The sequence below is a fragment of the Marinomonas sp. SBI8L genome (assembly GCF_001624705.1).
Taxonomy (GTDB): Bacteria; Pseudomonadota; Gammaproteobacteria; order Pseudomonadales; family Marinomonadaceae; genus Marinomonas.
On record NZ_JSEO01000010.1, the window covers coordinates 1 to 57,671 of the forward strand.

Annotated in this window: 57 protein-coding genes and 1 pseudogene (1 of these 58 running past the window's edge); 38 read left to right on the top strand and 20 right to left on the bottom strand. The window is 39.5% G+C overall.

What is annotated here, in order from left to right; translation table 11 throughout:
* Nucleotides 1-350 precede the first annotated feature (350 nt).
* From OA91_RS24445 to OA91_RS15150, 3 genes are all read left to right on the top strand, one after another.
* Nucleotides 351-761, top strand: a complete 411-nt coding sequence (locus OA91_RS24445) for a hypothetical protein (protein ID WP_197477823.1) — start codon at nt 351-353, stop codon at nt 759-761.
* Nucleotides 740-1,042, top strand: coding sequence for a hypothetical protein (locus tag OA91_RS24450; RefSeq protein ID WP_197477824.1), 303 nt, complete (start codon nt 740-742; stop codon nt 1,040-1,042). The genes OA91_RS24445 and OA91_RS24450 overlap by 22 nt, the downstream gene beginning before the upstream one ends.
* A 139-nt stretch (nt 1,043-1,181) precedes the next feature.
* Complete coding sequence (locus tag OA91_RS15150) at nt 1,182-2,912, top strand: DUF262 domain-containing protein (RefSeq protein WP_063339569.1); 1,731 nt, start codon at nt 1,182-1,184, stop codon at nt 2,910-2,912.
* Nucleotides 2,913-3,035: 123 nt separating this feature from the next.
* Here the strand turns inward: OA91_RS15150 and OA91_RS15155 are convergent, their stop codons facing one another.
* Complete coding sequence (locus tag OA91_RS15155) at nt 3,036-3,902, bottom strand: IS110 family transposase (RefSeq protein WP_231870383.1); 867 nt, start codon at nt 3,900-3,902, stop codon at nt 3,036-3,038.
* A 269-nt stretch (nt 3,903-4,171) separates the two neighbouring features.
* Here OA91_RS15155 and OA91_RS15160 point away from each other — a divergent pair, with 269 nt between their 5' ends.
* The 6 genes from OA91_RS15160 to OA91_RS15190 all read left to right on the top strand — a co-directional run bounded on the left by OA91_RS15160 (nt 4,172) and on the right by OA91_RS15190 (nt 8,731).
* Entirely contained in the window at nt 4,172-5,149 is a 978-nt protein-coding gene (locus tag OA91_RS15160; RefSeq protein WP_063339568.1) for a transposase, read from the top strand.
* Nucleotides 5,150-5,313: 164 nt separating this feature from the next.
* The gene (locus tag OA91_RS15165) at nt 5,314-5,739 is read left to right on the top strand and encodes a hypothetical protein (RefSeq protein WP_063339567.1); all 426 of its coding nucleotides are present in this window, start codon (nt 5,314-5,316) and stop codon (nt 5,737-5,739) included.
* Between the two features lie 647 nt (nt 5,740-6,386).
* A complete protein-coding gene (locus OA91_RS15175) occupies nt 6,387-6,698 on the top strand; it encodes a cupin (protein WP_063339565.1) in 312 nt (103 codons plus the stop codon).
* A 159-nt stretch (nt 6,699-6,857) separates the two neighbouring features.
* Nucleotides 6,858-7,193: a zinc ribbon domain-containing protein YjdM gene (locus tag OA91_RS15180; RefSeq protein WP_046015059.1), complete on the top strand. Its 336-nt coding sequence runs from the start codon at nt 6,858-6,860 to the stop codon at nt 7,191-7,193.
* A 196-nt stretch (nt 7,194-7,389) separates the two neighbouring features.
* Complete coding sequence (locus OA91_RS15185; RefSeq protein WP_063339578.1) at nt 7,390-8,217, top strand: metallophosphoesterase family protein; 828 nt, start codon at nt 7,390-7,392, stop codon at nt 8,215-8,217.
* 61 nt (nt 8,218-8,278) lie between these two features.
* Nucleotides 8,279-8,731: a CreA family protein gene (locus OA91_RS15190; RefSeq protein ID WP_063339564.1), complete on the top strand. Its 453-nt coding sequence runs from the start codon at nt 8,279-8,281 to the stop codon at nt 8,729-8,731.
* A 38-nt stretch (nt 8,732-8,769) separates the two neighbouring features.
* Here the strand turns inward: OA91_RS15190 and OA91_RS15195 are convergent, their stop codons facing one another.
* Nucleotides 8,770-9,363 carry a TetR/AcrR family transcriptional regulator gene (locus OA91_RS15195; RefSeq protein ID WP_063339563.1) on the bottom strand — a complete coding sequence of 198 codons (594 nt, stop codon included), beginning with the start codon at nt 9,361-9,363 and terminating at the stop codon, nt 8,770-8,772.
* A gap of 170 nt (nt 9,364-9,533) precedes the next feature.
* Between OA91_RS15195 and OA91_RS15200 the strand changes: the two genes are divergently transcribed.
* On the top strand, nt 9,534-10,091 hold the full coding sequence (locus OA91_RS15200) for a carboxymuconolactone decarboxylase family protein (protein WP_063339562.1): 558 nt from the start codon (nt 9,534-9,536) through the stop codon (nt 10,089-10,091).
* Nucleotides 10,092-10,217: 126 nt separating this feature from the next.
* On the opposite strand, the gene OA91_RS15205 is transcribed toward OA91_RS15200, so the two are convergent.
* Nucleotides 10,218-10,949 carry an SDR family oxidoreductase gene (locus OA91_RS15205; RefSeq protein WP_063339561.1) on the bottom strand — a complete coding sequence of 244 codons (732 nt, stop codon included), beginning with the start codon at nt 10,947-10,949 and terminating at the stop codon, nt 10,218-10,220.
* A 215-nt stretch (nt 10,950-11,164) separates the two neighbouring features.
* Here OA91_RS15205 and OA91_RS15210 point away from each other — a divergent pair, with 215 nt between their 5' ends.
* Nucleotides 11,165-12,079 carry a LysR family transcriptional regulator gene (locus OA91_RS15210; RefSeq protein WP_063339560.1) on the top strand — a complete coding sequence of 305 codons (915 nt, stop codon included), beginning with the start codon at nt 11,165-11,167 and terminating at the stop codon, nt 12,077-12,079.
* A 64-nt stretch (nt 12,080-12,143) separates the two neighbouring features.
* Entirely contained in the window at nt 12,144-12,635 is a 492-nt protein-coding gene (locus tag OA91_RS15215; RefSeq protein ID WP_063339559.1) for a GNAT family N-acetyltransferase, read from the top strand.
* Nucleotides 12,636-12,703: 68 nt separating this feature from the next.
* Here the strand turns inward: OA91_RS15215 and OA91_RS15220 are convergent, their stop codons facing one another.
* From OA91_RS15220 to OA91_RS15235, 5 genes are all read right to left on the bottom strand, one after another.
* Nucleotides 12,704-12,910 carry a tautomerase family protein gene (locus tag OA91_RS15220; protein WP_063339558.1) on the bottom strand — a complete coding sequence of 69 codons (207 nt, stop codon included), beginning with the start codon at nt 12,908-12,910 and terminating at the stop codon, nt 12,704-12,706.
* A gap of 89 nt (nt 12,911-12,999) precedes the next feature.
* Entirely contained in the window at nt 13,000-13,611 is a 612-nt protein-coding gene (locus OA91_RS15225; protein ID WP_331709783.1) for a DsbA family oxidoreductase, read from the bottom strand.
* A 138-nt stretch (nt 13,612-13,749) separates the two neighbouring features.
* Entirely contained in the window at nt 13,750-13,926 is a 177-nt protein-coding gene (locus OA91_RS24320; RefSeq protein ID WP_157203870.1) for a hypothetical protein, read from the bottom strand.
* On the bottom strand, nt 13,923-14,351 hold the full coding sequence (locus tag OA91_RS15230; protein ID WP_063339556.1) for a nuclear transport factor 2 family protein: 429 nt from the start codon (nt 14,349-14,351) through the stop codon (nt 13,923-13,925). The genes OA91_RS24320 and OA91_RS15230 overlap by 4 nt, the downstream gene beginning before the upstream one ends.
* A gap of 13 nt (nt 14,352-14,364) precedes the next feature.
* The gene (locus tag OA91_RS15235) at nt 14,365-15,030 is read right to left on the bottom strand and encodes a glutathione S-transferase family protein (protein ID WP_063339555.1); all 666 of its coding nucleotides are present in this window, start codon (nt 15,028-15,030) and stop codon (nt 14,365-14,367) included.
* Nucleotides 15,031-15,282: 252 nt separating this feature from the next.
* Between OA91_RS15235 and OA91_RS15240 the strand changes: the two genes are divergently transcribed.
* Nucleotides 15,283-16,167 carry a LysR family transcriptional regulator gene (locus tag OA91_RS15240; protein WP_063339554.1) on the top strand — a complete coding sequence of 295 codons (885 nt, stop codon included), beginning with the start codon at nt 15,283-15,285 and terminating at the stop codon, nt 16,165-16,167.
* 3 nt (nt 16,168-16,170) lie between these two features.
* Here the strand turns inward: OA91_RS15240 and OA91_RS15245 are convergent, their stop codons facing one another.
* Nucleotides 16,171-16,509, bottom strand: coding sequence for a c-type cytochrome (locus tag OA91_RS15245; RefSeq protein WP_063339553.1), 339 nt, complete (start codon nt 16,507-16,509; stop codon nt 16,171-16,173).
* A 168-nt stretch (nt 16,510-16,677) separates the two neighbouring features.
* On the opposite strand from OA91_RS15245, the gene OA91_RS15250 reads away from it, so the two are divergent.
* The gene (locus OA91_RS15250) at nt 16,678-17,151 is read left to right on the top strand and encodes a GNAT family N-acetyltransferase (protein ID WP_231870384.1); all 474 of its coding nucleotides are present in this window, start codon (nt 16,678-16,680) and stop codon (nt 17,149-17,151) included.
* 100 nt (nt 17,152-17,251) lie between these two features.
* Here the strand turns inward: OA91_RS15250 and cysK are convergent, their stop codons facing one another.
* Nucleotides 17,252-18,217, bottom strand: a complete 966-nt coding sequence (cysK, locus tag OA91_RS15255) for a cysteine synthase A (protein ID WP_046018057.1) — start codon at nt 18,215-18,217, stop codon at nt 17,252-17,254.
* Between the two features lie 237 nt (nt 18,218-18,454).
* On the opposite strand from cysK, the gene hrpA reads away from it, so the two are divergent.
* The 4 genes from hrpA to fos all read left to right on the top strand — a co-directional run bounded on the left by hrpA (nt 18,455) and on the right by fos (nt 26,526).
* On the top strand, nt 18,455-22,441 hold the full coding sequence (gene hrpA / locus OA91_RS15260) for an ATP-dependent RNA helicase HrpA (RefSeq protein WP_063339551.1): 3,987 nt from the start codon (nt 18,455-18,457) through the stop codon (nt 22,439-22,441).
* A 41-nt stretch (nt 22,442-22,482) separates the two neighbouring features.
* Complete coding sequence (locus tag OA91_RS15265; RefSeq protein ID WP_052702242.1) at nt 22,483-23,328, top strand: MlaA family lipoprotein; 846 nt, start codon at nt 22,483-22,485, stop codon at nt 23,326-23,328.
* Nucleotides 23,329-23,939: 611 nt separating this feature from the next.
* Nucleotides 23,940-25,982, top strand: coding sequence for a methyl-accepting chemotaxis protein (locus tag OA91_RS15270; RefSeq protein WP_063339550.1), 2,043 nt, complete (start codon nt 23,940-23,942; stop codon nt 25,980-25,982).
* 145 nt (nt 25,983-26,127) lie between these two features.
* On the top strand, nt 26,128-26,526 hold the full coding sequence (gene fos / locus OA91_RS15275) for a fosfomycin resistance glutathione transferase (RefSeq protein WP_063339549.1): 399 nt from the start codon (nt 26,128-26,130) through the stop codon (nt 26,524-26,526).
* Nucleotides 26,527-26,548: 22 nt separating this feature from the next.
* Here the strand turns inward: fos and OA91_RS15280 are convergent, their stop codons facing one another.
* On the bottom strand, nt 26,549-27,391 hold the full coding sequence (locus OA91_RS15280; protein ID WP_063339548.1) for a hypothetical protein: 843 nt from the start codon (nt 27,389-27,391) through the stop codon (nt 26,549-26,551).
* Nucleotides 27,392-27,598: 207 nt separating this feature from the next.
* Here OA91_RS15280 and OA91_RS15285 point away from each other — a divergent pair, with 207 nt between their 5' ends.
* Nucleotides 27,599-29,014 carry a hypothetical protein gene (locus tag OA91_RS15285; protein ID WP_063339547.1) on the top strand — a complete coding sequence of 472 codons (1,416 nt, stop codon included), beginning with the start codon at nt 27,599-27,601 and terminating at the stop codon, nt 29,012-29,014.
* A 70-nt stretch (nt 29,015-29,084) separates the two neighbouring features.
* Nucleotides 29,085-30,167, top strand: a complete 1,083-nt coding sequence (locus OA91_RS15290) for a DUF6765 family protein (RefSeq protein ID WP_063339546.1) — start codon at nt 29,085-29,087, stop codon at nt 30,165-30,167.
* Between the two features lie 11 nt (nt 30,168-30,178).
* Here OA91_RS15290 and OA91_RS15295 read toward each other — a convergent pair whose 3' ends face one another.
* Nucleotides 30,179-30,793 carry a TetR/AcrR family transcriptional regulator gene (locus tag OA91_RS15295; protein WP_063339545.1) on the bottom strand — a complete coding sequence of 205 codons (615 nt, stop codon included), beginning with the start codon at nt 30,791-30,793 and terminating at the stop codon, nt 30,179-30,181.
* Between the two features lie 144 nt (nt 30,794-30,937).
* Between OA91_RS15295 and OA91_RS15300 the strand changes: the two genes are divergently transcribed.
* Nucleotides 30,938-32,017 (top strand): MBL fold metallo-hydrolase, encoded by a 1,080-nt coding sequence (locus OA91_RS15300; protein ID WP_063339544.1) that lies wholly within the window; start codon nt 30,938-30,940, stop codon nt 32,015-32,017.
* Nucleotides 32,018-32,103: 86 nt separating this feature from the next.
* Here the strand turns inward: OA91_RS15300 and OA91_RS15305 are convergent, their stop codons facing one another.
* The gene (locus OA91_RS15305) at nt 32,104-32,937 is read right to left on the bottom strand and encodes a helix-turn-helix domain-containing protein (protein WP_063339543.1); all 834 of its coding nucleotides are present in this window, start codon (nt 32,935-32,937) and stop codon (nt 32,104-32,106) included.
* A 183-nt stretch (nt 32,938-33,120) separates the two neighbouring features.
* Here OA91_RS15305 and OA91_RS15310 point away from each other — a divergent pair, with 183 nt between their 5' ends.
* From OA91_RS15310 to OA91_RS15355, 10 genes are all read left to right on the top strand, one after another.
* Nucleotides 33,121-33,723, top strand: coding sequence for an amino acid synthesis family protein (locus OA91_RS15310; protein ID WP_063339542.1), 603 nt, complete (start codon nt 33,121-33,123; stop codon nt 33,721-33,723).
* A 14-nt stretch (nt 33,724-33,737) separates the two neighbouring features.
* A complete protein-coding gene (locus tag OA91_RS15315; RefSeq protein WP_063339541.1) occupies nt 33,738-34,583 on the top strand; it encodes an alpha/beta fold hydrolase in 846 nt (281 codons plus the stop codon).
* Nucleotides 34,583-36,061 (top strand): aldehyde dehydrogenase, encoded by a 1,479-nt coding sequence (locus tag OA91_RS15320; RefSeq protein ID WP_063339540.1) that lies wholly within the window; start codon nt 34,583-34,585, stop codon nt 36,059-36,061. Before OA91_RS15315 ends, OA91_RS15320 begins: the two co-directional genes overlap by 1 nt.
* Before the next feature lie 10 nt (nt 36,062-36,071).
* The gene (locus OA91_RS15325) at nt 36,072-36,563 is read left to right on the top strand and encodes a flavin reductase family protein (RefSeq protein ID WP_063339539.1); all 492 of its coding nucleotides are present in this window, start codon (nt 36,072-36,074) and stop codon (nt 36,561-36,563) included.
* A gap of 36 nt (nt 36,564-36,599) precedes the next feature.
* Nucleotides 36,600-38,042 (top strand): NAD-dependent succinate-semialdehyde dehydrogenase, encoded by a 1,443-nt coding sequence (locus OA91_RS15330; RefSeq protein ID WP_063339538.1) that lies wholly within the window; start codon nt 36,600-36,602, stop codon nt 38,040-38,042.
* Nucleotides 38,043-38,087: 45 nt separating this feature from the next.
* Entirely contained in the window at nt 38,088-38,492 is a 405-nt protein-coding gene (locus tag OA91_RS15335) for a carboxymuconolactone decarboxylase family protein (RefSeq protein WP_231870385.1), read from the top strand.
* Nucleotides 38,493-38,568: 76 nt separating this feature from the next.
* On the top strand, nt 38,569-39,318 hold the full coding sequence (locus tag OA91_RS15340; RefSeq protein WP_046018046.1) for a GntR family transcriptional regulator: 750 nt from the start codon (nt 38,569-38,571) through the stop codon (nt 39,316-39,318).
* 55 nt (nt 39,319-39,373) lie between these two features.
* Complete coding sequence (locus tag OA91_RS15345) at nt 39,374-39,928, top strand: NUDIX hydrolase (RefSeq protein WP_063339537.1); 555 nt, start codon at nt 39,374-39,376, stop codon at nt 39,926-39,928.
* 130 nt (nt 39,929-40,058) lie between these two features.
* Complete coding sequence (locus OA91_RS15350; RefSeq protein WP_046018044.1) at nt 40,059-40,352, top strand: DUF1330 domain-containing protein; 294 nt, start codon at nt 40,059-40,061, stop codon at nt 40,350-40,352.
* Nucleotides 40,353-40,401: 49 nt separating this feature from the next.
* On the top strand, nt 40,402-40,887 hold the full coding sequence (locus tag OA91_RS15355; RefSeq protein WP_063339536.1) for a 6,7-dimethyl-8-ribityllumazine synthase: 486 nt from the start codon (nt 40,402-40,404) through the stop codon (nt 40,885-40,887).
* Between the two features lie 503 nt (nt 40,888-41,390).
* Here OA91_RS15355 and OA91_RS15360 read toward each other — a convergent pair.
* Nucleotides 41,391-43,004, bottom strand: coding sequence for a BCCT family transporter (locus OA91_RS15360; protein ID WP_063339535.1), 1,614 nt, complete (start codon nt 43,002-43,004; stop codon nt 41,391-41,393).
* Nucleotides 43,005-44,002: 998 nt separating this feature from the next.
* Here OA91_RS15360 and OA91_RS15365 point away from each other — a divergent pair.
* Nucleotides 44,003-45,037 carry an LLM class flavin-dependent oxidoreductase gene (locus tag OA91_RS15365; protein ID WP_063339534.1) on the top strand — a complete coding sequence of 345 codons (1,035 nt, stop codon included), beginning with the start codon at nt 44,003-44,005 and terminating at the stop codon, nt 45,035-45,037.
* A 58-nt stretch (nt 45,038-45,095) separates the two neighbouring features.
* On the opposite strand, the gene OA91_RS15370 is transcribed toward OA91_RS15365, so the two are convergent.
* From OA91_RS15370 to OA91_RS15380, 3 genes are all read right to left on the bottom strand, one after another.
* Nucleotides 45,096-45,521, bottom strand: coding sequence for a GNAT family acetyltransferase (locus OA91_RS15370; RefSeq protein ID WP_063339533.1), 426 nt, complete (start codon nt 45,519-45,521; stop codon nt 45,096-45,098).
* 89 nt (nt 45,522-45,610) lie between these two features.
* Entirely contained in the window at nt 45,611-47,524 is a 1,914-nt protein-coding gene (locus OA91_RS15375; protein WP_197477826.1) for a CHASE domain-containing protein, read from the bottom strand.
* A 410-nt stretch (nt 47,525-47,934) separates the two neighbouring features.
* Nucleotides 47,935-48,750: a sugar phosphate isomerase/epimerase family protein gene (locus tag OA91_RS15380; RefSeq protein WP_063339531.1), complete on the bottom strand. Its 816-nt coding sequence runs from the start codon at nt 48,748-48,750 to the stop codon at nt 47,935-47,937.
* A gap of 250 nt (nt 48,751-49,000) precedes the next feature.
* Between OA91_RS15380 and OA91_RS15385 the strand changes: the two genes are divergently transcribed.
* Complete coding sequence (locus OA91_RS15385; RefSeq protein ID WP_046018039.1) at nt 49,001-49,861, top strand: sterol desaturase family protein; 861 nt, start codon at nt 49,001-49,003, stop codon at nt 49,859-49,861.
* A gap of 67 nt (nt 49,862-49,928) precedes the next feature.
* On the opposite strand, the gene OA91_RS15390 is transcribed toward OA91_RS15385, so the two are convergent.
* On the bottom strand, nt 49,929-51,542 hold the full coding sequence (locus OA91_RS15390) for a methyl-accepting chemotaxis protein (RefSeq protein ID WP_063339530.1): 1,614 nt from the start codon (nt 51,540-51,542) through the stop codon (nt 49,929-49,931).
* Between the two features lie 487 nt (nt 51,543-52,029).
* Here OA91_RS15390 and OA91_RS15395 point away from each other — a divergent pair, with 487 nt between their 5' ends.
* The 3 genes and pseudogenes from OA91_RS15395 (at nt 52,030) to OA91_RS15405 (ending at nt 55,237) form a co-directional block, all read left to right on the top strand.
* Entirely contained in the window at nt 52,030-53,190 is a 1,161-nt protein-coding gene (locus OA91_RS15395; protein ID WP_063339529.1) for a YHYH protein, read from the top strand.
* A gap of 121 nt (nt 53,191-53,311) precedes the next feature.
* A pseudogene (locus tag OA91_RS15400) lies at nt 53,312-54,133 on the top strand (SDR family NAD(P)-dependent oxidoreductase).
* A gap of 510 nt (nt 54,134-54,643) precedes the next feature.
* Complete coding sequence (locus OA91_RS15405; RefSeq protein WP_063339528.1) at nt 54,644-55,237, top strand: GNAT family N-acetyltransferase; 594 nt, start codon at nt 54,644-54,646, stop codon at nt 55,235-55,237.
* Nucleotides 55,238-55,308: 71 nt separating this feature from the next.
* Here the strand turns inward: OA91_RS15405 and OA91_RS15410 are convergent, their stop codons facing one another.
* Complete coding sequence (locus OA91_RS15410) at nt 55,309-55,881, bottom strand: YceI family protein (protein WP_046018036.1); 573 nt, start codon at nt 55,879-55,881, stop codon at nt 55,309-55,311.
* 15 nt (nt 55,882-55,896) lie between these two features.
* Complete coding sequence (locus OA91_RS15415; RefSeq protein ID WP_046018035.1) at nt 55,897-56,448, bottom strand: cytochrome b; 552 nt, start codon at nt 56,446-56,448, stop codon at nt 55,897-55,899.
* A gap of 420 nt (nt 56,449-56,868) precedes the next feature.
* Here OA91_RS15415 and OA91_RS15420 point away from each other — a divergent pair, with 420 nt between their 5' ends.
* Both OA91_RS15420 and OA91_RS15425 read left to right on the top strand, forming a co-directional pair.
* The gene (locus OA91_RS15420) at nt 56,869-57,288 is read left to right on the top strand and encodes a BLUF domain-containing protein (RefSeq protein WP_063339527.1); all 420 of its coding nucleotides are present in this window, start codon (nt 56,869-56,871) and stop codon (nt 57,286-57,288) included.
* Between the two features lie 242 nt (nt 57,289-57,530).
* On the top strand, nt 57,531-57,671 hold the beginning of the coding sequence (locus OA91_RS15425; RefSeq protein ID WP_063339526.1) for a BLUF domain-containing protein. The gene runs 282 nt beyond the window's last position; only the first 141 of its 423 coding nucleotides appear in the window; it begins with the start codon at nt 57,531-57,533; the stop codon falls past the right edge of the window.

The window sequence follows — 57,671 nt, forward strand, 5'->3', positions numbered from 1 at the left end:
CTATTTTAGCCAATAATAGAGAATATAAAGCGCAGTTAAGTTAACAAATTAACTGCTTATGAATGAATAAATAAGATACTCAGTTTTGCTAAGTATAAAAGTTGATGACTAAACAGGTTGAACCGTGACTTGGATACTCTGGGACTAACATCGTTTCTTAAGAAAACGTTAAAATGATTAGAACCAAGTCAGCGAAATTCATCAGGGATAGAGGTTAAAGCTCTCATTTAAAATCCGAATAGATGGCTGCAAAACCTTACTTGTCAGAAGATATTTTTGCTTGCAAAAAGCGGGGTGTCCATAGATGTTAGCTACTAGCGATACCCAATTTACGTGGATATGGAAATTAAATGAGTATGATGATTGAAAGTTTGGCTGATAAGCCGCTTGTTGTTGTGGTGATGGCTATTACAGTTATTTTGAAGCTGATTCTTGATTATTTTAAATCTAAGTCTAATTCTGAAAAGGTAGAAAAAGCAGAAAAAGCAGCCTTTGACCTTTCAACCTCCCCATTGTCGTCTGAAATAAGTCAGCTAAAAGATGAGCATGACACTCTAAAAGTAGCTACAGAACAGGCAAAAAAAGTTGTGGAAGACCATCAAAATGTTCTTGTAATGAGCCGATTATTCAATTTATACAGCAAGCAAATTGAGAAATATCAGCAAGAGACAAGAACTAGGGCAAGCTGGTCATTCGTCTTTGCGATTGTATCGATGTTTCTCGGTATGGGCTTTATTTTTTGGGTGGGGCTTTCATTTTAAATGATACTGGCACTGATAATGTCGCCGCTGGAGCTGCTATATCTGCGATAGGTGGTGGGATTAGTGCATATATTACAAAAACATTTCTTGATGTTCACAAATTATCACTTACTCAATTGAACAAATATTTTAAACAACCAGTTATAAATGACAATATTTTAATGGCTCAACGTTTAGCAGATGAAGTAGATGATATTGAGGTAAGAAAAGAGTCCTACAAAAGTATTATATCAAGTATTACGGGGCTAATTGACGCGAATAACAATGAAAAAAGTAGCTAACAAGCACATCAAGTCGGAACTAAAATAGTGGGCTATGTTTCGTTCCTCAACAAATTTTAGCCCACTATTTTAGTCCGCTTATGTGGGCGTTATGCGCCAAGTATTATTCAACTATTGGTATTTATAAAAGGAAGAGAAATTGAAGATTGAAGCTGATGATAAGGAAGTCCAAGATATATTTTCTCTTGGTTATTTTAAAATACCAAGATTTCAACGACCTTATTCTTGGGGAGAAGATGAAGTTGAGAGCTTTTGGGATGATATTATTAGCGAAAAATCTGATAATTACTTTATTGGTTCAATGGTTGTTTATCAAACACAAAAACCGTATTTTGGCATAGTTGATGGGCAACAACGTTTAACAACAATTACATTGCTCTTGTCAGTTATTCGTAATGGTTTTCTGAAACTAGGAGAAGAGAATCTTGCAAAAGGTGTTCATAAATATGTAGAAAAAGCCAACATAGATAATGAAGAAGAGTTTATTTTAAATTCTGAAACATCCTTTCCTTATCTCCAAGATCATATTCAAAGCTACAATGGCTTTAATTTAGAATGCGAAGCTGGTGTTGAAGAACAGAAGTTAGAAACAGCATTTGATATTTTAACAAATAAAGTTAACGCTTTTATTCCTGAGCTCCAGAGTATAGATGAAGTGCAACCTTCGTTATTTACTAACCATAGCTCTGATCCTGTTGTGCAATTGAAAGAGTTAAGAAATAAGATTTTATCCTTAAAGTTAGTTTTCATTCAGTTAGATAATGAAGATGATGCATATTTGATTTTTGAAACTCTAAATGCACGAGGTAGAGATTTAACTACCTCTGATTTAGTCAAAAACTTAATTCTTAAAAAGTTAAAAAATAAAAGCTGTACGCTAGATCAAGCTAAAGAGAAATGGAACTTTATTGTAAAACAATTTGATGATATTGGTGATTCTGGCGCTTTAGATACATTTTTGCTTCATTTCTGGCTGGCAGGGCACGAATACTCAACAGATAAAATGTTGTTTTCTAAAGTTAAAACGTATATCGCAAATAACGAAGAGTATGCAAAATCTCTGATTCATGATCTATCAATAGCATCAAAATATTATTCAAACATGCTTCGCCCTGAAGCAGGTAAATGGAGTAAAGATGAGCAAATAATTAAAACACATTTAGAAAATCTAAATGCCTTCAAGGTAAAGCAACACTCGCCTATGACACTTGGGCTATTAAAAGCGTACAATGATAAGAAGTTATCGCTAAAAAATCTTAAAGTTGCACTTTATAAAATAGAAGCTTTTCACTACTGCTTTAATTCAATAACATCTCAAAGATCTTCAGGCTCTATTTCTACTAATTATTCTCGCATAGCTATTTTGCTTAATAATGCTGTTGAGCATGCGGACATCCAAATAGTACTGAATGAACTTAATACATTCCATAAATCAAGATTACCAGACGAAAGTGAATTTATGGTTAAATTTAATGAGCTCTGTTATCTGTCTAACAAAACAAAACATAAGATTGCAATTCGGTATGCTCTTTCAAAGTTGATACCGAATAATGGCAATGCACTGCCTGTTGATTATAGTAATTTAACAATTGAACACTTAATTCCACAGAAAAGTATCAAAGATGGAATGTCAGAAGATTTAGTCGGGCAAATAGGAAATTTGGTTCTTGTTGATAAGGAGACTAACTCCGTTGTACTAGGAGCTAAATTACCAGACGATAAACTTGGTATATTAAATGAAATGAGGTTTCCGTTAGAAAGTAATTTTATCGACAGTGATAAACAATGGACAGCGGAACAAGTTGATAAACGAACTCAAAAAATTGCAAAGCACCTTTATCAATTACTTTGTGTTTCTCTTTTCGAGTAAAAGCGCATAACAAGCCAATTCAGCAGGACAAAAAACAGTTGGTTTTGCTCCTGCGTCGCCAATTTTAACCAACGGAACACTAATAGGACATATATGGACGCTCCTGTGCCGTCAAGGCGTTAGTTATCCAAACCACTTTTTAATTCTGAATATTAAGTGGTTTTGTCTTTTTCTTATTACTCGTTTACTCATTCTTCCCATATAGGATTTTCCACCACTCGCATACTGTTTAGGCGTTACGCCAAGCCAAACTGATAGTTCTCTTGGATTAGCAAACTGACTGGCATTGCCAATGGCTGCGAATAAAGCGGTGGCATTGATAATACCGATACCAGGAATGGTCATCAGCCGCTGACAGAGTTCATTTTCAAGAACATATTCATCAAGCTCTTTTTTAATGGATAATCGACGTCTTGATAAGTTGTCATACTCTTCTTTTACTTCTGCTAATTGACGTTTGATACGAGAGGTGAGTCTTGTATCAGCAGGGTCGAGTAGTAAGGTTATGTGCTTGGTAAAACCAGATAGACCTTTTGGCATGATGATGCCGTATTCACTTAATAACCCTCGAGCTTGGTTAACAATTCTGGTTCGACGAGAGATCAACTTATCTCGAATGCGATGTAGAGCCTGAATTTCTTGCTGCTCAATGGTTTTAAGAGACACAAAATTAATGTTAGGTCGTAATGATGCTTCGGCGATAGCAAGGGCATCATTGTGGTCATTCTTGTTCCCTCGAACAAAAGGTTTCACATGCTGTGCAGGAATGATACGTACATCATGGCCCATAGCGGCAAATAGTCGGGCCCAATAATGGCTAGAATAACAAGCCTCCATGACAACAATAGACTTATCTTGTTTCATTAAAATAGTGGGTAATTGAGCTCGAGAAACTTGTTTATTCTTAATCACTTTGTGATCGGGCGAAAGAATACAAATTTGAAAAACATTCTTTGCTAAATCAATGGCAATCGTATTAATCTTATTCATGTGGACGCTCCTTAGTATTAACTGTTGTTAGCACATACAGTTTGGCGCATTATGACGCCGGTGCTACTTTGGAGCGTCCATCCCATCACCCACTCTAATTTGATGTGTAAATAAGCATGGACTGGACTCAAATAGAATTATTCAAAGGTATAATACTAACGGGACAGGCATGCCAATTTGGGCATGCCAATTTGGGCATGCCAATTTGACCTTCTTTTAATCTCCATCTAGTTTTATTAGATTCACTCAAGGATGAGGAATAATCTAATATGCCTAAACCACGTAAATCCCTTATAAGTCTTCAAGACACTACTTATTACCACTGTGTATCTCGGTGCGTCAGGAGAGCCTTTCTGTGTGGCCAGGATGAGCTAACAGGCCAAAGTTACGAGCACAGACGGGGCTGGATTGAAGACAAGATGCTGTCCCTAGCAGCTATTTTTGCCATCGATATTTGTGCCTATTCAGTCATGAGCAATCACACTCATTTAGTTCTTCATGTGAATGAAAATGAAGCGCTAAATTGGGATGTGAAACAAGTACTTGAACGTTGGCATCGCCTGCATAAAGGCACCCAGTTCACGCAAAAGTATTTAGAAAACATAACATTAGAAGAGTTTGAACTTGCTTCTGTGTATGAAAGCTGTGAAAAGTACCGTAAACGCCTTTGTGACATAAGTTGGTTTATGAAAGAACTCAACGAGCCTATTGCACGAATGGCAAACAATGAGGATAAATGTACGGGTCATTTCTGGGAGGGCAGGTTTAAGTCTCAGGCATTGTTAGACGAGTCTGCACTTGTAGCTTGTATGGCATACATCGACTTGAATCCAGTAAGAGCCAAGATAGAAAAGACACCAGAGAACTCAAAACATACAAGCATCAAAACTCGCATCGAAGTGGCAAAAGCGAACCAGACTCAACCTAAAACCTTATTCCCATTTATCGGTTATGAGAGAGAAGATCAGCCAGAAGGCTTGCCTTTCAAACACACTGATTACCTTGAGTTAATTGACCTCACGGGCAGAGTATTAAGGGAAGACAAGCGGGGTAATATTGATATGAGTTTAGCACCCATTCTACAGCGAATTAACCTCACATCAGAGCAATGGCTAGAAGTCTCGACAGAGTTCGAAAAGCACTTTAAATCAGCGGTTGGATCAGAATTACTGCTTGCAGAGTATTGTGAGCACACTGAATTGCAACGACGAACAGGCTTAGCAGCGTGTAAACGACTTCTTACTTAGTTTTTAGCTTATTAAGCCTCGTTCAACTGTAAAAGATTCAATATCGTTAACGCGAGGGTTACTAATACCTTCAATATGAGGTTCTTCAACTAACCCTCAGAAATTAGCCTTCGATTAAGAGTATTTTCTTATCTCTTAGTAATAAAAGACCTAAAAGGTACGAAGTGAATGTTATTCAGCTGATGTTATGTTTGATCTCTTTTATAATGCCTGTCTTAATATATTTGGGTTTTATCAATTATCCGGAACTAATTTTAAAAGATGATTCGTCTCAACAGGATGCTTGCACGCTATTTGAGCGGGTCGGAACGTTCAAAGTTTGGTGGAATAACGGCCCTCAGCACTATGTGGCTTCTTATTCCCATACTGTGAAGTACATAAACTCAAGTGCTGATTATATTGCGGTGAAAATAAACTGGATGAATCAGTTCGGAGGTATCGAAAAATCAGAAACAATCAGCGACTCAGTGAATTGCAAAGAAAGCGATAGAAGAAGTACCTGGACTTTTAGTATAACGGCTGAACAAGCAGAATTTATAAAAAAATCTACGGCGGATTCATTCGGACCGATCAAATGGAATAAGTGTTAAAGCTAACAAGTACTTTAAACGGAACAAAAACAGTTGGCTGTTTTCACTGCGTTCAACATTTTAGCCAACTATAAATTTCCCCTTGTTGGGGCGTTAGGTGAATATGAACTCATCACTAATTGACAGGTTGCTACCCATTTATCATAGCGCTCCTAAAAAGCGTCATGACCTTCTCTGCTCAGACCTGTCAAATAACTCGTCGCTTAGTAACGTAAGTGCCGAAACCATTGATGTCTGTGTGCAGGAAATAGAAGCACTAATATCAAATTCCGTGAGTTATGCCAAAGATGAGCTTTATGGCCAAATTACGAGACAGGAAGCAATACAAAGAATAAAGGCACTCTCTCCAGAAATCAGCAATGAAAGCTTAGAAATAATATTGGAGAGAGCAAATTATTATGCTCGTAGGTAAATCACCTAACAAGGGTAGGCAAAATTGCCAGCAAAAGGCGCGGACTGGACTCGCTGGCGTTCGCCTTTGCTGCTAAAGAGACACCAACCCAATTTAACCCCATTCCATTAAGTCCTTTTTAACCCGCTTGCTGACCTAATATAGACTCCTCGTGCAAAAACAAATATGCAATCATCCTATTGCTTAGAGTCAGTGCGCTTTTTCGCTAACTAAATCGAATCAATAAGAGGAATATATGGAAATCACTCGTGCTAAATCCTTCAAGGCAGAGCGTGCTTGGGGAGCAAAAGATATTGCTAACATGAATGGTATTACGACACGTTTGCATTGGACGGATCAGCCTTATAAGTGGCATATCAATGATGGGGAGGAGGTCTTTGTGGTATTAGATGGACAAGTCACTATGTTTTATAAAGAAGAGGGTGTAGAGCAATCTGTATTATTGGAGGTTGGTGATATTTTTTTTGCTTCGATAGGGACAGAGCATGTTGCGCATCCTGTAGGTGAAGCGCGGATTTTGGTCATCGAATCTGAAGGCAGTGTTTAAACGCGCTGTGTAAATAGTTTTAAGGTGAATGCGAGATAGCCGATTTTTGTCATCTTACTCAGAAAAAACCAAGATTAAGGCTCGCTTAGATAGGCGCTAGCCATTATCATGCTCGCCAGAATTGTTGTTAACCCATTTTTGAAAAGAAGATTTTATACTATGTCACTTCCTCCTTGCCCTAAATGCCAATCTGAATATGTTTATCAAGATCAAGAATTATTGATTTGCCCTGAATGTGCATATGAGTGGAACCCGACAGCAGAAGCAGAAGAAGACGCATTCACCGTTAAAGATGCAAATGGTACGGCTTTACAAGACGGCGACAAGGTAACACTTGCCAAAGACCTGAAAGTGAAAGGTAGCTCTATGATTATGAAAATCGGCACCAAAGCTGTGGTTAAGCGTGTTTTGGATAAAAAAGATCATGAGCTAGATTGCAAGGTAGATGGCGCGGGTGACATGATGGTGACCGCTAAGTTTGTGAAAAAGGCTTAATCAGCTTTATTCAAACTCGTCAGTTTTAAGGAAAAAGCAGCATAATTGAATTGTGCTGCTTTTTTTATGACTGACTTTCACAGAATGAAAAGCGAGCTTAAGAATCTCAGGTTCCATGGCTTGAGTTCGGCATTTATCCTTGTAGAATCAATGTCTATTACTCATTTTTGAGATCTAATTGATTGAGAGCCTTCCTGTGAAAATAGCCATACTTTCAGATATACATTCTAATATCTTTGCCTTAGAAGCCGTAATCGCTCACTTCAAACGTAAGTCGGTGGATATGGTGGTGAACCTTGGTGACATTTTATATGGCCCGATTGCACCCCAAGCTACTTATGAAAGACTGCGTGCGTTAGAAGATGAATTCAGTGTGGTGACCATTCGAGGTAATCAAGACAGGCAAATTTATGAGGCAGATGAGGCCGAGCTTGAGTCCAACCCGACCATGGCGTTTATTCATGAGGATTTAACGCAAGAGGCGATGGATTGGATGCGTGCTTTACCTTTTGATCGCCAGCTAACCGATTACCTCTATTTGTGCCATGGCACCCCTGATAATGACCTTATCTACTTGCTGGAAGATGTCAGCTCAGGCAAACCTGTTTTGCGAGAGAATGATGAAGTCGCAGCCTTGTTAGCAGGTAATAAAAGTAAAATTATTCTTTGTGGCCATACTCATACTCCAAGGGATTTTCTTTTAAAAGGCCAAGATGCAAATGATACGTCTGAACATGAAGGCGCCTATCTAAAAAATACCAATACCATGAGCCAGCGTATTATCAACCCGGGCAGTGTGGGTTTGCAGGCGTATTCTGATAAGTTACCTGTGCCTCATGCTATGGAAACAGGCTCTCCGGAAGCGAGTTACACCTTATTAGAGTTAGGTAAGAACAAAAACATTTATAAGCTATCCCACGAAAAAGTCTCTTATGACATTACCAGTGCGGTACAATTGGCAAAATTAAGAAACCGAGATGATTGGGTAAAAGCCCTTGAAACTGGGTTTGCATTAGAAGCTTAAAACGCTCTTCTAAATAAAGCTGAATAAATCGCACCATTCTTTAAAATACAAAGGCCATACAATGAAAAAGTTATTATTAGCGATCGGGATGTCCGCAGCCTTGGTGGGTTGTTCTGATAATGAAGTAGGGGATATTTCCCTAGGTTTGTTTACCTTAAAAGATATTAAGGTGTCATCTATGAAGGATGACAAAATCCCAGGCGTTACCTGCCATGTTGCTTCGATCGAAGCGAATTTAAGTTTGTCTGACCCAAGTGACTCTTCTATTTCTTGTCGCCAAACAGGGGAGATCACACCAGAAATGATAGCCAGTTTGGATCAATCTAAATCGGGTGAGGTGGTTTTTAAGCAATCTAAAAGCATCTTCTTTAAAACCATGAAGGTACGCCGTATTTATGATGCTGAGAATCAAACCTTGCTGTATTTGTCTTACACCACAAAAGAAACGGACGGCAGCTTTAAACACAGCTTGTCGACTGTGCCATTGTGGGGCACTAAGGCCTACGTTCAGTAAACAACTCAATAAATAGCTTAATAAATACGTTGAGTTACTTATTCGCTTAGAGCAGGCTGGTGGGCTTGCTTTAAGCTATTAAATATCTCGTCTAACATGATACCCACGTCGCTAGCATTATCTTGGCTGTTGCTATAACTGCGTAGTCCCATGACTTGAATTTGCATCCATTTGGCAAGGCGAGCTGGATTGGATTCTTGTTTAATCAACCCCTTTTCTTGAGCCTCTAAAAACAAAGCTTCAAACCCTAATTCAACTTCTTTAAGACCATCCTGAGCATATTGCCTTAAATGTGCATTATTGCCATCAAGTTCTGAAATGCTTTTAACTAAAAAGCAGTTATTGATTTTCCCTTCCTCTGCTTTTACCGCCATGTTTTTGATGAAATCGTAGATAGCTCTAATTGGATTTGAGTTAAGTCCAGCGTACTTATCTAACGCTAGCCGACTTTGCTCGGCATAATTTAACAAACAGATTTTGAATAAAGCTTCTTTATTACCAAAGGCGGCATATATGCTGCCCGGCCTCATATCCAACTCTTCTTGTAAGTCGCGCATCTTGGTGGCTTGAAAGCCTAATTTCCAAAATAATTGAGTTGCTTTTTCGATAGCGAGGGCACGGTCATATTTCATGGCATTAATATCTATATAAAAAATAATTTGAACATTTGTTCAATTGTAGCTTGAACAAATGTTCAAATCTAGTTATGGTTTACCTATTGAACAAGTGTTCAAGTGGTTTTAATAAAGCGACAAGCGCTAAACCCCTTTTAAATTCTCTTAATTAATAGATAGGTAACATGATGTCAGACTTTAAATTACATACATTAGAAAGTGCGCCAGAAGGTTCAAAACAACTATTGGAAAACTCAGTAAAAAGTTTCGGTATGGTGCCTAATTTGCACGCTGTTATGGCAAGTTCACCAGAGTTGCTTTTGGGATATCAAACTTTGCATGGTCTGGCTCAGCAAACCAGTTTTGATGCGGATGAGTTAACCGTTGTTTGGCAAACCATTAATGTTGAACATGAGTGTCACTACTGTGTGCCTGCGCATACTATGATTGCTCACTCTATGAAGGTAGGTGCTGATGTTATTGATGCATTACGTGATGAAACACCGCTACCTAGTGCAAAACTAGAAGCGCTTCGTAACATGACATTATCTGTTGTGAGAGACCGTGGTGTTGTGAATGCTGAAAGTGTAGATGCTTTTTATTCTGCTGGGTTTGAGCAAAAGAACCTACTTGAAATCATTCTGATCTTGTCGCAAAAAGTGATGAGTAATTATGTGAATCACCTGGCTGAAACACCAACTGATGCACCATTTAAAGAGTTTGCTTGGGAGAAAAAACAGGCCTAGCTTTATTTACTGAGAAGCTTGATCTAGCTAAACGCTTTATCCTTAAGAAAGCCGTCATAAATTTTATGACGGCTTTTTTTAGACTGTCTTTTCAGTGGATTTTTTAAACCTGCTATTTTTATCGCTCTATGGTTGTTGCTTAGTGGCAGCAATCACGATTTCGCGAATGCACACATTTTGTGGCTGAGCGTAGGCAAAGCTGACAGAATTGGCGATATCTTCTGGGCTTAGAACACCACCCATATCCTCTTTCCAACTTTCATAACCTGCTTTAATGTCTTCTGAGCTTGTGTGAGATAGCAGCTCAGTTTCAACGGCGCCAGGTGCTATGGTGATGACGCGAACATTTGAGTCAGCCACTTCTTCACGTACATTTTCTGAAATAGCATGAACCGCGAATTTAGTACCACAATAAGCCGCATGGCTTGGGAAGGTTTTACGGCCAGCGATAGAGCTAATGTTAATAATGGTGCCTGTATTACGGGCTTTCATTGGCGCTAATACGGTTTGCATACCGTTTAGCAAGCCAACCACATTGATATCAAACATGCGTTGCCACTCGTTTGGTGCTTGATCTTCCACTTGGCCTAGTAACATGACACCAGCGTTATTCACTAAGCAGTCTGTTGGGCCATAAAGGGCTTCAGCTTTAGCAACGGCTTGTTGAAAGCCCTCGTAATCTGTTACATCAAGTGGCTCACATAGGGTGTTTGCAAGGTTTAGATCTCTTAGTTTATCGACACGACGGGCGAGTAAAAGTAGCGGGTGGCCTTGTTCACTTAGCTGTTTGGCAATGGCTGCACCGATACCAGAACTTGCCCCTGTAATGACAACTAGTTTTTTAAGTGTATTTTCCATTTTATATCTCGCTTTTAAAATTAGGTTTCTGTGATTGAATAAGCTTTAAGGCATGCCTTATTTGCTGATGTAGCTATAGTATTCTTCTCGTTATTGTTTAAAAATAAGCTCCTAGTTAAATTATTGTGAACTTATAGTGCGCAATTGAAGGCTCAAAACGGGCATAATTAGCGTTTAAGGTGTTAGCTTTAATAAACAGAATGAGGAATGGCTAAGTGAACAAAGAGATCAGCCTGCCAGATATTCAGGCGTTTGTGGTGATTGCAAGAGAGGGGAGTTTCACAAAAGCGGCTGAGCTAATGGGTTGCTCGCGATCTTATTTATCTCGACAGCTAAATCAGCTAGAGGCCCAGCTTGGCGTGAGTTTGATAATAAGAACCACGCGAGCCCAGAGATTAACTCAGCAAGGGGAGGCGTTTTATCAGCAATGCCAGCAAAGCTTAAATAAAATCGATGTGGCAGTTAATCAAGCCCTAGAAAGTGCAAGCGAGTTATCAGGGCCGCTTAATATTAACTGTGTTGGCGGCTACATTGGTGAAACCCTGATAATGGATCTGATTAACGGCTTTTCTCGTGTGTATCCAAATATTGATATCAATTTAGACTTTGATAGTCGCAGGGTTGATCTTATCTCAGGTGAGTTTGATTTTGTGTTTCGTATGGGATGCCTTGAAGATTCCGCCTTGATTGCGAGAAAGCTGATGGATATCGAGATTGTGACCCTAGCAAGCCCAGAATATTTTAAGACTCATGGGAGGCCGCTACATCCTAAAGAGCTAAAAGAGCATGCTTGTATTACTGGCTCCATCAAAAATTGGCGTTTTGTTTCTAGCCATGAATTAGCGGCTGACGGATCAGCATTAGCCGAAGATATACAGGTAAAAGGGCCTTTTAGCTGTAAAAATGGCCATGCAATGGTCAATAACGCAAAAGCAGGCCTTGGCATAGTACGAGTACCTGCTATGTATTGTTTGGATGAAATTAAAGAAGGTAAACTGCTTCACTTGTTTGAAGAATGGCAAGCTGCGAGTGTGGCTTTTAATTTAATTTATCTACAAGATGCTTATCAAAGCAAAAAGTTGAAGGCCTTTAAAGACTATGTGATCAGTTACTTTGAGACACTGAGTTAAGCTGAGCGAATACAGACAGTCTGGTTATAAAAGTCCGAATTAAAAAAAGGATAAAGAGTAAAGAATGAGAGCAAAAGGAGTGAATGTGGAGATTAGATTAAGGCCAATGATAGCGAGTGAATTTAGTGCTTATCAAGGCTATTTTGTGCAGGATTATGCGCAAGAGATTATGGACAACTATGGTCACTCTAACCTTGTGGCGATCAAGATGGCAAAGGCAGCCATTGAGGCTTCTTTCCCAGAGGGGATTACAGAAGAAAATGAAGAGTTACTCTGTATTGAGCTGGGCGAGAGCAATCAGCTAGTGGGTTATTTATGGCGGATGATTAACCCTGAGGATAATAGCTGCTTTATTTCGGACTTTTATATATTGCCGGAGCAGCGCTCAAAAGGATTAGGAAAGCTTGCTTTGAAAGCATTAGAAGATGCTTTAAAACCATTGGAAATTGGCCAAATTAAGTTGAGAGTTGCCTATCAAAACAAAAGAGCAGCTGACTTATACCAAGCTGCAGGCTATACCATTACCGGCATTAATATGAGCAAGCTATTAAATTAGTACACATTAGCAAGAGATAAATTTCTATCCCTTGCTAATGTTTGAGGCATTAAGCCTTACTCTATGGGCTACTTTAAGGTGCTTTCTCTAAGTTTTGAGACTTGATCAAAGCCAATGCCCCAGTCATCCAGTTTGACTTCATCTATCACAACAAAAGTGACTTGTGGGTCCTTATTCAGCACATCGACCATAATTTGAGTACAACCTTTAATAATGGCTTGTTTCTGTTCTCTGGTGACGTTTTCGTCTGTAATTTTTACGTTGATATAAGGCATTTTGCCTCCTTAAAATAGTGTATAAATTTGCTTTAGGTTCTGTTTCTGGCTGCTAGCCTTTAAGTTTTAAAAGCTAGGCAGCTTTATTTTTAAGCAGCTTTACTCTTAAGATACTGACCAAGCTGATGAGTAATCTCTGAGACAGAGTTAGAACCTTGTAGCAAGTAACTTCCATCCAAAATAAAGGTAGGAATACTTGTGATGTTAAATGCCATATAACGCTCGACTTTTTGCATCAGGGCTTGCTCTATTTGTGGATCCTCAAGTGCAAGTCGCGCTGAGTTTGGATCTAATCCAATATCCATGATTATTTGCAATAGAACGTCTGTTTGGCTGATATCTAAACCCAGTTCAAAGTAAGCCTTTATAAGGTATTCATTAAACTCGATTTGCTTATTAAAGCCGTGTACCCAATGCATTAATCTATGGGCTTTATGCGTATTGAAGTAGTAACGACGTTTACTAAAGTCGATGCACACTCCCGCATTTTTTGCTGTCGCAACTAAATCGGTTTGATACTGTTTTAACTTGTTATCACTCCAACGAAATTGCTGTTTAAAGTAGTCGCTAATCAATTGGCCATCTTCTGACATACTGGGGTTAAGCTCGAAAGGTAAAAAACCGAATTCAACCTCGATGTTTAAGGAACCTGCGAATAAGTCCTCCCGCCTCAGCGTGTGGATAAAAGCCGCTAGATTTATGGCGAGGAGCGTAACTTAATAGTGATTCTATTGATAAGGTCCTCAACATAGAGATAGGGCTTTTAGACCACGCCCTTCGGGTCTTTCAGAAAAAGTAACACCCTATGTTGTTACTTCTCGAAAGGTACCTACATTACGTCAAAGTAACGCCTTGTGTGATACTTTTTCTGATAAGACTGAGAAGAGGTGACTTAATCGCAGGTTCCTTAATGCCTTTATGGCCGCTTGAATATTACGAAAACCAATAGGGCACCATGAACAAACTATGTCGTGCACCATCTCAATTCTTAAGCGATTCTCTTGCGTGTTTTTCATGAGCCGCTCCCATGTATTGACTCATTCGATTTTGGCAGGGACTCATTCACTTTTAAATTAGAGGCAATGTCCGTATACATCTTATTGACGATTCGCCATTGGCCTTCTTCTTTTAATAAACCTAGAAAGTCTATGTAATGAAAATCAAAAAGCGGACACTCAAGTTTGACCATGGCTTGATCTTGTACCAGATCAACTGACAGTATTTTAAAGTCATAAGCTTGGCCCAAATCTTTAGGTGTTTGCCTTTGTCTTACATTTTCTAACCAAGTACTAAGGGAGCGACGCTTGCCTGGCAGCTTTAGCCAGGCATCTTGATGGAATATGTTTTCCAGCAACTTAGCGTCGCCTAGATACAGGCCTTCGCAATATTGGTTGATAATGCTAACGACATGGTCAAAATCTGTTTCTACAGAATGACTCATAGCTGCCTCCTTATTAGGCTTGATTCGCCAAAGCGGCTTCTTTCTCAACCACTTTTTGATAATTCGGCATTTGTTGGACGTTTGCTAACATAGCCTGTGTTTTTGGCCCTATGATGATGTCGACAGGGAAGAAAGGCCCCCAAGCTGAATACACACTTAGCATGATGTCTGCTGCAGAAACCTGCTTACCCCCTAAGAAGTCGCCTGATCCTTTTTCTAACTTGGCTTCAACTACTTGCCATAGTTTATTGATTAAAGTCGCCGCATTATTCAAGGCATCTTGCTTAGCGTTGTCATCTTGAATGTATTGGTTAATGAAAAAGAGTCGGCCGTAGGCTGGGTGCATAGTGGCGTTAGCAAAGAGAATATCCTGTATGCCTTGTTGTCTGGCAGGGCCTTCTGCTGCTAATAGGCTATTGGCATGTTTATCCAAAAGGTGAAGTATGATGGCCGCACCTTCTGTTAGAACAATGTCATTTTCTACTAGGGCTGGCACAGCACCGACAGGGTTAACCTCAGTGAAATTTTCTAGGCTAGTTACATTGATAAGTTGGTAGTCTTGGCCTAATTCGTTTAGTACAACTTGTGTCGCTACTGAGCAGGCACCTTGAGAATAATAAAGTGTGTAGTCAGTTTTTGTGTTAGCGGTTTGATTTAGCTTATTTTGCGTATTAGACATAAATTTCTCCATAGGTGATTTGATTAATTCGTTTGTATGTTTAAGGTCATTTTTTCTCGCTTGGTATGAGAACCAATCTGTATGCGATAGGGAGAGTCTAAGGTGATAGTTTGTTTACATATATATCGATAATATGCATATACTGTTCTCAAATTGGAGGCAAACTGAAAGAAAGTTGGCGAAACTAATTCGAAATCTTGTCTGTCTCTCTAAAAGAAAATCCTAAAGAAACCATGTGAGATAAAGTTGAATATGGACAAACTCAGGGCGATAAAGTTATTTGTAAAGCTGGCTAATTTAGGAAGCTTTACCAAGGTGGCAGAGCAAACAAATACATCTAAATCTTTGATAAGTAAGGAAATAGGGCGTCTTGAGGATGATCTAGGCGCACGCTTGCTACATAGGTCTACCAGAAACCTTCAGCTTACCCATGTGGGAGAAGGTTACCTACAAAGAGCAATCGAAATCCTAGAGAAGCTAGATGATGCTGATAATTTTGTCAGTGATTTGCAGCATAACGTGAGAGGCAAACTTAAAATCAACGCGCCTATGGCCTTGGGAATTACCGACCTCTCTGTGTTGTTTGCTGATTTTATGCTTGAAAACCCAGACATTGAGCTAGATATCCACCTAGGGGATGAGAGTGTCGACCTTGTCGAACAAGGCTTTGATTTAGGCTTAAGAGCGTCAAGTCGTGCGATCGATTCTAACTATGTAGGGAAGCCGCTGACTCGTTTTACTTATAAGGTATGCGCCTCTCCGGAATATCTTGCAAGGCATAAAGCAATTAATTTGCCTAAAGATCTTAGTGAGCATAATTGTTTTGTTTATAGCTACTTTCAGGGGAAAGATGTTTGGCCTATCGAAGACGGCGTTGCGGTAAAAGGCAACCTTAAGGTTAATAGCACCTTGTTTATGATGGACGCCATTAAAAAGGGATTAGGGCTAGGTTTTATTCCTGATTTTGTTTGTCAAAAAATGATAGATTCTGGTGAGGTGGTAGAAGTGTTAGCCGAGGCAAATAAACCTAGGCTAACCCTTTATGCGCTTTATCCGGCGAGGCACTTTGTACCCACCAAGTTAGTAAAATGTATTCGCTATTTGGAAGATTGGTTCGATACCAATAAGCCCGTTTAACGCCTATTGAATGGACTCTATATAAGCAAAAATATCATAGGTATCTTGTTTGCTCAGTATGCCTTCCCAAGCAGGCATCCCTTGGTCTACCTTGCCTTTAAGGACAGTGTAAGAGAGCACCATTTTAGGCTTAAAAATGTTATTTAATTTTTTAACAAGGTTTGATGGTTTTTTGGCCAAAGTACTTGCGGCGGGGCCATCGCCTAACCCTTTTATACCGTGACAGACTAGACAGTTAGTCTGATATTTTTGTGCGCCATTTTGTATATCATCTGCTGCGCTAAGTTGGACACTTGTACTGATAAAAATAAGGCTTAGTATCAGGGGAATAATTTTTTTCATAACACCTCTGTGTTTGATTTGAAGTAATTTATTAAGAATCATTAATATGCGAGACATGGTAAGAGCAGTGATGTAGAAAAAATGTTTTAGAAAAACCTAATGTAAGATACGTAGACGAATAAAGTTTTAATAGATTGAATGATGGAAGACAATTAGATGATAAGAGAAATGACAGAAAATGATTTTAAGATGTTTTGGCCTACCTTTGAAACCACCATTCTCGCAGAACAAACTTATGCCTTTGATAGCCAAATGGGTTATGAGGAAGCTTTACAGCTTTGGCTAAATTTTCCCCTTAAAACCTATATTTTCGAAGAAGATGGCGTTATTTTAGGCTCATACTATATCAAAGCTAATGCTATGGGTCCGAGCAGCCATATTAGTAACTGCGGTTATATGGTGAGTGAAACGGCAAGAGGGAAGGGAATTGCACGCAAAATGTGCGAACACTCACAGATGGTTGCGAAAGAGATTGGCTTTACTGCGATGCAATTTAACTCTGTCGTTTCTACCAATAAGATTGCCATTAAGCTATGGCAAGCACTGGGCTTCGATATTATTGGGACGATTCCTAAAGCTTATAAACACAAGGAACTTGGTCTGGTAGATGCCTATATCATGCATAAGCTGTTAGATGATTAAGCTTTAATAAAAACTAATCTGATAAAAAGCCGCTATCCGAATGGAAAAGCGGCTTTTATCTTTCACTCTTAAGAAAATGCCTTAACTTATTCGTTCGTTGTTACTGAACAAGTTCATTTTCGCTGAATTCACCTTCAAACAAAGCAGTCGATAAGTAACGCTCGCCTGAGTCAGGTAGAATCACAACGATTTTCTTATCTGCGTTTTCTTCAAGGTTTGCAATCTTCTCTGCGGCTGCCACAGCGGCACCACAAGAAATACCACATAGGATACCTTCTTCACGCATTAGGCGTTTTGCCATCTCAATAGATTCTTCGTTGCTGATTTGTGATACCTGATCAACCATAGATAGATCTAGGTTTTTAGGGATGAAACCCGCACCAATACCTTGGATCTTATGTGGTGATGGTGTTAAGTCTTCACCCGCAATGGCTTGAGTAATAACAGGAGACGCTGTTGGTTCTACCGCAACACTGGTAATCGCTTTACCTTTCGTGTTTTTAATGTAACGGCTAACACCAGAAATTGTACCACCTGTCCCCACACCTGCTACGAAGAAATCGATTTCGCCATTGGTGTCATTCCAGATTTCAGGCCCGGTTGTTTTCTCATGAATCTCAGGGTTAGCTGGGTTATCAAATTGTTGTAGTAAGATGGTGTTTTCATCTTCAGCAATTTCAGCCGCTTTTTCGATCGCGCCTTTCATGCCTTTAGCTGGTTCAGTCAGTACAATCGTTGCGCCCATTGCTTTCATGACTTGGCGACGCTCAAGACTCATGCTTGCAGGCATAGTAATAGTGATCGGATAACCACGAGCTGCTGCGACAAAACAAAGTGCAATACCTGTGTTACCACTTGATGGTTCTACCAAGGATTTACCTGGCCCTAATAGGCCTTTCTTCTCAGCATCCCAAATCATGTTAGCGCCAATACGACACTTAACAGAAAACGCTGGGTTGCGAGATTCTAATTTCGCCCAAATGTTGCCTTTACCAATGCGGTTAAGACGAACAAGCGGCGTATTACCAATGGTTAATGAGTTATCTTCAAATATCTGATTAGACATGGAAATTCCTTGATTTAGGTAATAAATGAGAATTGTTATATATGCTTGGGGTCACACTATAACCTGTTCAAACTAAATGATGGTAGAATTTCACGCCATAAAGATAGAACCAAATATTTTTGTGGCTTATGTTTGTATGATTGCTTAATTAATGAGCGGTTTTTACATCTAACTCCTTTATTTGCAAACATATTCCACGTCAGACCCTATTAGGAAGTAACATTGTCCGTTTTTGAAATGCAAGATGTGATGAGCAAGGACAGATATCATATCGAACGTAAAGTTCAGTTGATTGAGCGCCAGCAAAAAAGTAATAGCTTGGATGCTAACTTGGTCGAAGAAGTGAAAGCTATGATTTTAGCGTCACAAGAAAAGGTGCGTGAACGTAGCGAATTAGTCCCTGAGATTAAATACGACCAGAGTTTACCTGTTGCGGCAAAAGCGGAAGACATTATTGCGTCGATTAAAGCCAATCAAGTGGTGATAGTTGCGGGTGAAACCGGGTCTGGTAAAACCACTCAGCTACCTAAAATGTGCTTACAGGCAGGTTTGGGTGTAGCGGGTATGATTGGCCACACTCAGCCAAGGCGACTAGCTGCTCGCAGTGTAGCAGACAGAATCAGTGATGAACTCGGTGTTGAGCTAGGCGAAGAGGTTGGCTTTCAAGTCCGATTTAATGACGAGTCTAGTGATAAAACCTTAGTTAAATTGATGACTGACGGTATTTTGCTGGCGGAAATTCAGCAAGATAAATTTCTGCAAAAGTATCAAGCGATTATCATCGATGAAGCCCATGAAAGAAGCTTAAACATAGATTTCTTATTGGGTTATCTAAAACGTATTTTACCTTCTCGCCCAGACCTAAAAGTTATCGTTACTTCGGCAACCATAGATGTGGCGCGATTCTCTAAGCATTTTAATGATGCACCTGTTTTTGAAGTGTCTGGCCGTACCTTCCCCGTAGAAATTCGTTATCAACCCTTATTGCTCAAGTCTGACTCTGAAGAAGTGGATGCAGACCAAAGTATGGAGCAGGGTATTGTTGATGCGGTTCATACGATTATTCACGAAGAAAAACAGTCTAGTTTTCGTGGTGCCTCAGATATCTTGGTGTTCTTACCGGGCGAGAGAGAAATCCGTGAGACAGCAGAGCTTCTAAGACGAGAAGAATTAAGACACACAGAAGTTGTGCCACTCTATGCACGATTGTCATCTAGCGAACAGCAAAAGATTTTTAAATCCCATAGTGGCCGTCGAATTGTGTTATCGACCAATGTGGCTGAAACCTCATTGACTGTACCTGGCATTCGTTATGTTATCGATCCGGGTGTTGCCCGCATTAGTCGCTATAGTGTGCGTTCCAAAGTACAGCAGCTTCCTATTGAAAAGATCAGTCAAGCTAGTGCGAATCAAAGAGCTGGCCGTTGTGGTCGTGTGGCAGATGGTATTTGTATTCGTCTTTATGATGAAGCTGACTACCAAGCACGTGCAGAATTTACTGACCCCGAAATTTTTAGAACTAACCTTGCCTCCGTTATCTTGCAAATGGCGAACTTAAGGTTAGGTGCGGTCGAGAAGTTCTCCTTTGTAGAAATGCCAGATAAACGTCTAATCAATGATGGTTATCGAGCCCTGAATGAACTAGGTGCTATCAATAAGGAAAGGCTGACGCCGATTGGGCGTCAATTAGCTAAACTGCCAATCGACCCAAAACTTGGTCGTATGATTATCGCAGCCGATAAGCTTGGTGTATTAAATGAAATCGCCATTATTGTTAGTGCTCTTACAATTCAAGATCCAAGGGAAAGGCCGCAAGAGAAAAAGACACAATCTGATCAAGCTCATGCTGTTGATAAGGATGCAGATTCAGATTTTGTTGTGCTGTTAAATTTATGGCATAGGTTCGAGGAACAGCGCCAAGCTTTATCTCAAAATCATTTACGTCAGTTTTGTCGTAAACAATTTTTGAATTATATGCGTATGCGTGAATGGCGTGATATTCATCGCCAAATCCTAATTGCTTGTAAGCAATTAGGCTTTAAAGAGTCTCAATCTAAACCACAAGAAAACGAGAATAAAAAACAAGCTATTCAGGCGCAAAAGCATAAGGCAAACCATGTTAGCGCTAAAAATAGAGCGAATGATGACGCTGAAGAACAAGTATCAACTAAGCCAAGTGTTGATTATGAAAGAGTGCATAGGGCGTTATTAGCGGGTTTGTTTACTCAGATTGCTAACAAACTCGATGAAACCAAAGAATTTGTTGCCTGTCGTTCTCGTAAAATGCACATCTTCCCAGGCTCTGTATTATTTAAGAAACCGCCTCAATGGGTAATGTCTGCAGAAATGGTGGAAACCACCAAACTCTATGGCCGAGTAAGTGCCAAGATGGAGCCATTGTGGGTTGAAGAATACGCCAAGCCTTTTGTGAAGCGCCAGTATTTTGATCCCCATTGGGAGAAGAAACAGGGCCGAGTCATGGCTTATGAACAGGTCTCTTTGTATGGCCTGATTCTCGTGGCAAAACGCCGTGTCGATTATTCTCGCGTTAACCCAGATGAAGCCCGTGAAGTCTTTATTCGCTCTGCTTTGGTTGAAGGGGAGTTGCGTACGCGTCATGCTTTCTTCCAGAAGAATCAAGATTTAATCAAAGCTATAGAAGAAGACGAAGCTAAGTTAAGAACACGGGACATTTTAGTTGATGACGAGGTTGTGTTTGCTTTTTATCAAAAACAAATCCCAACTGAAATTTGCAATCAGAAAAGTTTAGAGTTTTGGCTTAAGTCCAATCAAGATGCATTAACCTTGACGCGCCAAGATTTGATTAAACAAGAAGTTGATATTGATAACACGGCTTTCCCGACCAGTTTTGGTTTAAACGGGGTGAGTTTACCGATTGAGTATCAATTTGAACCGGGTAAAGCAGTGGATGGGGCGACGTTAAAAGTCCCTGTTGGTCTTCTTCGACAGCTATCTGCCGACGAATTAAGCTGGGCGGTACCGGGTTATATCAAAGAAAAATGCGAAGCTTACTTACGTGCTTTACCTAAAGCCTTAAGACGTCGCTTTGTGCCTATCCCTCAATTTGTTGATCGCATTTACCCTAACTTGTCTTCAAGTAAAGGCGATCTATTAGAGCAGTTAAGCTTACAGATTAAGCGTGAAACCTTAATAGATATTCCTTTAACTGAATGGCAAGGGGATAAGCTGGAAGCCTACCTAAACCTGAATATCGAAGTTATATCGGATCAAGGTAAGGTGATAGGAACAGGAAAAGCGCTGGATGAGTTGCAAACTAAGTTTGCCGCGCAAGTGGATGCAAGCTTTGCCAAGTTTGGTACTAAGGCGCATGAAGAGAAAGGCCTCACAAACTGGCCTGATCAAGATGTGCCTGAACAACAAACCCTAAGCCAAGCTGGGATTAAGGTTACGGCCTTTCCTGCGTTGGTCAGTAATGGTGAAACTGTCTCGGTTAAGATGTTTGATGATAAAGCCACAGCATTAGAAACGCACCGTAAAGGGGTGATTGCTTTGTTAAGAATCTCCCTAAGTAAGGATATGAAGTACCTACAAAAGAACTTACCTAAGTTAAGGGAGTCTCTATTAATATTCGCGCCTATAGGTAAGAAAGAACTTTTATTAGATGACCTTCTAAATGCAGTCTTAGATAAGGTATTTTTGGATGGTCAAACCTTACCAAGAACCAAAGAAGAGTTTGAACAAACCCTGATTAAGAATAAACCCCAGCTGGTAACGCTCGCTAATGAGATGGCATTGCAACTGCATCAGGTACTGTCTTCGTATCAGAAAGTCGCTAAGCAAATGAAAGGCAACATTCCATTACCTTGGACACGAGTTTACGGGGATTTAAAGCAACAGTTAGGGAATTTGATTTATCCAGGTTTTATTGGTGATACCCCGTTATTTTGGTTTAGCCAATTACCTAGATACTTTAAAGGTATTGAAGTGCGTTTAGATAGATTTCAAAACCATCTAAATAAAGAGAATGCTTTAGTGACACATTGCGAGCAGCTTTGGCAAAGCTATGCCAAGCAGAAGCAAGGTCATGATGCTAAGAATGTGTACGACCCAGAGTTATTAAAATATCGCTGGTTAATGGAAGAGTATCGAGTGTCTTTATTTGCTCAAAATGTGGGCACACTGGAACCTGTTTCTGAAAAACGTTTACAAAAGCAGTGGCAGTTAGTTAAAAAAATTGTCTAAGCAATAACTGTCTTGAAAATGATTGTATAGGAACCCCTTTTATGAAAAGGAAGTATGCACTAAAACCTCTGATAGCTGGTTTTATTTTTGCTGGATTAGTGGGCTGTTCAGCGAAAGCGGTAAATCAAGATACGGCTGGGCCTGAGGCAGAGCAAGCCGTGATTGAATCTGAGCAGGAGACTTATGTTGATCCTGATCCATGGGAAAGGTTTAACCGTTCCATGTATGCGTTTAACTCTGGATTAGATAAGGCGATTTTAAAGCCAGTGGCAATTGGCTATAAGAATGTAACACCGACACCAGTACAAAAAGGGGTGAGTAACTTCTTCTCCAACCTTGGGGAAGTAGGCAATATTTTCAACAACCTATTGCAGGGTAAGATAGATGCGACCGCTTCATCAAGCTGGCGCTTCATTATCAACTCTACTGCTGGTTGGTTTGGTATTTTCGATGTGGCCTCTGAAATGGGCCTAAAAAAACAGAAAGAAGACTTTGGTGAAACCTTGGGTTATTGGGGTATTAGTTCTGGCCCTTATTTAGTTTTGCCATTATTTGGTCCCTCTACCTTGAGAGACTCTACGGATGTGCCGGTCGATTTTTATACGCCGGGTGCAAAGGCTTTTTTCAATCTGCATTGGGATGAAGCTTTGGCGGTATCGGGTTTAGATCTGGTTGAGACAAGAGCTTCATTGTTGTCGTTAGAGTCTCTTATTATTGGTGATGAATACGAATTTGTTAGAGATGTGTATTTACAAAATCGCCAGAATGCCGTCTATGATGGCAATCCACCTGTAGATGACGATGCTTGGGGTGATGATGGCTGGGAAGACGACGACTGGGGTGATGAAGAGCTAGACGCTGAAGATGATTGGGCTGAAGACCTTTAATTAAACGTTTTGATCTCTGTGTTGAGGCTAGGGAACCTGAGATAAAATCCTCCCGCCTCAGCGTGTGGATAAAAGCAGCTAGATTTATGGCGAGGAGCGCAACTTAATAGTCATTCTATTGTTAAGATCTTCAACGTAAAGATAGGGTCTTTGAAGAATACCAAAACCACATTTCAGTAAAAGTAACACCTTGAGTGATACCTTTTCTGTAAAAACTGAGAAGAGGTGACTTAATCTCAGGTTCCCTAAGTGCCTATTGCGAGCTACCTTAGCAGATTACAGCGTCTTACTTTACATTTTTAATAAATAACACATATAAGACATCTACTTAGCAAGTATAAGAAGGTGTCTTGTATTGAATAACATGAATAAAATCTGATAGTTAAAATCATTTCAAAGCAAGTTCACTTTAATACTCGATATTAATCAATACGTCATATATTTCTCCTAAATTCTCACTATCAAGAAAATTCAAATTCTTGACATATATTAATACGCATACTTGCACTATGTTGTTTGTGTGACGTTTTTAATAAGCAGGATTTTTATAAGCATGAATGGCTTTAATTTAGGTTAAGTCATTGCATCCATGGAAGTTATAGGAGAAAGATATGCTTGGCTTTATTCGTAGACAACCCCTTCCTCAACAACTCAGTGCAGGTACATTAGTTGCTGTTGTGTTTTTCATGACATTGCTAATCTATTTTATTTCTCGGTTTTTTACTGCAGAGGTAAATAGTGTCGCCAGTGAAAATCAAAATAAGCAGGTTGAATTGGTGTCCCAAAACCTTGAAGCAAGATTTGAAGCCATGGTGTCAAATAATCAACTCATGTCTCGTATGTCTTATGCAGAGTTCAAGGCGCTAAGGGTAGATGATCAGTCATTTTTAATGACAAATGGGCGTTCAGTGCCTGAAGTTTGGTTAGGAGATACACTCGTTAATCAAGATAGTTCACAGCTAGCTGGCTTTACTCAAAAGTCTGATCATTTTATTAGCTTATATGTAAAGCAAAGCAACAAATTTACGCCAATCGCTTCTAGTATGCTTAATGAAAAAGGTGAGCCAATTCTAGAGCATGTAATCGATTCAGAGCATCCAGCCTTTAGTGACCTTATTTCAAACATAGGCTATCAAGGGCAAAACCAAGTCGCAGGTTTTAATCTCTATCAGAACTTTAAACCCATTGTTGTCGATGGTGCAGTAGTTGCTGTGATCGAAACTAGCACTAATTTGCAAAACATAATGACAAGCCTTTCAGAGTACGTAAAACAACTGACCTTTGGTAAATCGGGTTATGTTTATGTGATGGCAGCGGGTAAAAATGAAGGTGATATGGTGATACACAGAACCCTTACAGGAGGTAATGTGTATGACATTCAGCCTGATTTTGTGGATACCTTTAAGCAAGCTTTTATCGGTAACGAAGGGACGTTTAATTACTCTGTGCCCACTAAGGGGATTGATGCCGTCGCTCGAGAATCTAAGGTCTTATATCATGCGGTAGCGGGTTGGAACTGGGTCGCTTTGCTAAAAACGTATGAAGATGAATACCAAGCCGAGATTGATGCGCAAATTCTAAAAATTGAATTAATGTGTGCCGCTGGCGCTATCTTTTTAATGTTAGTGCTCTGGCAACTGATTAGACGCTCATTATTGCCGTTAACCGAGATCACGCATGGGTTAAAACTCTTGGGTGAGGGTAATCTTACTTATCAATTTAAGTTTAAAAAAGATACTAAAACTAAAAATGAAATGCATTTATTGAAGCGTGACATTGCGGCTATGCGAGATGGTTTAGTGAATGTAATAAGGCAGGTATCTGACTCTAGTAAGAATCTCGTTGATTCAGCCGAGTCGATTGATAATGTTAGCCATGAACTGCAACACCATGCGAAAAAGAGTGAGGAAGAAAGTACCCATGTAGCCACTGCGATCGATCAAGTTGTGGTATCGATTGAAGAGGTAGCAAATAGTACACGTGCTGTCTCCGATGAAACCTCTGCTGCTAGCGAAATTAGTATCTCAGGTAATGATGCTGTAAATGAAGTGGAAGAAACTGTAGCGACCTTGTCACAGTCGTTCAGTGCGGCTTCCAACCGAATTAAGGATGTGGAGGAAAGTAGTAACAGCATTGGCGAAGTTGTCGATGTGATTAATGCGATTGCTGAGCAAACTAATTTATTGGCTTTGAATGCAGCAATAGAGGCCGCCCGTGCTGGTGAACAAGGCCGTGGTTTTGCTGTTGTGGCAGATGAAGTGCGAAACTTAGCTCAGAAAACGCAGGACTCTACGCAGAAAATTCGGGATGTTGTAGAGAAACTGCAAGCTAATAGCCAATCAGCCGTTGAAGGCATGGAAAGTGGTGCTAAGCAGGTTGAGTTAAGTGTTGATAAAGCCACTAAGGCTGGCATCTTATTAACTCAGATTAGAGAGTCTATTGTGGCGGTTGAAAAGAGCATGACGCAGGTGTCGAGTGCTACTGAAGAGCAAAGGCTAGCGGCACAAAAAATCAGTGATAGCGCAAGATCGTTAACACAGACATCCAGTGATACCTTTAATCATTCAGAGTTTTCATCTGATCAGGGTAAAAATGTTAAAGATTTATCCATGACACTACTTAATAACATCAGTGTGTTTAAAATTACTGAATAAGAGTGAGTAGGCCACTTTTACGATAGCTAACTAAGAGCATTAAGAAGCTCAAGCTTTATTCATTAAATCCCCGTCATTGATGGGGATTTTTTTCGCCTCTTTTTTGATATAAGGTGAGAAGTCGAACATTTCGTGGTGAACAAGTATGCTGACAGGATTAAATCATATAACCCTTACTGTGTCTGAGCTTGATAAATCATTAGCTTTTTATCAAGAGGTCTTGGGTTTTAAAGGTCATGTTAAGTGGGATAAGGGAGCCTATCTTTCAATACCTGGGCTTTGGTTATGTTTGAACCTAGGGCAACCAGAGAGGCTAAACGACTACACTCACTTTGCTTTTAGTCTTAAAGAAAGTGATTACCATAACTTGGTAATAAAGCTGAAGACTAATGGTGTGCACCAATGGCAAGAAAATACCAGTGAAGGGGAATCTTTTTACTTTTTAGATCCTGATGAGCATAAATTAGAGCTCCATCTAGGAAGCCTAGAGACAAGATTAGCAGAGCTTAAAACCTCTCCATATAAAGGGCTTGTTTGGCTTTAACTTTTATTTAGTTAATTAGTATCTAGTTGGGTTTGAACCACCAGCTTACATCGGGTAAATCATTATTTTGGTAACGTTTTAAGTAAATAACATTGCGTTTAACGGGCGCGTATTTTTGGATATATTTATTGTGGTATTTATTAAAAAGAGCCCTGAACTGACCACTAAGTAAAATGTTTTCTAATCCAGCTTCGATGCGCTTAGCGAGTGACTCAAACTGAGGGCTGACATGATAGTAAACAGGGTGAGGGTAGAAAAGAGCGACATTATCTACTACTTCTAAGGTGTTTGAATGGGTCTTGAAGCGAGTTAATTCTTGGTCAACTTCACGAAGACTCCTTGGAAAATAATCAAAGCGCTCGTAATTTAACATGCTATACAGGTTTAAAATGTTTGTAGCGGTCTCGACCTTAAGTTTGTTGGTCGCAAAAATTGGGAAGTCTGACCACTGGCTATTAAAGCCAGCTTTAAATGTTCGTAGCTCTTCAATACTTTTGACCTTTGATAGTTTTTTCGCATTCTTATGATTTGCGACGAGCAGTCGATATCCCAACAAGCCTTGGTAAAGCGGGACTTTAATCGGAATTAAATTCTTATTAACGCCTTGGCTTGCACCAAAATACGCTATTTGAAAGTCGTGGCCTTGTTCTAACATGTAACTGGATCGATTGAAGCTTAATCGAGTGTTATTCGCAGTTAATTGGTAAGTACCATGGCTCTCAATAGTGCTATCCAATGCAAGTTGTAATAACTGATGGGCATATTCATTTTCTTTATAGGTTTTGACAACCCAATGATTACGCATTGTGTCTGCGTAAATTGCAGTACTTAGAGAGAGGGTTACGACGAAGATGACTTTTTTCATTAGGTGTCTTTTTATTATTTAATTAACATCTTGGCTTCCTTTCAATGATGTGACTGTTAACTCATTAAAGTTTAATTATACTTACTAGTAAAATAAATTATATCTAGCCTTGCTTACTAGAACTGAATATAAACTTTTACATGAAAGGGAAGTAGCAAGGTGTTATAAACTATACATAGATCGTTTGTGTTTAAGTAGGGATAAATTATGAATAAATTTGCTGGGACTCTCACTATATGCGCACTTAGTTTAGGCGCACCAACAGCAATTTTGGCAACTGACTTTCAGTCGGAATACGAAGCATTTGTAAAATCGCAGCAAGAAGAGTTCAAAACTTATTCTAATGAGCACAAAGTCTTCATTAAGCAACTTAAAAAAGAATGGCAAGCTTACAAAAGCATGCCTGTTTTAGTGAGAGATAAAACCCCTAAACTTCCGAGTGCACCTGTAAGTGAAGATAGCTCTATTACTCCAACCGAGCCTGTGATTACTTATGTTCCTCCGGTAATTGATGATACTCCTGCTGTGGATGTGCCAGAGGAGCCCGTCGTTGATGATCCTGTTGTAGATAGTCACACTCCTGATAAACCTTTAGATAATAAAATCGCATTTACTTTTTTTGGCCAAGCCATTTCATTAGATAAGTTAGTATTGGTTGAATTAGAAGGCCGTACTCAATCTGGGCTAAAAAACTATTGGCAGCAGAGTGCTAAGATTAATTACGACACTGTCATTGCAGAACTGAATCAATATAAAGAAGATCTTGATTTATCGGACTGGGCATTTTGGCTGTTGGTAGAGTCTTATGTGTCGCAACAAGTGAGTAATGATAACCAACAAATCGCGTTAAGTTGGTTCCTTCTCAATAATTTAGGTTATGGTGCAAGGGTCGCATTGGGTACTGATTCTTTAGTTCTGATGGTGCCTACCGAACAAAAACTTTACGGCGTCTCTCGTTACAAAATAGACGGTGAAGCCTTCTATCAAATCGCCGGTAATGCGACAAAAGAGGTGAGAACCTATGATGGTGATTTTAGCGAGGGTAGCCAATCGTTTGATATGCGTTTTGATAAAACGTTGAAAACTGGGAAAGATATTCATTTCAGAGAGTTAGAAACAACACTTGACGGTAAGGCGCTAAAATTGGCTTTACCTTATGATCTAGAAAGAGTGAAGTACTTTAAAACCTATCCTCAAATAGATTTACGTTATTATTTTGAAGCGCCTGTAGGTGACGTTGCATCACAAGGGCTTTCTGAACAAATGGGAATCTTTTTAGAAGGTAGTGAAGATACTCAACTAACCCAGTTGTTACACCTTATTCATCAAGCTTTCCCTTATGCGATTGATCAACAACAATTTGGTGCTGAAAACTATTTATTAGTGGAAGAATCCTTGCACTATAAAGCATCTGACTGTGAGGACAGATCCATTTTATTTGCTTGGCTTGCTAAGCATCTATTAAGCCAGCAGGTAGTTGTCTTGAATTATCCTGGGCATGTTTCTACCGCCATATTTAAAAACAATAAGCTGATTCCAGCAGATCCAACCTATATAGGCGCTGATTTAGGTGATGTCATGCCTGATTACCAAGGGGTAAAACCTAAAATTATTCAATTTTAATCGCAAGCTCCTATTGCGCTTTTTTGATGAACTAGCAGATACAATAAATCTCAGTATAAGGAAGTAACTGATGCAAATTGATTTCCATTATTATGCAACTTATGCCATGGCGCGCTGTGCTGGTTTAAACCAAGACGTCGCTAAGAGAGTGGCGACTGCCGCACAATTTGTTGACGATAATGCCTGCCCTCATGATATTGAGTTCCCTGATGGTTCAAGCCTGAGTGTAGAGGCAACTGCTCATCATGTGGCTGATATCGCCAATATAGACACTAAGGATCAAAGAGATGTTTGGGTGCCTTTTCACTTTTTACCGGGTAATCAAGGTGAAAGTTTTACCGAAAAGCTGATTTGCCAAAAAGACAGTGAGATAGCTAAGCAGATGCTGGATCATTATCTACCCCAATCCGATAAAGACTATTATTTACCTTTAATTGGCATTATGGCGCATGTTTATGCGGACACATTTTCTCACTATGGTTTTTCGGGTGTTAGCTCAAGGCGCAATAGGGTAGAAAGTCATAGTTTTCGCTTTCGTAATAGTGGTGACGAGGTTAAAAAATTTACCCAGTTAAAGCAGCAAAACTTCTTTGCAAAATACGGTAATCAACTCATTCGTAATATCAAATCTAGTGTGGCTGAGGACTTATCAGGGGCTTTAGGCCATGGCGCCGTGCTCACATACCCTGATGCTCCTTACCTTGAATGGCGCTTTGATTATGAAGCCTACAAAGAGGAGGAAGCTAAACAATCAGGCTGGCGTGACAACAAGCAAACTTTCCTTGAATACTGCCAGAAGATGCATGCCTTGTTTGGGCAAATAGCAGAATCAAACCCTGAATACTCTGATGCTGGCGCCACTAGTCAATGGTCTGATATTGAAAACAAGATTATAGGTATTATTGCTGTTAGAGCTGAAAAACAGGAACGTATTAAAGCATGGCAAGAGGCGGCACTGGCAGGGCTTTTCAATACGCCAGAGACGATACCTGAATACAGAGATTGGAATAGTTATTTTGATGCTATTAAGGCGTGTCAAGGTGCCCATGAAGCCATTAAGTATCCCTTGTACCGCTTTTATCAAGCCGCGTCTTACCATAGATGGTACGTGCTGAGACAATTACTGCCTCAGCATGGATTAGCGGTAAGGTAACTCTCTTACTGCTAAACCTGATGATATCGACTTAAGAAGATAGCGACGGTTTCGTTAACAATATGCGCTTGCTCAGCTTCAGTTAGGCTGCCTTTCATCCCCATGACTTGTGGCCAGAAGCAGCTGCCCTTAAGTAGGTTATGAAGTTGAGTAACGGCAAAATCAATGTCTGTTACTGTTAAATAACCTTCCTCTTTCGCGACTTTTAACCAACGTTTCAAGCTGGTTTCTTGCGCTGAAAATTCCGCCACTTTCTTTTGTAAATCTTCGGGGTGATAAAAAAAGTGCCCGAATGCCACTCGAGATAATGCGATGTATTCCGCATCTGCCATAAGCTCAACTTCTGTTGTGATTAACTGGGTTAACTGTTCTTTAATTGAGCTGTCTTTGTTAAAGACAATATTATTTTGAACTAGGGCTTTATTCCATAAGTCTGCCACTAATTGCATAACCAGCACTTCTTTACTTTCAAAGTGATTATAAATAGTACGTTTTGAGACTTGTGCTAATTCAGCGAGCTTATCCATGCTGGTGGCTTGAACACCAAATTCTTGGAAAGCGCTTTTGGCGGCATCTAAAATAGCTTGATGCTTAATTTGAGATCGAGTGAGTTTAGTGTCTGTCATTTCATCCTACTGACTTAATTAGGTTGCAAGATAGATTGGAGAATATGCATTAAATATTCAAATTAAATGCATTTTACACTTGATGGTTTACTTTTGATATAAGCGTAATTACACTGCTCAGTATAGTTTACTTGGTAAGAGATTATGAAATTAAAACTCGGTTCTATCTTTGGTTTATTAGGAGTGTTTTTTATGCCGGCTCATTCAGTTGCATCAACTCAGGTTGAAGGTAAGTTTGTGAATTCAGAGATTCAATATGAATCTGGCTTAGGCGATATTGTTGGTATCTCAATGGCGTACTTAACCGCTAAACGAGATGCTCCAGAACCTACTATGCCAGTGCCTTTAAAGATGATTAATAAAGCAGAACTTGATCAAACAAATGAAGCCGTGATTTATCGATTAGGGCATTCCACTTTACTGATGAAAATAGATGGCAGTTATGTTTTGGCAGATCCTGTTTTTAGTGAAAGAGCATCGCCATTTAGTTTTGTTGGGCCAAAACGTTTCCATCAACCACCTATCAGCATGGAAGAATTACCACAGATCTCAGCCGTTATTCTAAGCCATGATCATTATGACCACCTTGATAAGGCCGCGATTTTAACCCTCGCAGACAAGGTTGATCAGTTTGTTACCCCTCTGAAAGTAGGCAAAACCCTTGTGAAGTGGGGAATAGACCCTAAACAAATTACCGAACTAGATTGGTGGCAAGATATTAAAATTGGTTCACTAACCTTAACCGCAACACCGGCGCAGCACTTTTCTGGCCGTGGATTGTTTGATAGAGATAAAACCCTTTGGGCTGGTTGGGCCATTAAAGGCGAGCAGGCCAATGTTTTCTATACGGGTGATACTGGTTATTTCTCTGGTTTCAAAGAAATTGGTGAACGTTTAGGTCCTTTCGATTTAAGCATGGTAGAAACAGGTGCTTATAATAAACTCTGGAAAGACATACATATGCATCCAAGTGAGAGTATGCAAGCTCACCTTGATCTGAATGCTAAAGCTATGATGCCAGTACACAATGGTACTTTTGATTTGTCATTACATGATTGGTACGAACCATTAGAGAGTATTTTGAACCTTGCACAAGAAAATAAGGTGAAGCTGATTACGCCTATTTTTGGAGAGGCTGTCATGATTAAAGACCCTCAACCGACCCAAGCTTGGTGGCAGTCCTTGGTTGTTGAAGAAAAGCTGAAGGTAGCAGGGCAATTTTAACTAAAACTAAAAATGTAATAACGTAAAAAGGGCCATTCATGACGGCTCTTTTTTATATAAATTTGGCACGTCTACCCATATTAAATTTAGAAAGCCTGAATACTCTTTTGTAGTTGCTCCTTACTTTGTAAAGGGGTTAGCCCAAAACAGTCACGGTAAGCCTTACAAAAATATGGAACCGTTGAAAAGCCACAGGCTTGAGAAACATCACCCACCTTTAGATTTGTTCTCAATAACAAATGTTTGGCTTTTTTTAATCTTAATTTGGTGTAGTGTCGATTCGGACTTTCATCAAAGTATTGCTTAAATAGCCTTTCAAGTTGCCTTAATGAGAGGAAGGATTGATTTGCAATTGTCTTGCTATCCAAGGGTATTTCAATGTTATCTCTCATCAAGCTTAAGGCCTTATGAACTCTGCTGTCCGTCACTCTTAATGATAAGCCGTTTGATTGTTTAAGATTGGCAAGAAGTGCTTTATTTTGATTTACGTTGAGTAAAGGCATGACGATTTCTGCCATGAGTTCGGCAAGGTGATCATGTTTAAACTCATCTGCTGAATCATTTGAAGTAGTCTGGAATTGATAAATTTTTGTCCGTTTTAATACTTGTTCACCTAACCACTGTCGATTAAGAATTTGAGTAGATTGATCGGATAAAGAACCACTAAAAACAAGCACGCTTTCTGATTTTGCAATATTGTTGGGGTGGCGCAGCGCGCTTAATACCATGCCATTGTCAGCTAATAATACAGAACCTTCTTCCGAACAGAGATGCCATTCAAATAAGGTGTGATTAACAACCTCATTAGCACACTTAAACCATTCTATTGCCTCAAGTAATTCCTTCATGATGAACCTAGGTTGCAGCAGGATAACAATGTGTTGTGTCTGGGTATTTGTTAAAGCTAATTCTGACTTCATTTTCTTCTATTGCCTTTTCTGCGAAATAAACAATCCAGTATTGACTCTTTACAATCATTATTTTTGTGTACTATATTATGGTATACCATAATATATCAAGGTGATATTTTGAATAAACTCCAACACTAGGATGGCTTCAAAAAATTACTTTGATCAATTTGATAATGATAAAAAGGAACAGAGATGAGCTTTGAAATTCGTAAAATCGTGACCACAATTGAAGAAACACGCATCGAAGGCGGGAAAGCAGCAGATAAGCCTGTCACCATGGTTGGTGTTGCTGCCATCATCAAAAACCCTTGGCATGGTCGTGGTTTTGTTGAAGACCTAACTCCAGAAGTAAAAGCAAACTGCTCTGATTTAGGAGCATTAATTGTTGATTATGTGTCTAAGTACATGGGTGGTGCAGCTAACATTGAAGCTTATGGTAAGGCGGCAGTTGTCGGTGTAGATGGTGAAATTGAACACGCATCTGCGGTAGTTCACACCCTAAGATTTGGTAATCATTACCGTAATGCCGTAAATGCTAAAAGCTATCTTGGTTTTACTAACAAACGTGGTGGTGCTGGTACTTCTATTCAAATCCCTATGATGCATAAAGATGATGAAGGTTTCAGATCTCACTATATTACTTTAGAGATGTCTATCGAAGATGCCCCTGCAGCAGATGAAATAGTTGTATGTCTAGGTGCATCTGACGGTGGCCGTGTACATCCAAGAATTGGTAACCGTTATCAAGATATTCAGGATTTAGCCGCAGAAGAAGCGCAGAATCAATCTAAGTAAATGGAGTCGTTAGTATGACTGACGAAAACAGAGTTGAGAAAACTCACCTAATATCTCCTCAAGGAACGGCTTATAGCCTAGAGGGCAGTGGTGAAAATATCGTTCTGATTCATGGCGTAGGGCTTAATCAAGATATGTGGGGTGGACAAAGTGTTACTTTGTCCGCCAATTACCAGGTGATTTGTTATGACATGCTAGGGCATGGTCAAAGTAAACAACCGTCGGATACCGCCTGTCTAAAAGATTATGCCTTACAGTTAAAGGAGCTACTGGATCAACTTAATATAGAGAGAACCTCCATTGTGGGGTTTTCTATGGGAGGGCTAGTTGCAAGGGCGTTTGCCTTACATTTCCCTCAATATTTAGAAAGTTTAGTCATTCTTAATAGTGTTTTTAACCGTACCGAAGAACAAAGAACAGGGATTCAAGCACGCACCAAAGAAGTAGCAATTAAAGGTCCATCAGCCAATGTTGATGCGGCTATTAAGCGCTGGTTCAGTGAAGAATATGCGGCTTCTAGTTCTGCTCAAATTAATGAAGTGCGAAACACGGTTTTGAATAATGATCATTTAGGTTACCTCACGACTTATCGATTATTTGCAAGTGAAGACAATTACTTAGCTGATCAAATTAGCAATATTAAAGTACCAACCTTGGTGATGACTGGAGAGCTAGATCCTGGTTCGACACCACAAATGGCACATGATATGGGTAATTTGATCGAGCATGCTCAAATTGTTGTGTTAGCTGATCAAAGGCATATGATGCCAATGGAATCGCCTAAGCTAGTCAATGAAAAACTGATGAAGTTTTTTGACTTTGTCTACTTAGCCCAACCAAATACAGAGGAGTTCATATAATGTCGTTGCAAGAATTTAATATGAGCATAGCGGGTGAATGGACGAGTGCAAATTCAGGGAAGGTGTTTGAGAGTTTAGATCCAGCAACTGCTAGCCCATGGTCACAATTTCCAGATGCCGATGAAAGCGATGTAAACCGCGCTGTTGAGGCTGCAGATCAGGTCTTTAAAAGTTCGCAGTGGCGCAGTATTAGCGCTACTGGACGCGGCAAGTTGCTACGAAAACTAGGTGATCTTATTGCTCTAAATATAGAAACCTTAGCGCAATTAGAAAGTCGTGATAATGGTAAGTTGATTCGAGAGACACGCGCTCAAGTGAATTATTTACCTGAGTTTTTCTATTACACCGCAGGGTTAGCTGACAAGGTTGAAGGAGAGACTTTACCTTTAGATAAAACCGACATGATGGCTTATACCATTCGTGAGCCTTTAGGTGTTGTGGCAGCGATTATTCCTTGGAACAGTCCATTGTATTTGACTGCGATTAAGCTTGCTCCTGCATTGGCCGCTGGTAATACCATAGTACTCAAACCATCTGAACATGCCTCTGCGACCTTGATTGAATTAGTCAAACTAGTTGAGTTAGCGGGCATTCCTAAAGGTGTTGTCAGTGTTGTTACTGGCTTTGGTCCAAGTACAGGGGCGGCGTTAACTAGCCATCCTTTGGTGCGTAAAGTCGCTTTCACGGGTGGTGCCGCAACAGCGAAACATGTGATTAGAAGTTCTGCAGAGAACTTCGCTAAGTTGTCTTTAGAGTTAGGTGGTAAATCTCCTCAGATTGTTTTTGAAGATGCTGATTTAGACAGTGCTTTAAATGGCATTGTGGCGGGTATTTTTGCTGCATCCGGTCAGAGTTGCGTCGCTGGCTCTCGCTTACTAGTGCAACGTAGTGTTTACAGTAAGTTCTTAGATGCGCTAGTTGAAAAGGCAAACAAAATTAAGATTGGTGATCCTGCTTTAGATGAAAGTGAAATGGGGCCAATGGCAACAGCGCAGCAACTTTCAGTAGTTGAGTCTTTTGTCGAGCAAGCTAAAAAGCAAGGTGCAAAATTACGCCTTGGTGGTAAGCGTGCTGATCTAGATAAAGGATGGTATTACCAACCAACTATTTTTGAGTGTGCTTCCAACAGCGACTACTTGATGCAAGAAGAAGTCTTTGGCCCTGTTGCAGCCGTGATTCCCTTTGATACGGAAGAAGAGGCTTTGGCTATGGCTAATGATTCTAATTATGGCTTGGCAGCGGGTGTTTGGACCCGAGATATTGCCAGAGCTCACCGTGTTGCTAGAGATGTGCATTCAGGTATTATTTGGGTAAATACTTATCGTGTTGTCTCTGCAATGGCTTCTATCGGCGGGTACAAGCACAGTGGTTATGGTCGAGAAAGTGGTATTGATTCTGTGTTGGCTTATACAGAGCGTAAAACCGTTTGGATTAATCTATCCAGTGACCCAATGTCAGACCCATTTGTAATGCGCTAGGAGTGTAATCATGTTGAATGAAGATTTATATAAAAAGGCACTCGGTACATTTGCATCCGGTGTCACTGTTGTTACTGCTTATGATAGCCAAGGTAAAGTGACAGGTTTAACGGCAAGTGCTTTTAGTGCGCTGTCTATGGATCCTGCACTTGTACTTGTTTGTCCAAATTATTCATCGGATACCTATCCTATATTGAGTAAAGCTAAGCGTTTTGCCATCAATATATTAAGTGCTGAGCAAACAGATGTCGCTTTTGCCTTTGCTAAAAAAGGCGAAGCTAAAGATGCGGCTATTAGCGGGTTAGATATCAGCTGTTCATCTCTTGAAAACCCTGTTATTGAAGGGGCGGTAACTGTTATTGAATGCCAATTATGGCGTGAATATGAAGGCGGTGATCATGCTATTTTAGTGGGTGAAGTTGAATCCATAAAAATTAATGACGAGCAAACCCCAATGGTTTATTGCCAAGGCAAAATGGCTGCATGGCAAGGCTCTAATTGATCCCACCCCAACTTAGACTAAATGAGAAATATAAAAATGAATAGTCAACTTTTCAGGCAAAAAGCTTATATCGCAGGGGAATGGGTTGAGAGTGAAACAGGTGAAGTTCAGTCTATTTTCAATCCAGCAACAGGAGACTTGTTAGGAACTGTTCCAAACTTAGGGTCAGAGGCTACTCAAAAAGCCATTGATTTTGCTTATGAAGCGCAAAAAGCGTGGGCGGCTAAGACAGCGCAAGAAAGATCCAGCATTTTGCGTCGCTGGTATGAACTGATGATTGCCCATGCCGATGACCTAGCCAATATACTCACGTTAGAGCAAGGCAAGCCGTTAGCCGAAGCAAAAGGTGAAATTCTCTATGCGGCCAGCTTCATCGAATGGTTTGCAGAAGAAGGTAAGCGTATTTATGGGGATATCATTCCGTCTCATAAGGCCGGTGCAAGGCTGATGGTGTTAAAGCAGCCAATTGGGGTTGTTAGTGCCATAACGCCTTGGAACTTCCCAAGTGCCATGATTACACGTAAATGCGCGCCAGCGATGGCAGCAGGGTGTCCCTTTATTGTAAAACCTGCTCCAGATACGCCTTTTTCTGCATTAGCCTTGGCTGTTTTGGCCGAAGAGGCGGGTGTTCCTGCTGGCATTTTTAATGTGGTGACGGGGGATGCAGTTGCTATAGGTGGTGAGCTAACAGCAAATGATAAAGTCAAAAAGTTAAGCTTTACTGGCTCTACCAATATCGGCAAATTGCTCATGGGGCAATGTGCTAATACCGTCAAAAAAGTGTCTTTAGAGTTGGGGGGTAATGCGCCTTTTATTATTTTTGATGATGCCGATATCGACTCAGCAATTGAAGGCGCCATGGCGTCAAAATTCAGAAATGCAGGGCAAACTTGTGTCTGTACCAATCGCTTTTTAGTGCAAGAAGGCGTGCATGATCTTTTTGTCGAAAAGCTGACTCAAGCAGTAGAGTCTTTACAGGTAGGTAATGGATTAGAAGCGGGTATCTCTCAAGGACCACTGATTAATGATGCGGCTATCAGTAAGATTGAAGATCATGTTGCTGATGCTATCGCAAAAGGGGCTTGCTTAAATACGGGCGGTAATCGTCATGCTCTGGGCGGTACTTTTTATGAGCCAACGGTTATTTCAGGTGTGACGCCAGAGATGAAGGTTGCAAAAGAAGAAACCTTTGGACCACTTGCTCCTATTTTCAGTTTTAAAACTGAAGAAGACGCTTTGCAAATGGCTAATGACAGCGAATTTGGTCTGGCTGCTTACATTTATACTCGTGATCTTGGAAGGTCTTGGCGTATGGGTGAAGGGCTAGAATACGGCATGGTAGGCATTAACGAAGGCATAATTTCAACAACCGTCGCACCATTTGGTGGGATTAAACAATCTGGTATTGGCCGTGAAGGTTCTAAATACGGGATTGAAGATTATGTTGAGATTAAATACCTCATGGTGGGTGGCATCTAGCGACCTTTAAAGAATTGGTATCGCCTAAAGTGTGGAGATAAAGTAATGAAAGATATAGAAATGACAGCGTTATTTGAGAAAGGCCTAGCAACACGTAAACAAGTATTAGGTGAAGAGTATGTTAATCAGAGCTTAGCTAAGGCTGATGAGTTTACCTCTGATCTACAACAGCTTGTGACTGAATATTGCTGGGGAACAGTTTGGCAACGTGATGGCTTATCATTAAAGTCTCGCAGTATGATCAATTTAGCCATGATTACAGCTTTGAATCGCCCACATGAGTTAAAAATTCATGTAAGAGGTGCTATCAATAATGGTTTGAGTAAAGTTGAGATACGTGAGGTCTTAATGCAAACCGCTATTTACTGTGGTGTACCTGCTGCAATTGATAGCTTTCGTGTTGCGCAAACTGTTTTTGCAGAAATGGATCAAGAAGCGAGTGAAAAGTAAGGCTTTTTCCTTCTTGATCAGTCTGTTGCCGTTTTGATAGTGTGATAATATAAGCGTTATTTTTGGAAGAGTGATTATGCAAAGACAGCCTCTTGGAGATTCTGTAAAAATTGAACGCACGGAAATGACCTTACGTGAAAAGGTCCTTTTAGCTTTGCGTAATGCCATTTTAAATTTTCAGTTCCTACCTGGGGATCGTCTGGTTGAACGCGATCTTTGTGACCTTTTAGGTGTTAGCCGTACTTCGGTTCGAGAAGCCTTACGGCATTTAGAGTCAGAAGGTTTGGTTGAAGACGTTGCTGGTAAAGGCCCTCGCGTTGCCGTCATTAGTATGGAAGATGCTAGAGAGATATACGAACTTCGCTGTTCACTTGAATGTATGATAGTTGAATTATTCACTATACGCGCAAGTGATGAGCAGGTGCTTGATCTTGAGTATTCACTTAAAAAGTTACATTCACGTTTAGAGAAAGGCGATATGGTGCCTATTCTTGAAGCCGTGACTGACTTCTATGAAGTACTTTTCAGTGGTTGTGGCAACCATACCGCTTGTAACTTCCTAAGACAGTTACAAGCACGTATTAGCTTTTTACGCGCAACCTCTGTATCTCAAAATAACCGCTATAAATCCAGCAGTACAGAAATGTCGAATATTGTTGACGCTATCAAAACACGTGACCCTGTGATTGCCCATGAAGCTTGTTTAAATCACATTAAACGAGCTGCTGAGGTGGCGTTAGGTGTTTTGGCTGAACAACAGGGCAATGAAGGTGTATTTGCCCAAGCCAATATCCACTCACCACATCAGGTGCAATTTCCTAAGTAAGCTTGATTAGCAAGGTTGTTAAGGCAACTTTGCTAGCTAATATTGGGCCTAATGTATGAAATTCTGTTCTGAGTGCGGCAGTGCCAATTTGGTATTGCGAAAAACGAATCACGATACCCATAGCCGATACACTTGTGCTGATTGTGAGAAAATCTTTTATCATAACCCCAAGGTTATTGCTGGCTGTATAGTTGAGCATGAAGGCAAATACCTTATGTGTCAGCGTGCGATAAAACCAAGAACAGGCACTTGGACATTACCAGCTGGCTTCATGGAGTGTGGTGAAACTGTCGAGCAGGCAGCTCAACGTGAAGTATGGGAAGAAACCGGTGCTAAAATTGAAATAATAGCCCCTTACTCTATTTTCAGTGTGCCTCAAATTAATGAGGTTTATATAATGTTTAGAGCCAAGCTTGTGGCTTTTACGGATGAGCCAGGGCCCGAAACACTTGCTGCTGACTTATTGTCGGCGGACCAAATACCTTGGGATAATATATTTTATCCTGCCATCAAGGATATTTTACAACGATATATCGCTGAGAAAGAGCAGGGTACATTTGGTATGTATACGGGATGTTCTGACGAAGGTGTCGTGCATTTTATGCAATGATTCAGATTAAAATCTATAAAAAAGCGTCTTCTTAGAAGGCGCTTTTTTTTGCGCTTAAATCGACATTTTCTAGTTATAAGATGAATTTCGCTTTGATATAATATGGTATGCCATATTATATAGGTGATATATGAAAGCATATTGGATTGCATTTGTTGAGGTTGAAGACCTTGAAGAATATAAAAAATACTTAGCATTAGCGCCTTCGGCTTTGAGTGCTTACAAGGCGAATATCTTGGCACGAGGAGAGACCTTTACTGCACTTGAAGGCTTTGATGTAAACCCAAGTCGCGCAGTTGTTATTGAATTTGAAAGCTATGAAATGGCGTTAGCCTGTTATCACTCAGAAGCGTATCAGAAGGCATGCCAGCATCGTAAAGAGGCTGCAAAAGCGAAAATTATTATTATGAAAGGGGTTGAGTGATTTATCACTTAAGCACTTAGAGATAGGTTAACCAAAGGTAAGATTTGACATGACGATAAAAATAAACAATTCAGAATCTAATGTAGAAGATAAGAAAATCGCTTTCATCTATGCTTCGTGGCATGAAGAGATTGTCTTAAATTGTCTACAAGGCTTTAAAAATGAATTAATCAGCAGAGGCTACCAAGCAGAGCAAATTGATATTTTCCCCGTTCCTGGCGCTTATGAGATTCCTTTGCAAGCAAAGCTTTTGGCTCAGACAGGCCAATACCATGCTATAGCTGCGTCTGGTTTGGTGGTTGATGGAGGGATTTATCGACATGATTTTGTGGCCCAAGCTGTGTGTACTGGCCTTATGCAGGTGCAACTAGAAACGTTAGTACCTGTACTAACGGCTGTTTTAACTCCACATAACTTCCATGAGCATGCTGAACACAAAGCATATTTTAGCCGCCATTTTGTGATTAAGGGTACTGAGCTTGCTAATGCATTAGATGCCTCCATTCGCTTAACTCAAGAAGCTAAGTCTCTGTAATAACTTCTACTGTCACTTAAATGCAAAAAAGCAGAATATTTTTTATTCTGCTTTTTTTATTCTAGGGATGCGGCGAATACGTCCTCCCGCTTCAGCTGATGGATATAACCTCTAGATTTATGGCGAGGAGGGCAACTTAAGCGTTATTCAATTTTTAAGCTCCTCAACGTAAAGAAGGGGGGTTAGACTAAGTCCTTTGGATCTTTGAAAAATACCTAAATAGCATTTCAGAAAAAGTAGCACCCTGTGTTGTTACGTCTGAAAACTACCCTCGAAAAGTTCTTACACTGACTTTCTACTAATCATGCACAAAGTAACGTTCTGTGTGATACGTCTCTCCCATATTCTTTAAAAGAGTAGAGTGAGAAGAGGTGACTTAATAGTAGGTTCCCTTTTTGTATCAGCAAAATTTCAAATAGTAGAACTCTTTTGATTTATGAAGGCTTAGAAACGAAAAAATCCCCTCACTAAAACAGTGAGGGGATTTTTATTCTGCTTTAATGTTAGCTTAGGGCAGATTGGGTTTTATGGTCTTTGTCCTTGGTTTTTTGGTTGTTAGCATGAGATGTATATTCAATCCCTTCAGCCTCGTCTCTAAAGCCTTTTACTAGAGCTACACACATTAGCAACAAGACTACCGAGAAAGGAAGTGCCGCTGCGATCGCCATTGTCTGCAATGCTTTTAGACCGCCTGCGATCAGAAGTACTGCGGAAATACCACCTAAACCTAATCCCCAAATCATTCTAAATTTCTGAGGTGGGTTTTTATCTCCAAGAGATAAAATAGTACAGATAACCAGTGTGCCTGAATCTGCTGAGGTAACAAACCAAGAGATAATCATCAAGGTAGCCAAAGCAGCCATTGGCCAAGTTAGAGCATCTACACCAATTGCTTCAATCGTACTATATAAAGCAAGTGTCATATCTGAATTAACCGCATCAACAATGCCACCTACGCCATATAGCTCCATATGAAGTGCTGTACCGCCGAAGATAACTATCCATAAGAAGCCACCTAATGGGGGAATAGTTAGTGCTGTTAATAGGAACTGGCGAATGGTTCTACCACGTGAAATACGCGCAATAAACATACCGACTAGAGGGCCCCAAGATAACCACCAGCCCCAGTAGAAGATTGTCCACCAACCTTGCCATTGTGCTCCTGGCTCAGGATCACTCCAGAATCCCATTGGAATCATATTCCAAACATAATCACCCACACTTGTGGTAAACATGCCAAGCAAGAATACAGTTGGGCCAGCAAGTAAGAAGAACAGGATAAGTATTAAGCTAATGCGAATATTCCATTCACTTAATAGTTTAATTCCTTTTTCGACACCAGAAATGGCAGATAGGGTACCAATAATGGAAATGACAACAATCAATACCACTTGAACGCTTGTTGAGATTTCTAAGCCGAATAGATAGTTAAGACCAGCATTCATCTGCGAAACACCTAACCCAAGTGTGGTTGCTGTTCCGAACAAAGTGCTAAATATAGCCAGTAGGTCTACTGCGTGGCCGATTGGGCCATAAATTTTATCGCCTAATAAGGGATAAAGGGCAGAGCGTACTGTTAGGGGAAGGCCTCTACGGTAGGTGAAGTAAGCAAGCGTTAAACCGACGACAATATAAATTGCCCACCCATGTAAGCCCCAGTGAAACAAGGTAACTCGCATTGCCATTTGAGCCGCTTCCGCTGACCCTGCTGCAATATTAGCCATATCCATAAATGGATTACCCTGATAATGGAATATAGGCTCAGCAATACTCCAGAACAAAATCCCTGTACCTATGGCACAGCTAAATAGCATGGCAAACCAGGTAAAAAAACCAAACTCAGGCTTTTCATCATCTTTTCCTAATCTCAATTTACCAAAACGGCTAAAGGCAACCCAGATGGCAAAGAACAAAACTAGACTGACAACAGTGACATAATACCAACCTAGAGTCGCTTGAATCCAAGATTTGATATCTGAGTATATGCCGTTGGCAAACTCCACATTACTAATAGTGAAAATGACAAAAGCTAATACCATAGCAATGGAAGCAACTCCCATTCCTGGATGAACACCTTTGAACATTCCTTTATTGGCTAACAATTCATTGGGCTGCATATCGCATGCTCCCTTTTTTATTTTATTAATTGATGTATGCCGACCTAATTAATTAACCACCCTCTATCTGAAGGTGTTTAAAGCCTTAAGTGGCAAACCAGTATAAGTATGATGCTGCTGGTATTATGGTATACCATAATATTATTTAATAAATCAAACCCTTGTTCGCTACAAATGCAAATAATTTGAATCCAGTTCATTCTCTTTAAGAAAGGGTTTAAAACTTTTCGGTAGGAAGAGAAAAGCGACATCTGTTGGCGATTTTAAGATATGTGCTTACTCTAATATCTGCTAATTTTGAATTAGGTATGATGCTGCTTAAATATCATTCAGTTGCTGCTGAATGTAACACTTTCCCTAAAAACCTGAGAATGAGTCTTCTCGTCTCTGCGTTTGGTTAAAAGCCCCTTGATTTATGGCGAGGAGTGCAACTTAATAGTCTCTCTCTTGATAAGGTCCTCAAGGTAAATTTAGGGCTTTAGGCTTTACCCTTCGGGCCTTTGAAGAATGCCTAAACAGTATTTCAGAAAAAATATCCCCCTGCGTTCTCCCTTCTTGAAAGGTGCTTGCTTTACGTCAAAGTGACATCTTGATTGATACTTTGTCAGAAAGATTGAGAAGAGGTAACTTAATCCTTGCTTCCTTAATAACTAAGGCTTATCCAGAGATAATGGGTATGAAGTGTTAAAAACTATATTCCTCAAGATGATTAAGCTTAATGGTGCCCTGAGCATAATTAGGTGATCCTTTGTATGCCTAATTTTGAACTAATCTTAGACTATCTCTCTATGAAGAAATGGCATAAATATAAAGAAATACTAAAAATTGCGTTAGATCAAATTGACATTCGATATTATGGTATACCATAATATTTCTAGTTCGAAAATTTGATCTCTGCTTAATGGTTTCTAAAATGGCCTACTCACCTTAAGGGTGATGTCAGGAAATTATCATGCAGATTAATTTGTAAAATAAAAATAAGAGGTTCAATTGAATCAATGAAATTTTCTCTTTTTATGCAAATGGAACGTTTTGATAACAGCAAAACACACAAACAATTATTAGATGAGATGGTTGAGTTAGTTCAAATCGCCGAAGCCGGTGGTTTTGAAACAGTTTGGGTGGGTGAACACCACTCGATGGAATTTACCATTGGCCCTAATCCTTTAAGCTTCTTATCCTATTTAGCCCCATTAACATCTTCAATCCGCTTAGGAGTAGGAACATTTGTGGCGCCATTCTGGCATCCTATTAAATTAGCCAGTGAATCTGCTTTAGTTGATATTATGTGTGATGGGCGTCTAGAGTTTGGTATCGCTCGTGGTGCTTACCAATACGAATTTGATCGTATGCTTGATGGTGAAGCGGCCTCTGATGGTGGTAAATATCTAAGAGAAATTGTGCCTGCAGTGCAAAAATTATGGCAAGGCGACTATGCTCATGAAGGTGAGTGCTGGCGTTTTCCTACATCAACATCAGTTCCTAAGCCGTTGCAAAAGCAGCCGCCAATGTGGGTAGCTGCTCGTGATCCAGATTCTCACAACTTCGCGGTTAAGAATAACTGCAATGTTATGGTGACACCTTTATTCAAGTCAGATGAAGAGGTCGATAGCTTGGTGGATAAGTTTGATTCTGCCTGTGCCAATAACCCAGATGTCGCACGTCCAAAAATTATGTGTTTAAGACATACTTACCTTTATGAAAATGAAGGTGATTGGCTAGTCGGTGTGAACGGTATTAGAAATTGGTATTCGCATTTCTCAAGTTTATTCAGAAACCAGTTAGCGCCAGTTGATGGTTTTTGTGCGCCGATTAGCGAAGATGAGCTTGATACCATGCCTGACTTTAATCGTGAAACGCTTAAAGAGAACCTTATGATAGGTACTCCAAATACTGTGATTGAAAGGCTTAAGCATTATGAAGAGCTTGGAATTGATGAATACAGTTTTTGGACGGATAACAGCTTATCCCATGAAGAGAAGAAAGCATCATTAAAACTTTTTATTGAAAAGGTTGTACCTGAGTTTAACTAACTATCTCAGACATTCACCTTTGAAATTTACCTGAGAAAGTTATCCTCTCAGGTAAATTTCATTCTAAAAAGACCCCCATACTCATTCTCTCTTCTACGTGAAAGCCTAAGCTCTGATAAAAACTAGCCACTTCAGTATTATCTGCTCTAATTTGTAAGTTTAACTTAATACAACCCAGACTTTTTAATTCATCAATTGCGCTTTGTATGATGCGTTGGCCTATACCACGTCTTCGGTGTGAAGGTGAAACGGCTACAGCATATAACCAGCCTCTGTGACCATCGTATCCCGCCATGCAGGCCGCCACAATTTTGTCTTCCTCTTTTGTGATAAAGACGAGATCATCTACTTTAAGCTTTGCACTGAGCATCTTACTAGGCTCATTATGTGGTGGATCATTTGGGAAAATGTCACGCCAAAATTCAATGAGTTGAGTATGTTCACTCTGTGTTAATTTTGATGTATTTAAGTTTTGTTTATCCATGCTTTTTTGCCAAATTCATTTTCTTAAATAGTGTTAATTATTGCTTATAGAAAGCATGCCTTGATAAGGGATAAATTAACATAGCATTATTAGTTTTTTTCCATATCAGTTAAGCGTTTAGGCCAGTCAAAAAAGAAGGTGGAGCCTTGTCCAAGTTCAGATTTGACATAGACACTACCACCATAGGTATTAACCACTTTTTTGATTAACGCTAAACCCATTCCACTGCCTTCTACCTTGTCTCTAGGCTCAAGTGTTTTAAACATTTTGAAAATTTGATCAAAATGCTTAGCTTCAATACCCGGGCCATTGTCTTTAATCGAAAATGTAAAAGCATCTGCTTGCTCAGTACAATTGAATTCAACATGGAGGTTTTCTCTGTTGCTATGCTTGATCGCATTGCCAATTAGATTTCGGATAATGAGCTCAAATTGTGCTGTTACATCAAGCTTTTTTGGAAAAGCGGAACCAAAGCTCAGTTTACAAGCACTAGAAGGTGCGTTGAGCATAAAGACATTTTGTATCAATTCTTGGCTATTCACTTGGGTCAGTTTCTCTTCATGGCGACCAACTTTTGAATACTCTAGTAGGTCTATCAAGAGTTTTTCTAACCTATAAATACGCTGTCTGATTGCAGTTAAATGCTTGGGTACATCTTCCATTTTGTCAGCATCTATATCTTCTTCTATCCAACTTGCTAGCTGATCAATCCCTCGTAGAGGCGCTTTTAGATCATGGGAGACAACATAGGTAAACTCATCTAATTCTTTATTAGATTTAGTGAGCTCTTTACTTTTATTTTCTGCTTCTTCTTTTTGCTGTTTGAGTGCAGACATTAACTCACTCAGTGCTTCGCGATTCTGGGTCAGCTGATTCACATTTTTATTGAGTTCAGCATTATTAACCGCTAATGAACGGGTTCTTTCATGTACTTTAGCTTCTAAATTTTGGTTGTAGTCCTGAATTTCTGTATTGAGAATTTTGAGTTGTAAACTATCAAATGAAATGCGTGAAAGCGCATAGGCTGAGAGCCCAAGCAAAGTACTGATAATAAAACTAATGAGTAGTGCCCATGAATAAATAGGAGGGGTTAACACTTGATGGCTTAAGGTAGGTTTCATGGTAAAACCCAGTTGCCAAGTTCTTTGAGGGACTTGAATATTAAATGAAAATTCGGGTTCAGCTATTTGGCCAAGTAACATTGGATTTTTATCTGTATTAAGGTCTTTCAGGCTTAAGATCAAGCCTTCTGCTTTTGCCTGCTTAAGGATAGAGCTTAATAGGCTGTTTATTTGAAATACTCCGAGTACAAAGCCTCTGAGTTCTTCCCTTCTTAATTGTGGGGAAGAGGGGATATCACCTTTAAGGTAAATAGGCGCAACCATTAAAAAGTCCTTTGAGGCCCCTTTAGCTTGCACCAAGCTTATCTGATCTGTTGTGGTTATTTCTCCTTTATCTCTGGCATGCTCCAAAGTCACTTTACGAGCCATATTAGAGCTAAGGTCAAAACCTAAAGCATTTTCATTGCCTATATAGGGCTGCATATAGGTAACAGGGAAATAGACGTCTTTGGCTGGACTTTTTTGCTGTAAGCCTTCAGGAGAAAAGGATGTGATAGAGAAATGTTGAAATTCGGACTGCTGCTTCTTAACAAAAGCTTCTCTGTCTGACGGAGCAACTTTAGGAATCCATTCGAATGCGCGGATATAATCAACCCCTTGTAACATGAATTGGGTAAACTGATTGAATTCGGAGCGGCTGACCTCTTGATGTGTGTTAAAAAATGATTGAAGTGTATAGAGGTCAAAAACACTACGATTGATAATTTCTTGTAAATCAACCGATATCTTCTCGCTTTTAGCAAGTAATGTATTTCGGTTCGTTTCAACAATGGCTTGTTTAATATTTGCAGAGAAAAATAGACAGGCAGAAATGGAGACAATAAATACAAAAACGCCAAAACTGACGGGCTTGGCAAAAATCAGCCAATTAAATTTACTCATAAGATCCTTCTCAACATTATTATTCATTGCGTTGCTAGTGAAGCAAATTTAAAAGCCTTTCTTTAAGGCAGGCCTTATCAATTGAGCCATTATTAACGTGTATCCATTGCCATAAATCTAGGTGTTTCAATTAACTTGCTAGGGTGTGAAGGACTGATCCCTAGGTTCCCTTAGTTATTTTCAAGGTAATAATGACTTGAAACTAGCTCGCTTATTTAGTCTAAATTTTAATCTAATGGCTAAGCGGCAGGCTTAATGAGTCGCTTCCTAAAGATCAGTTTAGCTTATTTTAAAATGAGATAATTAGCTTGTTAGAGTAACTAATTGTAGTTAGAAGAGGAGGCTATTGATTCAAGCACGCCATAAATATGTCTTCATGGTTTAGTTGGCGAATAATAGCCCTTGTTAGGTTAGTTCAACATGGCGTTAAGTTTATTCTTGATAAAGAGGTTTGCTTGCCAAATATCAGTTAGGTGTTGGCCATTAGAGTCAGTATGAGCATATGGGTAAGGGCCAAATTCAGGTGTAATAGTAAAACAGTCTTGAGACCTCAAGGCCGCTTTTTCCATAACTTGTTGCCATAACTCACAGTGATTATTTACCTGAGCTTCCCATAGTGGGTTTGCAGGGTCAGTAATCTGAGGACCTTCTTCATAACCGACTCTGGCATGCACATGGTGAACATGGGCAAAGAGCTTTTCTAAACGTTCCTTTTGATCAGATAAGTCTGATTCGTGGACTACCATCCAATGGCTAATATCCAAATTGAGTTTTAACTCAGGTAGAGCATCAATAATTTGCTCTGTTCCTAATGTACTAAAGGTAGGTCTAAATCTATGGGTTTCATGGGTGATAGCAACGCCATGCTTTTGCTCTAATGATAGGGCGTGTTGAAAAATTTTGAGATTATCTTTAAAACTAAAAATATCTCTACCTGTATGGCTATTGATTAACTTAGGCTTAAATTGAATGGCATGCTGGATTTGCTCATCCATAGAACGAATATGGTCTTCTGCATTATCGCCTTGAGTACCTATGCCTGTGATAATGTCTAGACCTTGAGATTCATGCAAGGCCAAAGTTTCTTGGGCATCAAGAGGGAAGAAAGGTAAAAACAGCTCTGAGCCTTGATAACCTTCCGTTTTGATTTTAACCAGTAACTGGCTTAGGTCATCCAAGGTGTTGCATTCGGCTTCCCAAAAGGATTTGTGGAAATTAAATTTCATTGATCTTATATCCTGAAAAAAATTGCTTACCTTTTACGTTAAAAAGCATTGTAAAACAAGGTTAAATGTCTATATCAAAGTTTGGTTCTTTAATTAAAAGCCAGTTGAGAATCGGCGTCAGTTTGAGGAATGTCTGGTATTAGTAATAGGTATAAACAGACTTTTATTATGTTTATTGGTTATGTCTTATCGCTTGTGTATGATGAATGTTAATTAGCATTTCATAAAATAACGAGAATAGGTCTAAACCATGGATGTTGAAATTATATTAATTGCTTTAAGCCCGATATTTTTAATCTTTATTGCCTATGAGTTTTTGAAGCATCGCCAGAATTATGTGATTAAAGATAGTCTGGCAAATACGGCTCTGGCGTTAATGCACCAAGGTGCTGATGCGATTGCTTTACTATTTTTAATGCCCATTTTTTATTGGCTATATGAGTTTAGATTACTCGATATTGAACTGAGCTTTCTTAGTCTATTTTTTGCTTTCTTGCTGCAAGACTTTTTGTACTACTGGTTTCATCGAGCATCCCATCATATCCATTGGCTTTGGTCGGCTCATGTGGTCCACCATAGTTCCACAGAAATGAATTTTTCTACTGCGTTTAGACAAAGCATCATGTATCCGATAACAGGTATGTGGTTATTTTGGATGCCAATGATCTTAATAGGTTTTGATCCAAAAATCGTCTTCACCGTTGTGGCGCTTAACTTAGCTTTTCAGTTTTTTGTTCATACCAAGATTATTGGCAAGTTAGGTATGTTAGAGAAGGTGTTTAACACGCCGTCGATTCACCGAGTGCATCATGCTGTTAACCCTGGCTATTTGGACAAGAACTTTGCTGGTGTGTTGGTCATTTGGGACAGAATGTTTGGCACTTATGCTGAGGAGCAAGATGATAAACCTTGTCGTTATGGCATTGTTGGTCAAATTGATACTTACAACCCAATCACGATAAGCTTTCATCAATGGCTTTATATGATAAAGGCGACTCTTAGTGCAAAAGGCCTGAAAGCGAAAATTAAGGTCTTATTTGGTTATCCGACAAGCTCTGTTAGTCATGAGAAAAAAGATCAAACGAATGTTAAATCAGAAGCTTTTGAATAATTGATTGTCTTATTAAGAACAAAAAAAACAGCCACTGGGGCTGTTTTTTTTGCTTCAAATCAGGCTGTTAAACTTTAAAGCGGCCTACAACTTGATCAAGCGCTTGATATAAATGATCCACTTCATCCGCTTGTTTACGGCTTGCATCTACAACATTCTTAGCGGCATTGGTCTGTTCATTAAGAGAAGACATGCTCTGGCTTATCATGTTGGATACATTGGATTGCTCTTGAGTTGCTTTGGCTGTCTGAGATGACATCTTTTGAACTTTAGCAAAGGATTCTTGTAGCTCGGTAAAAATGGTATTTACCTGATCGATATGACTAACGGTTTCATCTGCTCTTTCTTTACTGCGTATGATGGCAGAGGAAGCATGACCGACATTGGATTTTAGTTGTTCAATCATGTCTTGAATATCATTGGTACTATCTTGAGTACGTGTTGCCAGTGTACGTACTTCATCTGCAACAACTGCAAAACCACGACCTTGTTCACCAGCACGTGCCGCTTCGATTGCTGCGTTCAATGCCAGTAGGTTAGTTTGCTCTGCTATGGTTCTGATCACTTCAAGCACATTGGCGATATTTTCAGAGCTTTGCTCTAATAATTGAGATTGATTCAAGGCGCCATCAATGTCAGTCACTAGCTCATTTATCGCAGTATGTGACGCTTTAACCGCATTGATACCTTGGTGTGTCATTTCATCTGAATGACGTGCTTCAGAAGAGGTTTCTTCAGCCATACTTGCCATTTCTTGGTTGGAGCTATTCATCTCATGACCAGCATTCACTGTTGAATCTGATGCCTGACCCAAAGCTTGAGTAATAGACTCTGTTTGTTTCGCACTCTCAATAAGGTGACCTGTAACACTTCCTAACGCGACTGATTGAGTTTGTACTGTGGCAATTAACTTTTGAAGTTTATCTACAAAGTTATTAAATTCATGGGCAAGGTCGCCAATTTCATCGTTACTATTTGGCTCAATTCGTGCTGTTAAATCACCATCACCTTCAGCAATTTCACGGATACGTTGAGTTAGACTATTGATGTCATGGGTTAAACGTTTTGGCATAGTGTAGCTGATGAAGATAACAATTAAGCTAGCAACAGCAAGGATCGCAAACGTGAAGTTACCAAATTCAAGTACGTCAGATAGTACTTTCTCACGTGACGCCTGAGCGGTTGCAATGGCTTGGTCTCCTGCCATTTTTAAACGAGTACGGATATGATCAAATAATTGTTCAGCTTCAGCTTCAAGAGCCTGATAGTTAGGGTCATATTTGCCTGATTTAATCAGTTTGTTGGTTGCTTGATGCCAAGCTTCTAATTGATCATTCAGGTCACCGAAGTCTTTTTGAATCTGCGGATTGACTGACATATGACCTAGGTATTCATCGATTCTAGCAGTAGCTTCTTTAACCTTGTCTGCATGTATTTTGTGTTGTGTTGGTACATCACCAATTTGGCTTAATAAATTAAGTTCGGCTACTTTGGCCTGATAAAGATTACTGTCTGCTTTAAGCACACTTGAAATAGCGCTTTGGTATCGACCTGATTGTTCTTCTAATGCCGTTTCTTCCATGACGATTAATCGATCAAACATAAACAGAGCAAGTATAAAGGTCATGGCGAGGATAAAAACGGGGATTGAGCTTTTTACTCTAATAGACTTTAAAGACATAAGAAAACTATCCAAACTGATGAAAATTTTATTGCTGATAGGACATTTTTGATTAAAGAGAGTTCATTAAACTTCTTTGATAAAAAATACCTACTTGATCTTTCTTTCCTTGCAAAATGAAAGTGATAGGAGAAAGACACTAACTCAACAAAATGACGTAATAGCAGCTTAACAGAAAACGCTAACAATGGTATCTGAGAATACAATTTAAACCTTATGTTCTAACGAGTTAGCTCACTAAGTTTTAATGTGATCTATCTCCTGCTGGTGGTTTAACATGTCGCAAATGTAAGTAAAACTTTTACTTTAAGTTTCTTTCTTTGCAGCATAAAACTTAGTTTTATTTAAGCCTTTATGCCAGTCATTTTATGTTTTAAATAGCATTTAATTACTCAGCTGAGGTTTCATTCACTTCTTAATCAATTAGCCCTGTGTTTGATTAAGAATAATAAGGCAAGAAATAGGCTAAGTTAATCATGGAGAAGCAGTGGATTTAGCTAAGTTGGCTAGCGGGCAGATTAAGTATCTTTATACTGATGGCTTGGGTTATGTGAATGAAGGAAGAGTAACAATGAATATAAAATACAATTCTATCGTAATGGCTTTTGTCGGCTACTTGTTAGCTACATCGACCTATGTTGTGGCACATACTATCGATGAAAAGATAGCTAACTGTAAATGTGATCAGGCCTGTTATACGGACGAGGTAAGTGATTTAACCTGCTCTGGTTCGAGCTTCTCATTTAAGTCACATAGCTTACCTGATGAAAGCCATACTCTTATGATTGGAATTACAGGTAATAACCAACAGTTTCCTAGTAAACATAATATGGAAATCCGATTGCCACTTAACCCTCAGCAAGCGTCTAGAGTAACTCAAACAGAACCGGGTGCTGTTGGTGTTGCTGTAAATGGTGTACCTATTTTTGACCCAAGTACACAGGGGCCCAAACAATCCTCAGGTAAGCCTGTAAGCGCTGCTGCAGCAGGAGAATTAGATGAATGTGGCGGTCATGCGGGTCGGGGTGATGACTATCATTATCATATTGCACCTAAATGTTTGATCAATGAGTTAGGTGAAAAAGCCATTGATGAAAGAAAACAGCCTGTGGGTTATGCTGCCGATGGCTTTCCAATTTTGGCTTTAGGCTGGTTTGATAAAAGCAATGATATAGAAGCTAAGCTTGATGAGTGCCGTGGCGCGACTGATGTAATTGGTCAGTATTTTTATAATATTGAGAGTCAAGGGGATTATGCCATTTTGGATTGCTTGAAAGGGAAAGAGCAGAGATTTGCGCGAGATAAGTGGGTACATAGAAAAGATTCAAAGGGTAAAGAAATACAGGGTATGCCAGTTAAATTAGCGGTTACTGAGTATCAGCAAATAGAATCGAAAGGGAAAACTTGTTACGTCATGTCAGGCACCTTATCAGATGAACAGATTTTAAAGGCTAATGGCAGAGTACAGAGGGTTAAGCAATTAGAAGGAAGCATTTTCTATTGTAGTACGAGTTGTTATGGCCAATTTACCGAAACAAGAAAAGCAAAAGCTAGAGGTCGTACTAGTGTGTTTGATAGTGAGGTGAAAGGGTGTGCAAGTGACTTTATCGCCCTAAAGAATAATGGATTTTTAGAATTTTCTAATTAAATCATACTGATATGCCATATAACTGAAGAGGCATTAATCTCCTTTCTGCTTTGATATAGACTCTTTGTGAAACACAAAGGGTCTTTTTTATGACCAAATTATTATCAAGCAAGGAATCACTATGACTTTATCTTTTACTTCACAGGTTGTGATTATTGCCGGAGCAGGTAACGGCTTAGGCCGATCTCATGCATTAGCAGAACGTGGTGCCAAAGTTGTGGTTAATGATGTCGGTGGTGCTAGGGATGGAAATGGTGCCTCTAGCAAAGCTGCACTTGATGTTGTCGAAGAGATACATGCATTAGGTGGGGAGGCCTTTGCTCATGGTGCTGATGTGACTAATTTTGAAGAAGTAAAAAGTATGGTTCAGCAAACTATCGAACGCTGGGGCAGGGTAGACATACTGATTAATAATGCCGGAATTTTAAGAGACAAATCTTTTAGTAAAATGGATCTAGACGATTTCAGAAAAGTGATAGATGTTCATCTAATGGGCTCCGTAAATTGCTGCAAGTCTGTTTAGCCACATATGCAAGCGCAAAACTACGGACGTATTATGATGACCACATCGTCAAGTGGCATGTATGGCAATTTTGGCCAGTCAAACTATGGTGCTGCAAAGATGGCAGTATTAGGGTTAATGAACACACTACTTATAGAAGGTAAGAAGCATAATATTTTGGTTAACGCCTTGGCTCCAATTGCTGCAACACGAATGACTCAAGATTTATTGCCTCAGCCAGTGTTAGATATGCTAAGCCTAGGGAACCTGCGAATAAGTCACCTCTTCTCAGTCTTTTCAGAAAAAGCGTCAAGCAAGGCGTCACTTTGCCGCTTTTTTCTGATAAGAGCTGTAGGCACCTTTCGAAAAGGGACAACACAGGGTGGCGCTTTTTCTGAAAGATCCAAAGGGCGTGGTTTAAAAGCCCTATCTTTAAGTTGAGGGCCTTATCAATAGAATAACTATTAAGTTACGCCCCTCGCCATAAATCTAGGCGCTTTTATCCACACGCTGAGGCGGGAGGACTTATTCGCAGGTTCCCTAGACGCTGTAACCGCTGGAGCTTTAACTCTTTGCCATCAGGATGCACCAAATCGCTTTATATTATGTGCGGGAGCTGGTGGTTATTCCAATACTAGGTAGCTTGAGACCGAGGGAATATTCTTAGCACCTGAAGAGCAAACACCAGAGCAAGTAAAAACTAATTGGTCTGAACTGATTGATTCTGACAAACAAGAAGAGTATCTAGCGGGCGCTAAACAAGCAGAGAAATTTTTAATGAAAGCCATGTCTTATGTGCAAAAGCAAAATAGAGACTAGTTTCTGACTTATTGGCTTATCAGCCATTAGAGCTATTTTATCTAATGAAATTGATTTATGTGAATTAGGCCTGGTTATGCTGGCTTCTGAGCTATCCTATGAGTTAACTCAATCTGAATGAGATAATCTCATATGACGGAAGACGGTATTATAACGAGCTCTCGACTTTTGTTACGCAAAATAAGGCGTGCAGATATTGAGCAAATTTATGATATTTTCTCGGATGATAGAGTTACTGCGCTGTATGATTGTGATTCTTTTACATCAAGGCAACAAGCGGAGCGCTGGTTGGATTGGAATATATCTCTATATAAGGATAAAGGTATCCATGGTTTTCGATGGGCCATTACCCTTATTGAGGACCCTTGTACCTTAATTGGTAGCTGTGGTGTGCATTGTGTGAATACCAAATTTCATTCATTGGAGATTGGTTATGAGCTTCATCCCGACTATTGGGGCAAAGGCTTAGCAAGTGAAGCGATAAACTTCCTGATGAAAACCTGTTATGAGCAGAATTTTCCGATTACACTTAATCGCATCACGGCAATAACACATCTTTCTAATTTTGCTTCTATTTCTTTATTACAAAAATTAGGCTTTCAGCAAGAAGGCATATTAAAGGAGTACGGTTTTTGGAAAGGTGAATATCAAACGGTAAGGTTATTCTCCTTATTAAAAGAAGACTGGAAGAAGAGTATACTTTCCATCGATAATTATTATGTGTAGTCACATTATACCAGACATAAAAAAACGAGCCTGAGCTCGTTTTTTTATTCAATTAAATCGTATTCAAACTATTACTGACGAATACCTTCAATATGAAGCTCAAGCTCTACGTGAGTAGATTGTGGCCCTAGAATTTCTTGCATACCAAACTCTTTTAGACCAACGCGTGTTGTGCCGCTAAAACCAGCACGGTAACCGCCCCATGGATCTTTACCTTCACCAATTTTTTCAGCGTCGATGGTGATTTCTTTTGTTACACCGTGAAGAGTTAATGAACCTTTAACTTCGATCTCGTTGTTACCTAAGTCTTTGAAAGATGTACTTTCGAAAGTAGCTGTACCAAACTTACTTGTGTCTAAAAAGTCGTCGCTACGAATGTGCTTATCACGTTCTGCGTGGTTTGAGTTAAAGCTAGTTGTATCAACGACAACACTTACTTTTGATGCGCTTACGTTGTTTTCGTCATAAGTGAAATCACCTTTAAAGTCATCAAAACGGCCAGTTAGCCAGCTATAACCAAGGTGTTTGATTTTAAAGTTAATAAAAGCGTGAGCACCTTTAGTGTCAATAACATAATCAGCAGCGTTAGCAATTGGAGCCAACATTGCACCAGTTAGTGCAGAAACAAGTAGTAATTTTTTCATTGTAATCCTCTAGGTTTATTTTTGTTTGCGATAACCCAACATACGTTTGAGGGTAATGTCTTTATCAATAAAGTGATGTTTAAAAGCGCCGAGAACGTGCAAAGCAACAGCCCCAACAAGTGTGTAAGCCGCATACTCATGTATTAGGCCAGAAATATCTTCTTGATCGGCAAAAAGCTCTCCTAAGCTTGGTACCTGAAAAAGTTCGAAAACATCTATACCTCGACCATCAGCAGTGGAAATAAGGTAGCCACTTATCATGATGCCAAAGGTAAGAAGGTATAATAGTTGGTGTACTAGGTGACCGAGCGTACGCTCAATTTTGGTATAGTGCTCTAATGGTTTTGGTTGAACCTGTACTAACTTCCATATTAGTCGTATCGACATTAATGCGAATAAAATAATACCAATACTTCTATGCAAGTCTGGCCCAGTTTTATACCAAGGGTCATAGTAACTTAAATCAACCATCCAGAATCCAAGTCCGAAAAGTCCAATAATCATGATAGCGGCTATCCAATGTGCTCCAATAGCAAACCAGCCATAATGATGTTCTGTGTTTTTCATGTCTTTCTCCGCAAGATGATTTCTTGCTTATGTGTGTCTCTAACTATTAAAGCAGATCTTTGAAGACATGCTTTACTTAATATGGTTCAAAAAAACTAAAATTATCATATCGCTAATTTTATTTTTCATTAACAGGGTATTTGAAAATTCATTGTTTCCGTATATAGGCTAATTAACTGAATTATCTAAAAATCTTCACACAATTAAGGAAATAAAAAGACAAAAGCAAAAGAAAACCCAGTTTTTAGCAGTTTTTTTAAAGAAATTGATAGTAATCTTAAATAAGCTTTTTCTAATTTAATGAGAGTTTAATTTTAGACTAAATTACTTCTGAGTCATATTACCCTTTATTTATCTCATTGGAGGAGGGAAGACTTTCAAAGCGATGCGTTATCACTATATCGAGAAAAGGATAGATTTATGTATGAACTTTTATACACGAGTGTTGCACGAAAAAAATTAACCGAAGATACACTATTAGATATTATGACTGACGCAAAAAAGAATAATAGTGCAATGGGGGTAACAGGTATGCTGGTGTACTATGATTGTGAAATTATGCAAATTTTAGAAGGCAATAAGCTAGCAGTTGAATCTCTGTATAAAAAAATCAGCCAAGATGAAAGGCACTCATTGGTTGAAGTATTTTACAGTGGAGAGATTAAAGAAAGAGCATTTAATAACTGGAGTATGGAAAGCGTTATCTTAGATGAGCAGAAACTTAAAAAATACCTTTATAGTGATCATGAACTAGTGCCAGAGAATCCACTGCAGCATATGGTTAAAAGTAACCCTAACCAAGGTAAGAAAATTTTTTTAACACTTAGAGATACGCTTTAATTCGTTTTTTCTAGGACTCAAAACTTACTTATTGCTTCTCTGTTTAACTTGTCGAAGGGGCATGCTAAATAAAGAATGCTGACGGGATAAGAATAATTAGCTTAACTAATGGATGTAGCATGAGAGAAATACTCTATATTTTCCCCTTTGCTAGTCTCAACCATAAATTAAGCTAAACTATAGTGAATTGTGATTTACGTCATTAGTGGTAATGGGGTAAAAAGAGAAAAAGGACTTTTTTAATGATTGAACTTCTATACACCAGTGTATCGCCCGAAGGGTTATCTGAAGAAGGCTTGTTAGAAATACAGCTAGAAGCCCAAAGAAATAATGCATCTAAGAATATTACTGGAATGTTGGTCTATTACGACAGAGAAATAATG

Bases quoted from the DNA above. Each gene is read 5' to 3' on its own strand.
- OA91_RS15335 (WP_231870385.1), top strand. From the start codon at position 38,088: ATGAAAGATATAGAAATGACAGCGTTATTTGAGAAAGGCCTAGCAACA.
- OA91_RS24320 (WP_157203870.1), bottom strand. From the start codon at position 13,926: ATGAAAAACACGCAAGAGAATCGCTTAAGAATTGAGATGGTGCACGAC.
- OA91_RS15180 (WP_046015059.1), top strand. From the start codon at position 6,858: ATGTCACTTCCTCCTTGCCCTAAATGCCAATCTGAATATGTTTATCAA.
- cysK (WP_046018057.1), bottom strand. From the start codon at position 18,217: ATGTCTAATCAGATATTTGAAGATAACTCATTAACCATTGGTAATACG.
- OA91_RS15265 (WP_052702242.1), top strand. From the start codon at position 22,483: ATGAAAAGGAAGTATGCACTAAAACCTCTGATAGCTGGTTTTATTTTT.
- OA91_RS15355 (WP_063339536.1), top strand. From the start codon at position 40,402: ATGACGATAAAAATAAACAATTCAGAATCTAATGTAGAAGATAAGAAA.
- OA91_RS15200 (WP_063339562.1), top strand. From the start codon at position 9,534: ATGTCAGACTTTAAATTACATACATTAGAAAGTGCGCCAGAAGGTTCA.
- OA91_RS24445 (WP_197477823.1), top strand. From the start codon at position 351: ATGAGTATGATGATTGAAAGTTTGGCTGATAAGCCGCTTGTTGTTGTG.
- OA91_RS15410 (WP_046018036.1), bottom strand. From the start codon at position 55,881: ATGAAAAAATTACTACTTGTTTCTGCACTAACTGGTGCAATGTTGGCT.
- OA91_RS15385 (WP_046018039.1), top strand. From the start codon at position 49,001: ATGGATGTTGAAATTATATTAATTGCTTTAAGCCCGATATTTTTAATC.
- OA91_RS15310 (WP_063339542.1), top strand. From the start codon at position 33,121: ATGAGCTTTGAAATTCGTAAAATCGTGACCACAATTGAAGAAACACGC.
- OA91_RS15175 (WP_063339565.1), top strand. From the start codon at position 6,387: ATGGAAATCACTCGTGCTAAATCCTTCAAGGCAGAGCGTGCTTGGGGA.
- OA91_RS15360 (WP_063339535.1), bottom strand. From the start codon at position 43,004: ATGCAGCCCAATGAATTGTTAGCCAATAAAGGAATGTTCAAAGGTGTT.
- OA91_RS15270 (WP_063339550.1), top strand. From the start codon at position 23,940: ATGCTTGGCTTTATTCGTAGACAACCCCTTCCTCAACAACTCAGTGCA.
- OA91_RS15390 (WP_063339530.1), bottom strand. From the start codon at position 51,542: ATGTCTTTAAAGTCTATTAGAGTAAAAAGCTCAATCCCCGTTTTTATC.
- OA91_RS15345 (WP_063339537.1), top strand. From the start codon at position 39,374: ATGAAATTCTGTTCTGAGTGCGGCAGTGCCAATTTGGTATTGCGAAAA.
- OA91_RS15415 (WP_046018035.1), bottom strand. From the start codon at position 56,448: ATGAAAAACACAGAACATCATTATGGCTGGTTTGCTATTGGAGCACAT.
- OA91_RS15230 (WP_063339556.1), bottom strand. From the start codon at position 14,351: ATGAGTCATTCTGTAGAAACAGATTTTGACCATGTCGTTAGCATTATC.
- OA91_RS15195 (WP_063339563.1), bottom strand. From the start codon at position 9,363: ATGAAATATGACCGTGCCCTCGCTATCGAAAAAGCAACTCAATTATTT.
- OA91_RS15215 (WP_063339559.1), top strand. From the start codon at position 12,144: ATGAGAGCAAAAGGAGTGAATGTGGAGATTAGATTAAGGCCAATGATA.
- OA91_RS15370 (WP_063339533.1), bottom strand. From the start codon at position 45,521: ATGGATAAACAAAACTTAAATACATCAAAATTAACACAGAGTGAACAT.
- fos (WP_063339549.1), top strand. From the start codon at position 26,128: ATGCTGACAGGATTAAATCATATAACCCTTACTGTGTCTGAGCTTGAT.
- OA91_RS15205 (WP_063339561.1), bottom strand. From the start codon at position 10,949: ATGGAAAATACACTTAAAAAACTAGTTGTCATTACAGGGGCAAGTTCT.
- OA91_RS15315 (WP_063339541.1), top strand. From the start codon at position 33,738: ATGACTGACGAAAACAGAGTTGAGAAAACTCACCTAATATCTCCTCAA.
- OA91_RS15325 (WP_063339539.1), top strand. From the start codon at position 36,072: ATGTTGAATGAAGATTTATATAAAAAGGCACTCGGTACATTTGCATCC.
- OA91_RS15350 (WP_046018044.1), top strand. From the start codon at position 40,059: ATGAAAGCATATTGGATTGCATTTGTTGAGGTTGAAGACCTTGAAGAA.
- OA91_RS15305 (WP_063339543.1), bottom strand. From the start codon at position 32,937: ATGAAGTCAGAATTAGCTTTAACAAATACCCAGACACAACACATTGTT.
- OA91_RS15190 (WP_063339564.1), top strand. From the start codon at position 8,279: ATGAAAAAGTTATTATTAGCGATCGGGATGTCCGCAGCCTTGGTGGGT.
- hrpA (WP_063339551.1), top strand. From the start codon at position 18,455: ATGCAAGATGTGATGAGCAAGGACAGATATCATATCGAACGTAAAGTT.
- OA91_RS15340 (WP_046018046.1), top strand. From the start codon at position 38,569: ATGCAAAGACAGCCTCTTGGAGATTCTGTAAAAATTGAACGCACGGAA.
- OA91_RS15405 (WP_063339528.1), top strand. From the start codon at position 54,644: ATGACGGAAGACGGTATTATAACGAGCTCTCGACTTTTGTTACGCAAA.
- OA91_RS15380 (WP_063339531.1), bottom strand. From the start codon at position 48,750: ATGAAATTTAATTTCCACAAATCCTTTTGGGAAGCCGAATGCAACACC.
- OA91_RS15420 (WP_063339527.1), top strand. From the start codon at position 56,869: ATGTATGAACTTTTATACACGAGTGTTGCACGAAAAAAATTAACCGAA.
- OA91_RS15330 (WP_063339538.1), top strand. From the start codon at position 36,600: ATGAATAGTCAACTTTTCAGGCAAAAAGCTTATATCGCAGGGGAATGG.
- OA91_RS15290 (WP_063339546.1), top strand. From the start codon at position 29,085: ATGCAAATTGATTTCCATTATTATGCAACTTATGCCATGGCGCGCTGT.
- OA91_RS15250 (WP_231870384.1), top strand. From the start codon at position 16,678: ATGACAGAAAATGATTTTAAGATGTTTTGGCCTACCTTTGAAACCACC.
- OA91_RS15320 (WP_063339540.1), top strand. From the start codon at position 34,583: ATGTCGTTGCAAGAATTTAATATGAGCATAGCGGGTGAATGGACGAGT.
- OA91_RS15365 (WP_063339534.1), top strand. From the start codon at position 44,003: ATGAAATTTTCTCTTTTTATGCAAATGGAACGTTTTGATAACAGCAAA.
- OA91_RS15155 (WP_231870383.1), bottom strand. From the start codon at position 3,902: ATGAATAAGATTAATACGATTGCCATTGATTTAGCAAAGAATGTTTTT.
- OA91_RS15375 (WP_197477826.1), bottom strand. From the start codon at position 47,524: ATGAGTAAATTTAATTGGCTGATTTTTGCCAAGCCCGTCAGTTTTGGC.
- OA91_RS15285 (WP_063339547.1), top strand. From the start codon at position 27,599: ATGAATAAATTTGCTGGGACTCTCACTATATGCGCACTTAGTTTAGGC.
- OA91_RS15300 (WP_063339544.1), top strand. From the start codon at position 30,938: ATGAAATTAAAACTCGGTTCTATCTTTGGTTTATTAGGAGTGTTTTTT.
- OA91_RS15280 (WP_063339548.1), bottom strand. From the start codon at position 27,391: ATGAAAAAAGTCATCTTCGTCGTAACCCTCTCTCTAAGTACTGCAATT.
- OA91_RS15245 (WP_063339553.1), bottom strand. From the start codon at position 16,509: ATGAAAAAAATTATTCCCCTGATACTAAGCCTTATTTTTATCAGTACA.
- OA91_RS15220 (WP_063339558.1), bottom strand. From the start codon at position 12,910: ATGCCTTATATCAACGTAAAAATTACAGACGAAAACGTCACCAGAGAA.
- OA91_RS15160 (WP_063339568.1), top strand. From the start codon at position 4,172: ATGCCTAAACCACGTAAATCCCTTATAAGTCTTCAAGACACTACTTAT.
- OA91_RS15295 (WP_063339545.1), bottom strand. From the start codon at position 30,793: ATGACAGACACTAAACTCACTCGATCTCAAATTAAGCATCAAGCTATT.
- OA91_RS15235 (WP_063339555.1), bottom strand. From the start codon at position 15,030: ATGTCTAATACGCAAAATAAGCTAAATCAAACCGCTAACACAAAAACT.
- OA91_RS15240 (WP_063339554.1), top strand. From the start codon at position 15,283: ATGGACAAACTCAGGGCGATAAAGTTATTTGTAAAGCTGGCTAATTTA.